Origin of the sequence: Polaromonas sp. A23, from assembly GCF_002001015.1 — a bacterium.
In the GTDB taxonomy this organism is placed as follows: domain Bacteria; phylum Pseudomonadota; class Gammaproteobacteria; order Burkholderiales; family Burkholderiaceae_C; genus Polaromonas.
This window is the reverse complement of sequence record NZ_MUNO01000006.1, coordinates 1-57,671: the sequence shown is the minus strand read 5'-3', so window position 1 is coordinate 57,671 and position 57,671 is coordinate 1. Positions and strand designations below refer to the sequence as shown.

Annotated in this window: 49 protein-coding genes and 3 tRNA genes; 44 read left to right on the top strand and 8 right to left on the bottom strand. The window is 61.9% G+C overall.

Annotation, left to right across the window (positions count from 1 at the left end; translation table 11 throughout):
* Positions 1 to 13 precede the first annotated feature (13 nt).
* Positions 14 to 964, top strand: coding sequence for an HPr(Ser) kinase/phosphatase (gene hprK / locus B0B52_RS02505; RefSeq protein WP_077592032.1), 951 nt, complete (start codon positions 14 to 16; stop codon positions 962 to 964).
* A 242-nt stretch (positions 965 to 1,206) separates the two neighbouring features.
* On the opposite strand, the gene fur is transcribed toward hprK, so the two are convergent.
* A complete protein-coding gene (gene fur / locus B0B52_RS02500; RefSeq protein WP_077592031.1) occupies positions 1,207 to 1,659 on the bottom strand; it encodes a ferric iron uptake transcriptional regulator in 453 nt (150 codons plus the stop codon).
* Positions 1,660 to 1,789: 130 nt separating this feature from the next.
* Between fur and B0B52_RS02495 the strand changes: the two genes are divergently transcribed.
* From B0B52_RS02495 to lptE, 6 genes are all read left to right on the top strand, one after another.
* Complete coding sequence (locus B0B52_RS02495) at positions 1,790 to 2,380, top strand: outer membrane protein assembly factor BamE (protein WP_371327356.1); 591 nt, start codon at positions 1,790 to 1,792, stop codon at positions 2,378 to 2,380.
* Positions 2,377 to 3,198 carry a 4-hydroxy-tetrahydrodipicolinate reductase gene (gene dapB / locus B0B52_RS02490; RefSeq protein WP_077592030.1) on the top strand — a complete coding sequence of 274 codons (822 nt, stop codon included), beginning with the start codon at positions 2,377 to 2,379 and terminating at the stop codon, positions 3,196 to 3,198. The genes B0B52_RS02495 and dapB overlap by 4 nt, the downstream gene beginning before the upstream one ends.
* Before the next feature lie 46 nt (positions 3,199 to 3,244).
* Positions 3,245 to 3,943 (top strand): MotA/TolQ/ExbB proton channel family protein, encoded by a 699-nt coding sequence (locus B0B52_RS02485; RefSeq protein WP_077592029.1) that lies wholly within the window; start codon positions 3,245 to 3,247, stop codon positions 3,941 to 3,943.
* The gene (locus B0B52_RS02480; protein ID WP_077592028.1) at positions 3,940 to 4,386 is read left to right on the top strand and encodes a biopolymer transporter ExbD; all 447 of its coding nucleotides are present in this window, start codon (positions 3,940 to 3,942) and stop codon (positions 4,384 to 4,386) included. Before B0B52_RS02485 ends, B0B52_RS02480 begins: the two co-directional genes overlap by 4 nt.
* Before the next feature lie 95 nt (positions 4,387 to 4,481).
* Entirely contained in the window at positions 4,482 to 7,208 is a 2,727-nt protein-coding gene (gene leuS / locus B0B52_RS02475; RefSeq protein ID WP_077592027.1) for a leucine--tRNA ligase, read from the top strand.
* Positions 7,209 to 7,220: 12 nt separating this feature from the next.
* On the top strand, positions 7,221 to 7,721 hold the full coding sequence (gene lptE, locus B0B52_RS02470; protein ID WP_077592026.1) for an LPS assembly lipoprotein LptE: 501 nt from the start codon (positions 7,221 to 7,223) through the stop codon (positions 7,719 to 7,721).
* A gap of 135 nt (positions 7,722 to 7,856) precedes the next feature.
* On the opposite strand, the gene rocF is transcribed toward lptE, so the two are convergent.
* Positions 7,857 to 8,780 carry an arginase gene (rocF, locus tag B0B52_RS02465; protein ID WP_077592025.1) on the bottom strand — a complete coding sequence of 308 codons (924 nt, stop codon included), beginning with the start codon at positions 8,778 to 8,780 and terminating at the stop codon, positions 7,857 to 7,859.
* Positions 8,777 to 9,871 carry an ornithine cyclodeaminase gene (locus B0B52_RS02460; protein WP_077592024.1) on the bottom strand — a complete coding sequence of 365 codons (1,095 nt, stop codon included), beginning with the start codon at positions 9,869 to 9,871 and terminating at the stop codon, positions 8,777 to 8,779. The genes rocF and B0B52_RS02460 overlap by 4 nt, the downstream gene beginning before the upstream one ends.
* A 183-nt stretch (positions 9,872 to 10,054) precedes the next feature.
* Between B0B52_RS02460 and B0B52_RS02455 the strand changes: the two genes are divergently transcribed.
* The 21 genes from B0B52_RS02455 (at position 10,055) to B0B52_RS02355 (ending at position 37,666) form a co-directional block, all read left to right on the top strand.
* On the top strand, positions 10,055 to 10,477 hold the full coding sequence (locus B0B52_RS02455) for an Lrp/AsnC family transcriptional regulator (protein WP_077592023.1): 423 nt from the start codon (positions 10,055 to 10,057) through the stop codon (positions 10,475 to 10,477).
* Between the two features lie 29 nt (positions 10,478 to 10,506).
* A complete protein-coding gene (gene holA, locus B0B52_RS02450) occupies positions 10,507 to 11,616 on the top strand; it encodes a DNA polymerase III subunit delta (protein ID WP_077592022.1) in 1,110 nt (369 codons plus the stop codon).
* 63 nt (positions 11,617 to 11,679) lie between these two features.
* A complete protein-coding gene (locus tag B0B52_RS02445) occupies positions 11,680 to 13,602 on the top strand; it encodes a type IV pili methyl-accepting chemotaxis transducer N-terminal domain-containing protein (protein ID WP_077592021.1) in 1,923 nt (640 codons plus the stop codon).
* A 12-nt stretch (positions 13,603 to 13,614) separates the two neighbouring features.
* On the top strand, positions 13,615 to 14,316 hold the full coding sequence (locus tag B0B52_RS02440) for a response regulator (RefSeq protein ID WP_077592020.1): 702 nt from the start codon (positions 13,615 to 13,617) through the stop codon (positions 14,314 to 14,316).
* A gap of 160 nt (positions 14,317 to 14,476) precedes the next feature.
* Entirely contained in the window at positions 14,477 to 15,739 is a 1,263-nt protein-coding gene (locus B0B52_RS02435) for a nitrate/nitrite transporter (protein WP_077592019.1), read from the top strand.
* A gap of 28 nt (positions 15,740 to 15,767) precedes the next feature.
* On the top strand, positions 15,768 to 17,432 hold the full coding sequence (locus B0B52_RS02430; protein ID WP_077592018.1) for an MFS transporter: 1,665 nt from the start codon (positions 15,768 to 15,770) through the stop codon (positions 17,430 to 17,432).
* Between the two features lie 42 nt (positions 17,433 to 17,474).
* Positions 17,475 to 21,293 carry a nitrate reductase subunit alpha gene (locus B0B52_RS02425; protein ID WP_077592017.1) on the top strand — a complete coding sequence of 1,273 codons (3,819 nt, stop codon included), beginning with the start codon at positions 17,475 to 17,477 and terminating at the stop codon, positions 21,291 to 21,293.
* A complete protein-coding gene (gene narH, locus B0B52_RS02420) occupies positions 21,290 to 22,822 on the top strand; it encodes a nitrate reductase subunit beta (protein WP_077592016.1) in 1,533 nt (510 codons plus the stop codon). The genes B0B52_RS02425 and narH overlap by 4 nt, the downstream gene beginning before the upstream one ends.
* Positions 22,823 to 22,824: 2 nt before the next feature.
* Entirely contained in the window at positions 22,825 to 23,532 is a 708-nt protein-coding gene (narJ, locus tag B0B52_RS02415) for a nitrate reductase molybdenum cofactor assembly chaperone (RefSeq protein WP_077592015.1), read from the top strand.
* On the top strand, positions 23,529 to 24,251 hold the full coding sequence (gene narI / locus B0B52_RS02410; RefSeq protein WP_077592014.1) for a respiratory nitrate reductase subunit gamma: 723 nt from the start codon (positions 23,529 to 23,531) through the stop codon (positions 24,249 to 24,251). Before narJ ends, narI begins: the two co-directional genes overlap by 4 nt.
* 27 nt (positions 24,252 to 24,278) lie before the next feature.
* Positions 24,279 to 25,139, top strand: coding sequence for a peptidylprolyl isomerase (locus B0B52_RS02405; RefSeq protein WP_077592013.1), 861 nt, complete (start codon positions 24,279 to 24,281; stop codon positions 25,137 to 25,139).
* A complete protein-coding gene (locus B0B52_RS02400) occupies positions 25,136 to 25,828 on the top strand; it encodes a carbonic anhydrase (protein ID WP_077592012.1) in 693 nt (230 codons plus the stop codon). Before B0B52_RS02405 ends, B0B52_RS02400 begins: the two co-directional genes overlap by 4 nt.
* A complete protein-coding gene (locus tag B0B52_RS02395) occupies positions 25,806 to 27,074 on the top strand; it encodes a nitronate monooxygenase family protein (protein ID WP_077592011.1) in 1,269 nt (422 codons plus the stop codon). Before B0B52_RS02400 ends, B0B52_RS02395 begins: the two co-directional genes overlap by 23 nt.
* On the top strand, positions 27,071 to 29,497 hold the full coding sequence (locus B0B52_RS02390) for an adenosylcobalamin-dependent ribonucleoside-diphosphate reductase (RefSeq protein ID WP_077592010.1): 2,427 nt from the start codon (positions 27,071 to 27,073) through the stop codon (positions 29,495 to 29,497). The genes B0B52_RS02395 and B0B52_RS02390 overlap by 4 nt, the downstream gene beginning before the upstream one ends.
* Positions 29,494 to 30,816, top strand: a complete 1,323-nt coding sequence (locus B0B52_RS02385) for an NnrS family protein (RefSeq protein WP_077592009.1) — start codon at positions 29,494 to 29,496, stop codon at positions 30,814 to 30,816. The genes B0B52_RS02390 and B0B52_RS02385 overlap by 4 nt, the downstream gene beginning before the upstream one ends.
* A gap of 10 nt (positions 30,817 to 30,826) precedes the next feature.
* Positions 30,827 to 31,498 carry a nitroreductase gene (locus B0B52_RS02380; protein ID WP_077592008.1) on the top strand — a complete coding sequence of 224 codons (672 nt, stop codon included), beginning with the start codon at positions 30,827 to 30,829 and terminating at the stop codon, positions 31,496 to 31,498.
* Between the two features lie 22 nt (positions 31,499 to 31,520).
* Positions 31,521 to 31,925 (top strand): ribonucleotide reductase subunit alpha, encoded by a 405-nt coding sequence (locus B0B52_RS02375; RefSeq protein WP_077592007.1) that lies wholly within the window; start codon positions 31,521 to 31,523, stop codon positions 31,923 to 31,925.
* 85 nt (positions 31,926 to 32,010) lie between these two features.
* The gene (locus B0B52_RS02370; protein ID WP_077592144.1) at positions 32,011 to 32,508 is read left to right on the top strand and encodes a hemerythrin domain-containing protein; all 498 of its coding nucleotides are present in this window, start codon (positions 32,011 to 32,013) and stop codon (positions 32,506 to 32,508) included.
* 44 nt (positions 32,509 to 32,552) lie between these two features.
* Complete coding sequence (locus tag B0B52_RS02365) at positions 32,553 to 33,863, top strand: glutamate-5-semialdehyde dehydrogenase (protein ID WP_077592006.1); 1,311 nt, start codon at positions 32,553 to 32,555, stop codon at positions 33,861 to 33,863.
* 137 nt (positions 33,864 to 34,000) lie between these two features.
* Positions 34,001 to 35,296, top strand: a complete 1,296-nt coding sequence (gshA, locus tag B0B52_RS02360; protein WP_077592005.1) for a glutamate--cysteine ligase — start codon at positions 34,001 to 34,003, stop codon at positions 35,294 to 35,296.
* Between the two features lie 501 nt (positions 35,297 to 35,797).
* The gene (locus B0B52_RS02355; protein WP_077592004.1) at positions 35,798 to 37,666 is read left to right on the top strand and encodes a potassium transporter Kup; all 1,869 of its coding nucleotides are present in this window, start codon (positions 35,798 to 35,800) and stop codon (positions 37,664 to 37,666) included.
* Between the two features lie 264 nt (positions 37,667 to 37,930).
* On the opposite strand, the gene B0B52_RS02350 is transcribed toward B0B52_RS02355, so the two are convergent.
* From B0B52_RS02350 to apaG, 4 genes are all read right to left on the bottom strand, one after another.
* On the bottom strand, positions 37,931 to 39,088 hold the full coding sequence (locus B0B52_RS02350; RefSeq protein ID WP_371327354.1) for a YbdK family carboxylate-amine ligase: 1,158 nt from the start codon (positions 39,086 to 39,088) through the stop codon (positions 37,931 to 37,933).
* Positions 39,081 to 40,340, bottom strand: coding sequence for a cation:proton antiporter (locus B0B52_RS02345; protein ID WP_077592003.1), 1,260 nt, complete (start codon positions 40,338 to 40,340; stop codon positions 39,081 to 39,083). Before B0B52_RS02345 ends, B0B52_RS02350 begins: the two co-directional genes overlap by 8 nt.
* Before the next feature lie 194 nt (positions 40,341 to 40,534).
* A complete protein-coding gene (locus B0B52_RS02340; RefSeq protein WP_077592002.1) occupies positions 40,535 to 42,535 on the bottom strand; it encodes a site-specific recombinase in 2,001 nt (666 codons plus the stop codon).
* 12 nt (positions 42,536 to 42,547) lie between these two features.
* On the bottom strand, positions 42,548 to 42,958 hold the full coding sequence (gene apaG / locus B0B52_RS02335; RefSeq protein ID WP_077592142.1) for a Co2+/Mg2+ efflux protein ApaG: 411 nt from the start codon (positions 42,956 to 42,958) through the stop codon (positions 42,548 to 42,550).
* 97 nt (positions 42,959 to 43,055) lie between these two features.
* On the opposite strand from apaG, the gene rpe reads away from it, so the two are divergent.
* The 4 genes from rpe (at position 43,056) to gph (ending at position 48,975) form a co-directional block, all read left to right on the top strand.
* Complete coding sequence (gene rpe / locus B0B52_RS02330) at positions 43,056 to 43,754, top strand: ribulose-phosphate 3-epimerase (protein WP_077592141.1); 699 nt, start codon at positions 43,056 to 43,058, stop codon at positions 43,752 to 43,754.
* Between the two features lie 52 nt (positions 43,755 to 43,806).
* Positions 43,807 to 45,507 (top strand): adenylate/guanylate cyclase domain-containing protein, encoded by a 1,701-nt coding sequence (locus tag B0B52_RS02325; RefSeq protein WP_077592001.1) that lies wholly within the window; start codon positions 43,807 to 43,809, stop codon positions 45,505 to 45,507.
* A gap of 120 nt (positions 45,508 to 45,627) precedes the next feature.
* Complete coding sequence (locus B0B52_RS02320) at positions 45,628 to 48,150, top strand: PAS domain S-box protein (protein WP_077592000.1); 2,523 nt, start codon at positions 45,628 to 45,630, stop codon at positions 48,148 to 48,150.
* Positions 48,151 to 48,237: 87 nt separating this feature from the next.
* Complete coding sequence (gph, locus tag B0B52_RS02315; protein ID WP_174575464.1) at positions 48,238 to 48,975, top strand: phosphoglycolate phosphatase; 738 nt, start codon at positions 48,238 to 48,240, stop codon at positions 48,973 to 48,975.
* A gap of 22 nt (positions 48,976 to 48,997) precedes the next feature.
* Here gph and B0B52_RS02310 read toward each other — a convergent pair whose 3' ends face one another.
* Positions 48,998 to 49,585, bottom strand: coding sequence for a chalcone isomerase family protein (locus tag B0B52_RS02310; RefSeq protein ID WP_077591998.1), 588 nt, complete (start codon positions 49,583 to 49,585; stop codon positions 48,998 to 49,000).
* 445 nt (positions 49,586 to 50,030) lie between these two features.
* On the opposite strand from B0B52_RS02310, the gene trpE reads away from it, so the two are divergent.
* From trpE to B0B52_RS02250, 12 genes are all read left to right on the top strand, one after another.
* Positions 50,031 to 51,530 (top strand): anthranilate synthase component I, encoded by a 1,500-nt coding sequence (trpE, locus tag B0B52_RS02305; RefSeq protein WP_077591997.1) that lies wholly within the window; start codon positions 50,031 to 50,033, stop codon positions 51,528 to 51,530.
* Positions 51,527 to 51,838, top strand: a complete 312-nt coding sequence (locus B0B52_RS02300; protein ID WP_077591996.1) for a chorismate mutase — start codon at positions 51,527 to 51,529, stop codon at positions 51,836 to 51,838. The genes trpE and B0B52_RS02300 overlap by 4 nt, the downstream gene beginning before the upstream one ends.
* Positions 51,839 to 51,841: 3 nt before the next feature.
* On the top strand, positions 51,842 to 52,414 hold the full coding sequence (locus B0B52_RS02295; protein WP_077591995.1) for an aminodeoxychorismate/anthranilate synthase component II: 573 nt from the start codon (positions 51,842 to 51,844) through the stop codon (positions 52,412 to 52,414).
* Positions 52,415 to 52,471: 57 nt separating this feature from the next.
* Positions 52,472 to 53,518, top strand: a complete 1,047-nt coding sequence (gene ltaE / locus B0B52_RS02290; RefSeq protein WP_077592140.1) for a low-specificity L-threonine aldolase — start codon at positions 52,472 to 52,474, stop codon at positions 53,516 to 53,518.
* A 2-nt stretch (positions 53,519 to 53,520) separates the two neighbouring features.
* The gene (locus B0B52_RS02285) at positions 53,521 to 54,171 is read left to right on the top strand and encodes a LysE family translocator (protein ID WP_077591994.1); all 651 of its coding nucleotides are present in this window, start codon (positions 53,521 to 53,523) and stop codon (positions 54,169 to 54,171) included.
* A gap of 43 nt (positions 54,172 to 54,214) precedes the next feature.
* Positions 54,215 to 55,258 carry an anthranilate phosphoribosyltransferase gene (gene trpD, locus B0B52_RS02280; RefSeq protein ID WP_077591993.1) on the top strand — a complete coding sequence of 348 codons (1,044 nt, stop codon included), beginning with the start codon at positions 54,215 to 54,217 and terminating at the stop codon, positions 55,256 to 55,258.
* Between the two features lies 1 nt (position 55,259).
* Positions 55,260 to 56,060: an indole-3-glycerol phosphate synthase TrpC gene (gene trpC, locus B0B52_RS02275; protein ID WP_077591992.1), complete on the top strand. Its 801-nt coding sequence runs from the start codon at positions 55,260 to 55,262 to the stop codon at positions 56,058 to 56,060.
* A 16-nt stretch (positions 56,061 to 56,076) separates the two neighbouring features.
* Complete coding sequence (locus tag B0B52_RS02270; protein ID WP_077591991.1) at positions 56,077 to 56,847, top strand: uracil-DNA glycosylase; 771 nt, start codon at positions 56,077 to 56,079, stop codon at positions 56,845 to 56,847.
* A 62-nt stretch (positions 56,848 to 56,909) separates the two neighbouring features.
* Positions 56,910 to 56,995 (top strand) — tRNA-Tyr (locus B0B52_RS02265).
* Between the two features lie 92 nt (positions 56,996 to 57,087).
* Positions 57,088 to 57,161, top strand: a tRNA-Gly gene (locus tag B0B52_RS02260).
* 49 nt (positions 57,162 to 57,210) lie between these two features.
* A tRNA-Thr gene (locus B0B52_RS02255) sits at positions 57,211 to 57,285 on the top strand.
* A 100-nt stretch (positions 57,286 to 57,385) separates the two neighbouring features.
* Positions 57,386 to 57,671 (top strand): GTP-binding protein (locus tag B0B52_RS02250; RefSeq protein WP_254425612.1); only part of this gene is annotated, 286 nt, incomplete at its 3' end.

Sequence of the window (57,671 nt, the reverse complement as noted above, 5' to 3'; positions counted from 1 at the left end):
CGCGCACGCCTGAATGAAGCCGACCGTCGTCAGCGCCGACGTCCTGTTCGAGGATCACCGGGCGCAACTCAAGTGGGAATGGGTGGCCGGGCTCGGAGCCTCCGAGCGTCGTTTCGACGAAGTGGCCGTACGGGCCGCACGTTCCGGCGCCGATCTGGTGGGGTATCTCAATTACATCCATCCCTACCGGGTGCAGCTGCTTGGCGAGCGCGAGGTAGCCTACCTCAGCAATGGCAGTGCAGAGGACTGCGCCCGACGTATTTCTCGCATCGTGACTCTGGAACCTCCGGTGTTGATCATTGCCGATGGCCAAGTCGCGCCCGACACCCTGCTTTCCATGTGCGAGCGCGCCCAGATACCGATGTTTGCGACCAAGGAGTCGGCTGCCTTCGTGATCGACGTGCTGCGTGCCTACCTGTCCAAACATTTTGCCGACCGCACCTCCATGCACGGGGTGTTCATGGACATCCTTGGCGTAGGACTGATGATTACCGGCGAGTCGGGTCTGGGCAAAAGTGAGCTGGGGCTGGAACTGATCTCGCGCGGCCATGGCCTGGTGGCCGACGATGCGGTTGATCTTTACCGCATCAACCAGACCACCATCGAGGGACGCTGCCCGGAACTGCTGCAAAACCTGCTCGAAGTCCGCGGTATCGGCCTTCTGGACATCAAGGCGATTTTTGGCGAGACGGCAGTGCGGCGCAAAATGCGGCTCAAGCTCATCGTGCATCTGGTGCGGCGCGAGACGCTGGAGCGCGAATACGAACGCATTCCGTATGAGCCGCTGATGCAGGACGTGCTCGGCATTCCGGTGCGCAAGGTGATCATCCAGGTGGTGGCCGGACGCAACATCGCGGTGCTGGTCGAGGCCGCGGTGCGCAATGTCATTTTGCAGCTGCGCGGGATCGACACCTACCAGGAGTTTGTCGAGCGCCACCGGCAGGCGATGGAGCGGGGTGGCTGACTGGCCCCCACGCTCGCTCACTGCGTGAGACCGCGGCTCGCGGGACGCTTCGCCTCTGTCGCCTGTCCAAAGCTGCTCAAGCAGCTTTGGAGCCGCAGGCTCCAGCCCCGCGGCCCCTGCTTGAATTGAGGGCCTCACGTTACGCTATATTATTGATAGCTAACAACGCTCATAAACAAAGGGCCAAAATCTCTTTTGGCCGCTTGAATTTCAGTAGAAGATCTACTTGCGGGCCCAGGGGCTCAGCTGTGATGCGGGTGCCGCGGCGAGGTTGGCCGGTTCGGGCACTTGTCCTTGGTGCAGTTGGCGTACATCGACAGCGAGTGGTCGGCGATCGTAAAACCCTTGGCCTTGGCGACTGCATGCTGGCGCTTTTCGATTTCCGCATCGTAAAACTCTTCCACCTTGCCGCAGTCCAGGCAGACCAGGTGGTCATGGTGCTGGCCTTCGTTGATTTCGTAAACGGCTTTCCCGGACTCAAAATTGCTGCGATTGAGCAGCCCGGCTTGCTCGAATTGGGTCAAAACCCTGTAAACGGTGGCCAGGCCGATGTCAGAGCGGTCTTCCAGCAACACCCTGAAGACGTCTTCAGCCGTCATGTGGCGCTGTTTGCCGGCCTGGAAAATCTCGAGGATTTTCAGGCGCGGCAGAGTGGCTTTCAGTCCGGTGTTCTTGAGTTCGTCGATGTTGCTCATTGGAAAGCTTCCTGTGGGAAAAATGGGCCGCAGTTGAGGCCTGTGCAGGCCTGGCCGATCCGGGGGCGGTGCTCGCGTGGGGGGCACCCTGCCGCTACAATGGCCAATCATATCGCTACACCCCCCTACTATGTCAGCCCTGTCTGCAAAATACCGCTACAGCATCCATACCGCATTGACCGTTCTGGCTTGTGCCGGCTTGGCCGCCTGCGGCAGCATCAAAGGCATGACCGGCGGGCTGAGCGAGAGCAAAATCAATCCGGTCAACTGGATCACGCCTTACAAGGTCGATGTTGTCCAAGGCAACTTCGTGTCCAAGGAGCAGGTTGAGCTGCTCAAACCAGGCATGCCGCGGGTGCAGGTGCGCGACGCGCTTGGCACGCCCCTGATGGCCAGCGTCTTTCATGGCGACCGTTGGGATTATGTCTTCACCCTGAAACGTCAAAACGCCGAGCCGCAGTCGCTCCGGCTTACGGTTTACTTCAAGAACGATGTGCTGGATCGTTTTGAGGGCGACACCATGCCCAGCGAAATTGAATTTGTCTCCAAGCTCGATACCCGCCGCAAGTTCGGCAAGGTGCCGGTGCTTGAGCTGACCGATGAGCAGCTGAAAGCAGTCGAGAAGAAACCAGCAGCCAGCGCAGCTGCCGCACCAGTTGCGCCAGTGTCGGCCACGCCGCCGTCTGCAAGCTACCCGCCGCTGGAAAGCCCGGTAAGGTGAGTGCGCGGCCGCAAGCTCTCCACCGGATTGCTGTGGCCGGTGCCAGCGGCCGTATGGGCCAGATGCTGGTCGAGGCGGTCCGGTCCAGTGGTGACTGCGAATTGACCGGCGCGCTGGACGTTGCCAGCAGCCCGGGGCTGGGCATTGATGCGACCGCCTTTTTGGGGAAACCTAGCGGTGTGAAGATCACATCGAATCTTGCGAACGGCCTGAGCGGCGCCCAGGTGCTGATCGACTTCACGCGACCCGAGGGCACCATGGCTCACCTGGCCAAATGCCGCGAACTCGGTGTCAAGCTTGTCATTGGCACGACTGGTTTTACCGACGCACAAAAAGCCGAGATTGCCGCAGCCGCCAAAGATATTGCCATCATGATGGCGCCAAACATGAGCGTCGGCGTCAACGTCACGCTCAAGCTGCTTGAGATGGCGGCCAAGGCGCTGTCTACCGGTTATGACATTGAAATCATTGAGGCCCATCACCGGCACAAGGTTGATGCGCCCTCCGGCACCGCGCTGAAAATGGGCGAAGTGATTGCAGGCGCACTGGGCCGTGATCTGAAAGACTGTGCCGTCTACGCCCGGGAAGGCGTGACCGGCGAACGCGATCCCTCGTCGATTGGTTTTGCAACGATTCGTGGCGGTGACATTGTGGGGGACCACACCGTCCTGTTCGCCGGCACCGGTGAGCGCATCGAAATCACCCACAAATCCTCCAGCCGGGTGACCTACGCCCAGGGCAGCTTGCGCGCCGCACGTTTCCTGGCCGGCAAATCGGCCGGACTGTACGACATGTTCGACGTGCTCAATTTGAAATGAGCGCCGCGACAAGCGTCGGGTCAGCGTCTTTCCTAGCCGGGGCCGCATGCTCTCGCTGATCACCCAGGGCGACACCGTGACCGCGCTTGTAGCGGTGATTCTGCTGGCGATGTCCGTGGCCAGTTGGGTGGTGATTCTCTGGAAAGCCCGGCTCCTGAAGCGGGCGGCGGGCGATGTGGCGCGCAGCACCGCAGTGTTCTGGCAGTCTGTTTCGCTGGAGTCTGCCCAAACCAAAGTGGAGGCCTTCGACCGCGAGAAGTTGGTACTTCCGCTGATTACCTCCACCACCGCCCGGGCCCAGGGAACCCTTGCCGCTGCAGGTGACATTTCCTGGCAGCTGACGCGCGTTTTGCGCGATGCGTTGCATGCGGTGCTGTACAAGCTTCAGTACGGCCAGATCCTGCTTGCCACGGTCGGCTCCACGGCGCCTTTTGTGGGCCTGCTCGGCACGGTCTGGGGCATCTATCATGCGCTGGTGGGAATTTCCGCTGCCGGCCAGATCACCATCGACAAGGTGTCGGGCCCGGTGGGCGAGGCGCTCATCATGACCGCAGCGGGGCTGGCGGTAGCGATACCGGCCGTGCTGGCCTACAACATCTTTGGCCGCAACATCAGCCGCATCGAGGCGGACCTCGAAGGTTTTGCCTACGATCTGCGAGAGTTGTTGGTCGCGGCAGGCCCGAACCCCAAGCCGGCGGAACGGGAGCGAGAGCAACTAGGCGCTAGACCGGAAGCGCCACTATGAGTTTCGGCCGGCTCGAACGCAGCGCAGGCGCGCGGCCCATGAGTGAAATCAATGTCACCCCTTTGGTGGACGTGATGCTGGTGCTGGTGGTGATTTTCATCATTACCGCGCCTTTGCTGGCCAGCTCGATCAAGCTCGATCTTCCCAAAACCGATGCCGCCAGGCCGAACGAAGTACCGCAGTACGTGTCACTGGTGGTCGACAAGACAGGGCAAACCTTTCTGAACGACCAGCCAGCCGCAGGTGCCCAGCTCGAAGAACGCCTTCGGCAAAGCGCCGCCCTGAACCCTGATACCGAGGTGCAGTTGCGCGCTGATGAGGCTGTTTCCTATGGCCGCATTGTGGAGGTCATGGGCATGGCCCAGAAGGCCGGATTGAACCGTATTGGCTTCGTAGCACAGGGTCCAGCAGCCGCTGTGCCGGCTCCCACGGCCCGGCCCTGAAGCCCGTGTGCCGGGGTCGAACCCCGGTCAGCGCCTAAAATCGTTCCTCCGGCAGCTTTTTGAGCGGCCTCACGTTTTCCCTTTCTCCGTGCGCCATGCAAGACAAATACAACCATCTCGACGTTGAGCGCAGTGCGCAAGACCACTGGAACGCTTCCGACGCTTACCGCGTTACAGAAGATGCTTCCAGGAAAAAATACTACGCCTGCTCCATGCTGCCTTACCCCAGCGGCAAGCTGCACATGGGTCATGTGCGCAACTACACCATCAACGACATGCTCACGCGCTACCTGCGCATGAAGGGCTACAACGTGTTGATGCCCATGGGCTGGGACGCCTTCGGCCTGCCGGCCGAAAACGCCGCCATGAAAAATGGCGTGCCTCCTGCGCAGTGGACCTACGACAACATCGCCTACATGAAAAAGCAGATGCAGGCGATGGGACTGGCCATCGACTGGAGCCGCGAGGTCACGACCTGCGACTCAAGCTATTACAAATGGAACCAGTGGCTGTTTTTGAAGATGCTGGAAAAAGGCGTCGCCTATCGCAAGACCCAGGTCGTCAACTGGGACCCGGTGGACCAGACCGTGCTGGCCAACGAGCAGGTGATTGACGGCAAGGGCTGGCGCACTGGCGCCGTTGTTGAAAAGCGTGAGATCCCCGGCTACTACCTGAAGATCACCGACTACGCCGAAGAATTGCTGGACAGTGTGAGCCACAAGCTGCCCGGCTGGCCCGAGCGCGTCAAGCTGATGCAGGAGAACTGGATCGGCAAGAGCGAAGGTGTTCGCTTTGCCTTTACGCACGACATCCAGGATGCCTCCGGCAAGGTGATCGGCGATGGGAAGATGTATGTCTTCACCACGCGCGCCGACACCATCATGGGCGTGACCTTTTGCGCGGTGGCGCCCGAGCACCCGCTGGCTCAGCATGCCGCCGCGTCCAGCACCAAGATCGCCGCCTTCATTGAAGAATGCAAAGCCGGCGGTACGACCGAAGCCGAGCTCGCCACGCAAGAGAAAAAAGGCGTGCCCACGGGCCTCTTTGTCACACACCCGCTCACCGGCAGCAAGGTTGAAGTTTGGGTGGGCAACTACGTTCTCATGAGTTACGGCGACGGCGCCGTAATGGGCGTGCCCGCGCATGACGAGCGCGACTTTGAATTCGCCAAAAAATACAAGCTGCCCATCAAGCAGGTGGTCGACGTCAAGGGCCAGGCCTACAGCCTGGACGCCTGGGCCGACTGGTATGGCGACAAGCAGCAGGGTGTGACCATCCACTCCGGCAAGTACGACGGCCTGGGCTTCAAGGCCGCGGTAGACGCTGTGGCCGCCGACCTGGCCGCCAAGGGCCTGGGCGAGAAAAAAACCACCTGGCGCCTGCGCGACTGGGGCGTGAGCCGCCAGCGCTACTGGGGCACGCCGATCCCGATCATCCACTGCGACGAACACGGCGCGGTGCCGGTGCCCGAAAAAGACCTGCCCGTGGTATTGCCGCAGGACTGCGTGCCCGACGGTTCAGGCAACCCGTTGCACAAACATGTTGGCTTCCATGCTGGTGTGGTTTGCCCGGTCTGCGGCAAGGCCGCCCGGCGCGAGACCGACACCATGGACACCTTCGTGGACAGCGCCTGGTACTACATGCGCTACTGCGACCCGAAGAACGAAGAAAAAATGGTTGCCGAAGGTGCGAACTACTGGATGCCGATGGACCAGTACATAGGCGGCATCGAACACGCCATCCTGCATTTGCTGTACGCGCGCTTCTGGACCAAGGTCATGCGCGACATGGGGCTGGTGAAGGTTGACGAGCCCTTCACCAAGTTGCTCACGCAGGGCATGGTGCTGAACGAGGCCTTCTCGCGCACCACCACCGGCAAACAGTATTTCTGGGCGCATGAACTCGACATCGTGCGCGACGAGCACGCCAAGGTGATTTCTGCTACCGCCAAGGCCGACGGTCTGCCGGTTCCGTATGAAGGCTGGACCACGATGTCCAAGTCCAAGAACAACGGCGTTGACCCGCAGGACCTGATCGAGAAGTACGGTGCGGACACCGCCCGGCTCTACACCATGTTTACCGCGCCGCCCGACACCACGCTGGAATGGAACGATGCGGCGCTGGAGGGTTCCTACCGCTTCCTGCGCCGTGTCTGGAATTTCGGTGTCAAGCTTCATGCTATGAATTCAGGAGCTGTCGGCGCACGAAAATCGGGGGCTGAGACCACTTTTGACAAGGAAACCAAAGCGCTGCGCCTGGAGATTCACACTGTACTGAAGCAGATCGACTACGACTACCAGCGCATGCAATACAACACCGTGGTGTCGGGCAACATGAAGCTGCTCAATGCCATGGAAGACTTCAAAATTGATGCGGCCCCCACGCTTGTCGCTTCGCGTACTGCGCTGCCCCCCGAGGGGGCTGAGCTTGCTCGGGGCGGCCCTTCGCTGCGCTCGCCTTCCGCTGGCGCAATTTCCGTGTTGCGCGAAGGCTTCAGCATTTTGCTGCGCTGCCTGTACCCGGCCACGCCGCATCTGGCGCATGCGCTGTGGTCGCAACTGGGCTACGCTGCGCAGCACGGCGAGTTGCTCGACGCGCCATGGCCCCAGGTGGACGCCAGCGCTCTGCAGCAGGACGAAATCGAGCTGATGCTCCAGGTCAACGGCAAGCTGCGCGGCTCCGTCACCGTTCCCGCCGGCGCTGACAAGGCCACCATCGAGGCCGCGGCGCTGGCGTCGGAAGCCTTCACCAAACAGGCGGCGGGTGCGCCTGCCAAGAAGGTGATCGTGGTGCCGGGCCGTCTGGTCAACATCGTCGTCTAGAAGGAGCAAGCCATGCAACGTCGTGTTTTTCTGATGGCAGCGGCTTCGGCCGCCGGGCTGAGCGCCTGTGGTTTTGCGCTCCGCAAGGCGCCCAGCTATGCTTTCAAGACCATCTACAACGGCGTGGGTGAAAGCTCCACGCTGGGCACCGAACTCAACCGTCATCTTGAAGCAGGCGGCACCGTGAGCGTGATCCGCGACCCCCGCCTGATCGAGCAGGCGCAGGTGATCCTTGACGTGTTGCTCGACCAGCGCGAGAAAACCGTGGTGAGTGTCAATGCCTCCGGCCAGGTGCGCGAGTTCCAGTTGCGTACGCGCTTCAGATTCCAGCTGCGCACGCTCAAGGGCAAGCTGCTGATTCCTCCCGATGAAATTGTGCTGCAGCGCGACATCAGCTTCAACGAGTCCGCCGTGCTGGCCAAAGAAACCGAGGAAGCCCTGCTGTACCGCGACATGCAAAGCGACATCGTCCAGCAGATCCTGCGCCGACTGGCAGCCGTCAAGGAGATCTGATGCTGCGGCCCTGCGTCGCGGGCCGGAATATGTGAAAAAATCGGGCGCTAGTCCAATATATGCGGGCGTAAGCAGCTATTAATTCAATAGCACTCGTGATGCCGGCAACGCTGGTGCGGCCTGATCTCGTGAAGATCAGCGCATCAGCGTGCTCTTGCCGAACAGGCTTTCTATCAGCTCCAGGGCCACTTCAGCCGTGCCGTTGCGCACATCCAGCGCGGGGTTGAGCTCCATCACGTCGAGTGAGCCCATGCGCCCGGTGTCGGCAATCATTTCCATACACAGCTGCGCTTCACGGTAGGTGGGCCCACCCTTGACGGCGGTGGCGACGCCCGGGGCGATGGCAGCATCCAGAAAATCCACGTCGAAGCTCACATGCACGTGGGTGTTTTCGTCAACACCTTCCAATGCGGTTTCCATGGTGCGCTTCATGCCCACCTCATCGATGTAACGCATGTCAAACACCTCCAGGCCCGATTGCCTGAGCAAACGCTTTTCACCCGCGTCCACACTGCGGATGCCGATCTGCCGGATCTGCGCGGGGCTCATGGCTGGCACAACACCACCTATCCCGGTAAGTTCGACGGGACCGTAGCCGCACAACACGGCCACGGGCATGCCGTGCACATTGCCGGAGGGCGTGAGCTCGTTGGTATTGAAGTCGGAATGCGCGTCCAGCCACAACACCCGCAGTTTTTTGCCGGATCGCCGGCAATGGTGTGCCACGGCACTGATGGAGCCTATGCCCAGGCAGTGATCGCCGCCCAGCAGAATCGGCAAGTGACCGCTGGCCAGGCTCTGGAGCATGGCCTCGTGCACCGACCGGTTCCAGGTGGCTACCTCGCTCAGATGGCGGTAACCATTGACGGGGGGCAACCAGGGGTTGGTCGGGCCCGACAGGTTGCCCAGGTCCGTGACTTGCAGGCCATGAGCCCGCAATGTCTGCTGGATGCCGGCCACGCGCAGTGCCTCTGGCCCCATGGAGGCCCCCCGGCTACCTGCGCCAATGTCGGTCGGTGCGCCGATCAAATCGACAGGACGGTCTGCGGGAGTGTTCATCCTGGGGTTACTGCCAGTTGGGAAGGGCCCCACGCATTTTGCCGGGCCGCGCCCGACTGCGTATGGGCCAGCAGGCCAAAGAGGTTTTTGGGGTTGTCGATGTCGGGGATCAGGTCGATTTGCTGGCGGCTTTGCGCGTTTTCGAGCTGGAGCTTGTGCAGGTAGCGCAGCGCTGAGTAGTCTTCCAGTGCAAAACCCACCGAGTCAAAAATCGTCACCTCGGCTGGCGAGGCGCGGCCGGGGGCTGCGCCGCTGAGCACCTCGGCAAATTCCGTCACTGCAAAGCTGGCCGGCATTTGCTGGATCTCGCCTTCAATGCGCGACTGCGGCTCGTATTCCACCACCACACGGACGTCGCTTCTGCGCAGAATGTCGGCGTGCAACTCAGTCTTGCCCGGGCTGTCGCCGCCCACCGCGTTGATGTGCATGCCGGGCACCACCATTCCGGGGGTCAGGACGATGGCGTTGCGTTTGTCTGCGGTGAGGGTGGTGACGATGTCTGCGCCCTGCACCGCCTCTGCCGCAGATCTGCAGCAGGTGACCTGCATTCCCGGCAGGTTGAGCGTGCGCAAGTTGCGCGCCAGTTTCTCTGTGGCCAGGCTGTCCAGGTCGTACAACCTGAGCTGCCTGATGCCCAGCATGTGGTGAAACGCAATCGCCTGGAAGTCGCTTTGCGCGCCGTTGCCGATCAGGGCCATGACGTGGCTGTCCGTCCTGGCCATCGATTTCGCGGCCAGCGCCGACATGGCGGCCGTGCGCAAGGCGGTGGTCACAGTCAATTCCGAAAGCAGCAGCGGATAGCCGGTTTCCACATCGGCCAGCACGCCAAACGCGGTCACGGTCAGCAGGCCACGCGCTGTGTTTCGGGGGTGGCCGTTCACATACTTGAACGAATACATCCGGCCATCGCTGGTGGGCATGAGCTCAATCACGCCGCCAGGTGAATGAATGGCATGGCGCGCCGATTTGTCGAAATCGTTCCAGCGCCCGTAGTCGGCCTCAATTTCTGCGGCCAGCCCTTCCATGAAAGCTGCCGGCCCCATGCGCCCGACGATGCGCCGTATGCCTTCGATCCCGATGTACTCAACCATGATGGGTCTCCTGATGCCTGACCGGCTTGGCGCCAGACAAGTTTGCTGGCACCGCGTTGCCGTCAGCCTCAATCCATTGTGTTGAGATGTCGCGATAAAAAATAGCCAACAAATTGACTATTAATCTAATATAAATGTGCAAAACGGCAGTATAAATTGCCATTTAGTCATTAAAATCGTGTCATGGACGACACTGACCGCCAGCTGATCTCTTTGCTGCGCGATAACGCCCGCGCTTCGGTGGCTTCGCTGGCCAAGGTTTTGCGCGTTTCGCGCGGCACGGTGCAAAACCGGCTGAACAAGCTCGAGGCTGACGGCACCATCGTGGGCTACACCACTCGCTTGCGGCCACAGGCTGAAGCCCACCAGATACGGGCACTCATGACGGTGGCCGTGGAGGGCAACCGCATCGGCCATGTGCTCAGTGCGCTGCGCGGCGACCCGGCCGTGAGCGCCCTGCACACCACCAACGGCCGCTGGGATATCGTGGCCGAGCTGCGTGCCGACAGCCTGGAAGCCTTTGACCGCGTGCTCGGGCGCATCCGGTTGCTGGAAGGCATCGCCAACACTGAAACCAGCCTGCTGCTGTCCACCAGCAAGCTTTGATTCGAACACCGGCGCTAAACTCTTCGACCATGAACCTGGCCCCTGCGCAGCTCCAAGAGCACCTCAAACGCGGAATTAAAAGCCTTTACACCTTGCATGGCGATGAGCCGCTGCTGGTGCAGGAGTTCGCCGATGCGCTGCGGGCTGCGGCGCGCGAGCAGGGCTACACCGAACGCACGGTGCACACAGTGGCCGGCGCACATTTCGACTGGAGCGAAGTGCTGGCCAGCGGCGGCTCGCTGAGCCTGTTTGCCGACAAACAGATTGTCGAGATCCGCATCCCCAGCGGCAAACCCGGCAAGGACGGCTCGGTCGCCCTGCAGCAGATCGCCGAGCGGGCCCAAGGCGACGACAGCACACTGACCCTGGTGCTTTTGCCGCGCCTGGACAGCATGACGACCAAGGGTGCCTGGTTCGGCGCGCTGGAAAGTTTTGGCACCACGGTGAAGTTCGACCCCATCGACCGCCGCAGCCTGCCGCAGTGGATTGCCCAGCGCCTGCAGCAGCAGGGCCAGCGCGTGGCAGCGGGTGAGGAAGGGCAGCGCACGCTGCAATTTTTTGCCGACCGTGTGGAAGGCAACCTGCTGGCCGCGCACCAGGAGATCCAGAAGCTGGGCCTGCTTTATCCGGCAAGCGGGGGCGCGTCGGCAGAACTCAGTTTCGACCAGGTTGAAAACGCCGTACTCAATGTCGCGCGTTACGACGTGTTCAAGCTGTCGGAAGCCGTGCTGGGCGGCCAGGCATTGCGCGTGCAGCGCATGCTCGACGGCCTGCAGTCCGAGGGCGAGTCGGAGGTGCTGGTGCATTGGGCCCTGAGCGAAGACATCCGCAGCATGAAACGGGTCAAGGACGCCTTGGGGGCAGGCCGGCCCATGCCCATGGCGCTGCGTGAAAACCGTGTCTGGGGTGTCAAGGAAAAACTGTTTGAACGTGCGCTTCCCCACATTGGCGAGACCACGCTGGCCAACCTGCTGCATGCTGCGCATAAGGTGGACGGCATCGTCAAAGGCCTGAAACAGCCCGACTGGCCGACGGACGGCTGGCAGGCGCTTCAGCGTCTGGCAGGCATGGTGTGTACGGCCTGTTCTGCCCCGGCTCCGCGCAGCCCACGCGTACCGGCAGGCGCCGCCAGGCCCTAGCCAGCCTGGCCTTGTTGCGTACAGTCATGGCGCAGTGCCCGGATCGGCGTTACGCTAGCGCCCATGCAACAGACGGCCTCGCTTTCCAAAAAACTCATGCGCATAGGCGCGAGCCTGCTGTTGGTCGCCTTGATGTCGATCGGCTTGACGCTGTGGGTGACCTGGCAGCTGGAGGGAGGCGCGGCGGCTGTCAACGAGGCCGGGCGCATGCGCATGCAGACCTGGCGCCTGGCCAGCGCGGTGCAGGCGGGGGTGGAGCGCAACGAATTGCAGGGCCTGGTGGCTCGGTTCGACGAGAGCCTGGCGCTGCTGCGCGAGGGTGATCCGTCCCGGCCGCTGTTTGTGCCGTGGGACGACCAGGTGCGCTTGCGTTTTGCCAACGTCGAGTCCCTGTGGCGTGATCAGCGGCAGCTGTGGCTGGCCGAACCGGCTCCGCAGGCGCAGGCCCTGCTGAAGGCCGGCGGCGAGTTTGTGGAGGCGAGCGACCACCTGGTGCTGGTGATCGAGCAGCATCTGTCCCGCCTGACCGCCATCCTGAACCTGTTCCAGCTCCTGATGATGGCACTGGCTATAGGCGGGGCGGTCATCATGCTCTACACCGGCTACATGTACGTGATCAATCCTTTGGGGCAGCTTCGCGAGAGCTTGCGCAAGCTGGAGTCCGGGGACTTCAGAACGCGAGTCGAGGTTGATGCCGTAGACGAGTTTGGCCAGGTGGCCGCCGGCTTCAACCACATGGCCATGACGCTACAGTCGCTTTACGAAGGGCTGGAAGCCAAGGTCGAGGCGAAGACACGGCGTATCGAGGCGCAGCGCGCGCGGCTGGAGGCGCTGTACAAGGTCAGTGCCTTCCTGGCCCAGGCGGGCAGCATTGACGAGCTGGCGCGCGGTTTTGCCCAGCGCGTGCGCGGCGTGATGAAAGCGGACGCCGCCGCGGTTCGCTGGTCAGACGATGCCAACCAGCGCTACCTGATGCTGGCGACGGATTGTTTCCCGCAAGACCTCGTGGAAGAAGAGCGCAGCCTGTTGGCCGGGGCTTGCGCCTGTGGCAACCTGAAGCCGGACGCGCGCACCCGGGTGATTCCCATCCTCAGTCACGACGAAGCGCCAGTACGCCACTGCGCCAAGGTGGGCTACGAGAGCGTGGTCAGCGTGCCGATACGCCTGCAGCAGCGCGTGCTGGGTGAATTCAACCTGTTCTTTCGCACACCTGTCCTGCTGAGCGCCGATGAAACCGAGTTGCTGGACGCGCTGGCGAGCCATCTGGCCAGTTCGCTGGAAGGCCTGCGCGCCGATGCCCTGGACCGGGAAGCCGCCGTGGCGGAAGAGCGCGCACTGCTGGCGCGCAACCTGCATGACTCGATCGCACAGTCGCTCGCGTTCCTGAAGATCCAGGTGCAGTTGCTGCGCTCTGCCGTGCAGCGCGGCCAGGAGCAGCAGGTCCAGGCCACCCTTGATGAGTTGGACGTCGGCTTGCGTGAAAGCATTGGGGACGTTCGTGAGTTGCTGGTTCATTTCCGCACGCGGACCAATACAGACGACATCGAGCAAGCCTTGCAGGAAACCCTGCAGAAGTTCCAGAGTCAGACGGGTCTTCCTGCCCAGTTGCAGGTGCAGGGCCAGGGGCTGCCGCTGCCTTCAGACGTGCAGGTTCAGGTCTTGCATGTACTCCAGGAGGCCCTGTCCAATATACGAAAACATGCTGGCGCCACACAAGTCGGCCTGGATGTGGTCAAGGGCGAGCGCTGGCGTTTTGTGGTCCACGACAATGGCGCCGGCTTTGACACCAGCAAACATCCCGGCGACTCCCATGTAGGTCTGAACATCATGCGCGAGCGTGCCAGCCGCATCGGTGCCGAGGTCAAGGTGGCTTCCGCGGCGGGGCAGGGCACCACAGTCATGCTGACGCTGCCGCCGCATCCGGAGGTGGGTGGTGGCATGGCGGTGAAGTCACCGGGCATGGCGTTGCCTGCACACACCAGTTGAAGAAAGAACACCGTGAAACCGATTGAGCTGCTGGTGGTCGACGACCACACTCTGTTCCGTCGCGGGCTGGTTGCACTGCTGTCGCAGGACGGGCGTTTCGAGGTCGCCGGGGAAGCCGGCGATATCGGCGAGGCCCTGCGCTGCGTGGAGCGGCGTAAACCGGATCTCGTCCTGCTCGACAACCACCTGCCTGGTGTTCTCGGTGTTGACGGCATTGCCGCGCTCAAGGATGCAGCGCCCGGTGCCCGCATACTGATGCTGACGGTGAGTGAAAACGAAGACGATCTTGCCACCGCGCTGCAGGCAGGCGCCGACGGTTATCTGCTCAAAACCGTGGAGCTCGACAGCTTGTCTGAGTCCATCATCAAGGTGCTGGATGGCGAGTCGGTGGTCAGCCCGGAGATGATGACCAAGCTGGTGGCTGCCTTCCGGTCCAAACCCCCACTGCCCACGACCGGGGAGGCCGCCCCCGTGGAGACGGGTCACAACGGGAGCGCGCCGACGCAGGACGACTCGGCCCTTGCGCTGCTGTCGGCCCGCGAGCGGGAGGTGCTTGCGCTGGTTGCGAACGGCGACAGCAACAAGGTGATTGCCCGCAAGCTCGACATTGCGGAGACCACGGTGAAGATTCACGTCCAGCACATCCTGCGCAAATTGCAGCTCAGCTCGCGGGTGCAGGCCGCCGTTTACGCGACTGGCCGCGACCTGACTTGACAAAAATCAAGTCCGGCGCAGTTTGACCCGGCAGTAGTTCTTCAGGACGAGACGGCCGGGTTTGCCGCCGTTTCTTTTATGCCGTTTTCCTGTTCCTAAGGAGGATATTCAGCGGCGCGTTAAAAGCCGACAGTCATGCCATGTCTCAGGAGAAACATGCATGAGTTCTGAACTTGGTAATTCAAGGAAGGCCTGGTCGGTGCTGATTGTCAGCACGCTGGCCTTCACCGTCTGCTTCATGGTCTGGATGATGTTCGGCGTGATCGGCATTCCGATCAAGAAGATGCTCAACCTCAACGCCACGGAATTCGGCTTGCTCGCGGCCACGCCGGTGCTGACCGGCTCGCTGATCCGCGTCCCGCTGGGCATCTGGACCGACCGCTACGGCGGGCGCATCGTCATGGCGCTTCTGATGGCCGCCACGGTGCCTGCCATCTGGCTCATGAGTTACGCCACAGCCTACTGGCATTTCCTGGTGATCGGCCTTTTTGTCGGCCTGGCCGGTGGATCTTTCTCGGTGGGTACACCCTATGTGGCGCGCTGGTTCCCCAAAAAACGCCAGGGCATGGCCATGGGTGTGTATGGCGCTGGCAATTCCGGCGCGGCTGTCAACAAGTTTGTGGCGCCGGTGCTGCTGGTGGCTTTTGGCTGGGCCATGGTGCCGCAGGTGTATGCGGTCATCATGCTGGCTGCGCTGGTGTTGTTCTGGCTGTTCAGTTACAGCGATCCTTCGCACCTGGTACCCAGCCACGTCAAGTTCAGCGACCAGCTCAAGGCCTTGAAAGATCCCAAGGTCCTCAAATACTGCCAGTACTACAGCATTGTGTTCGGCGGCTATGTGGCCCTGTCGCTCTGGATGGTGCAGTACTACGTGGGTGAATTTGGCCTCGACATCCGCGTGGCCGCGCTGCTGGCCGCCTGCTTCTCATTGCCCGGGGGCGTGCTGCGGGCCTTTGGCGGTGTGTTGTCGGACAAGTACGGTGCGCACAGCGTGACCTGGTGGGTGATGTGGGTCAGCTGGATCTGCCTCTTCCTGCTGTCCTACCCGCAGACCGATTTCACCATTCTCACGGTCAATGGCCCGGCAACCTTTCACATCGGCCTGAACGTCTATACCTTTACCGCGCTGATGTTCATCCTGGGCATTGCCTGGGCCTTCGGCAAGGCCAGCGTGTTCAAGTACATCAGCGACGACTACGGCGCCAACATCGGTGCAATCAGCGGCATTGTCGGCCTGGCCGGTGGCCTGGGCGGTTTTGTGTTGCCCATCATCTTCGGCGGCCTGATGGACCTGACGGGCATCCGCTCCAGCGCTTTCATGTTCATGTACGGCATTGTTTGGGTCTCGCTGATCTGGATGTACTGGACCGAGGTGCGGCGCACCGAGGTCATGGGATCGAACGCAAGCGGCGCATCGGCCTGATGCGGCCATCTTCTTCAAGGAAAAAATCATGAGTACCAAGTCCGCAGCGAGTGCTGCCATTCCGGCCCTTCAGTCGCGTTCCTCCGGCGCCGACATCACCGATTGGCGTCCCGAGGACGAGCAGTTCTGGGAAAGCACCGGCAAGCGTATTGCCTACCGCAACCTCTGGATCTCCGTGCCCAGCCTGCTCTGCGGCTTTGCTGTCTGGGGCATGTGGGGCATCATCACCGTGCAGATGCTCAACCTGGGCTTTCCCTTCACCCAGGCCGAACTCTTCACGCTGACGGCCATTGCGGGTCTTGCCGGCGCCACCATGCGCATTCCGGCCTCTTTCCTGATCCGCTTGGCCGGGGGGCGAAACACCATCTTCCTGACAACTTCAATGCTGCTGGCACCGGCCATCGGTACCGGCATCGTGCTGCAGCATCCCGAGTGGCCACTGTGGTCCTTTCAGTTGATGGCCTTGTGGTGTGGGGTGGGTGGCGGCAACTTCGCCAGCTCCATGTCCAACATCAGCACCTTCTTTCCCAAGCGGCTGCAAGGCACGGCACTTGGCCTGAATGCGGGACTGGGCAATTTCGGCGTGACGACCATGCAGATCGTCATACCGCTGGTGATGACCCTGAGTCTGTTTGGAGGCTTCGCAGGCGAATCGACCACGCTGGTCAAGGACAGCGGCTGGATTTTCGGCAAGATTGTTGCGGGCACACCGACTTGGATACAGAACGCCGGCTTTGCCTGGCTGTTGTCGCTGATACCGTTGTCGGCCCTCTGTTTCTTTGGCATGAACAACCTGAAGACCGTTTCTCCCGCCATTGGCGGCACGATCCCGGCTTTTCTCAAAATCATCTGGCTCTACACGCTGTCGTTTGTGCCGGCAGGCATCGGCCTGTACCTTTACCTGCCCAAACCCACGGGCTTGGGCTTGCTCAACATGTGGATCGCCATGCCCTTGATTGTGGCAAGCACCTTGCTGGTGCTCAAGCTCACTGCTTTTGGCACGATGAAAGAAAACATCACCAAGCAGTTTGCGATCTTCAGCAACAAACACACCTGGTCGCTGACCTTGCTGTACATCGTGACCTTCGGCTCCTTCATCGGATTTTCGATGGCCTTGCCGCTGGCCATCACGGTGATTTTTGGCATCAGCCATGTGCCTGACGCAGCAGGTGTCATGCAGCACGTGCTGAAAAATCCCAACGCGCCCTCGGCACTGACCTTCGCCTGGATAGGTCCCTTTGTAGGCGCGTTGATTCGCCCCGTGGGTGGTTGGGTGTCCGACAAGGTGGGCGGCTCCATCGTGACCCAGGTTATTTCTGCCGTCATGGTCGCGGCCTCGGCAGGCGTGGGCTACGTCATGCTTCTGGCCTACAAGTCGGCCACGCCCGAGGAGTATTTTTTACTCTTCATGGTGTTGTTTATCGTGTTGTTTGCCGCCAGCGGCATCGGCAACGGTTCCACCTTCCGCACGATTGGCGTCATTTTCGATCGCCAACAGGCCGGCCCGGTGTTGGGCTGGACCTCGGCCATTGCCGCCTACGGCGCCTTCATCGCCCCGGTGGTCATCGGCGCGCAAATCAAGGCCGGCACGCCGGAAAACGCCATGTACGGCTTTGCCATCTTTTATGCCCTGTGCCTGGTGCTGAACTGGTGGTTTTACCTGCGCCGCGGCGCAGAGATCAAAAACCCCTGACCCGCCGCAGAGCCCGCTTTTACCGCTTTACCGGAGAATCCAATGAGTCATTTTCTTGATCGACTGAGTCACTTTTCCAACCCCAGGGAGTCCTTCTCCGGGGCTCACGGTGTCACCACCGCCGAAGACCGGACCTGGGAAGACGCCTACCGCAACCGCTGGGCGCACGACAAGATCGTGCGTAGCACCCATGGCGTGAACTGCACCGGATCGTGCTCGTGGAAGATTTATGTCAAGGGCGGCATCGTCACCTGGGAAACCCAGCAGACCGACTACCCGCGCACGCGCTGGGACATGCCTAACCACGAGCCGCGCGGCTGCGCGCGCGGTGCCAGCTACAGCTGGTACCTCTACAGCGCCAACCGCGTGAAATACCCCATGGTGCGTGCGCGCCTGCTCAAACACTGGCGCGAGGCGCGCCTGACTTTGCCGCCGGTGGAGGCCTGGGCGGCCGTGGTGCAGGACGACGTCAAGCGGCGCGACTACCAGAGTGTGCGCGGCCTTGGCGGCTTTGTTCGTTCCAGCTGGGACGAGGTTAACGAGATCATTGCGGCCTCCAACGTTCACACGATCAAGAAGCACGGCGCCGACCGCATCATCGGCTTTTCACCGATTCCGGCGATGTCCATGGTCAGTTACGCGGCGGGCTCGCGTTACCTGTCGCTGATTGGCGGCGTGTGCATGAGTTTTTACGACTGGTACTGCGACCTGCCCCCCTCGAGTCCGCAAATCTGGGGTGAGCAGACCGACGTGCCTGAGTCGGCTGACTGGTACAACTCCGGGTTCATCATTGCATGGGGCTCCAACGTGCCGCAGACGCGCACCCCCGACGCGCACTTCTTCACCGAAGTCCGTTACAAGGGCACCAAAACCGTGGCCATCACGCCCGACTATTCCGAGGTCGCCAAGTTGTCCGACCTGTGGCTGCACCCCAAGCAAGGCACCGATGCTGCGGTCGCCATGGCCATGGGCCATGTAATCCTGAAGGATTTCTATTTCGGCGGCAACGGCAAGCCGCGCTCAGCCTACTTCGACCACTACGCACGCCGCTACACCGACCTGCCCATGCTGGTCATGCTCAAGGAGCATCAGCTGGAAAACGGCGAGACTGTCATGGTGCCGGACCGTTATGTGCGTGCGTCAGACTTCAACGGCAAGCTGGGCCAGGCGAACAACCCCGAATGGAAAACCGTCGCCTTCGACGCGCAGGGCAAGGTCGTGCTGCCGCACGGTGCCATCGGCTTTCGCTGGGGTCCGGACGGCCGTGCCGACGCCGGGCAGTGGAACCTTGAGTCCAAGGAGGCGCGCCAGGGTGACGAGGTCACCCTCAAGCTGTCGGTGATGGAGGGTGATGCACCCAGCGCCGACAGCGCCAAGGTCGGCTTTCCGTACTTCGGCGGTATCCACCATGAACATTTCCAGAACAACGAGCAGGGTGATGTGCTGGTGCGTACGGTACCGGTGCAGCGCATTTCCCTCGGCAAGGCCGGCGAGGAGCGTTCGGCCCTGGTGGCGACCGTGTTCGACCTGCAGGCCGCGCAGTACGGCATTCCCCGCGGCTTGCCCGGTGAACTGGCCGCCGCCGACTTTGACGACAACACCCCCTACACCCCGGCCTGGCAGGAGCAGATCACCGGTGTGCCGCGCGACCAGATCATCGCCGTTGCACGCCAGTTTGCCGACAATGCCGACAAGACCGAAGGCCGGTCCATGGTCATTATCGGCGCTGGCATGAACCACTGGTACCACAGTGACATGAATTACCGCAGTGTCATCAACATGCTGATGATGTGCGGCTGCATCGGCAAGAGCGGTGGCGGCTGGGCGCACTACGTGGGCCAGGAAAAACTGCGGCCGCAAACCGGCTGGACACCGCTGGCCTTTGCGCTCGACTGGATCCGTCCACCCCGGCAGATGAACTCCACCAGCTTCTTTTATGCGCACACCGACCAGTGGCGCTACGAGAAGCTCGGCGTTGACGAGGTGTTGTCCCCGCTCGCTGACAAGAAGCTTTACGGCGGCAGCATGATTGACTACAACGTGCGCGCCGAACGCATGGGCTGGTTGCCGAGCGCGCCGCAATTGCAGACCAACCCGATGCAGGTGGTCAAGGACGCGCAGGCCGCGGGTCTGGATGCCAAGGACTATGTCGTCAAGTCGCTCAAGGACGGTTCGCTCAAGATGAGCTGCGAGGACCCGGACCATCCGGACAACTGGCCACGCAACATGTTTGTCTGGCGCTCCAACATCATCGGTTCGTCGGGCAAGGGCCATGAGTATTTCCTCAAGCACCTGCTCGGTACGGACAACGGCGTTCAGGGAAAAGACCTCGGCGCCGAAGAAGGCAAGCCCCAGGAGGTGGTCTGGCACGACAAGGCACCCGAAGGCAAACTGGACCTGCTGGTCACGCTCGATTTCCGCATGAGCACGACCTGCTTGTACTCCGATATCGTGTTGCCGACCGCGACCTGGTACGAAAAAAACGACCTCAACACCAGTGACATGCACCCCTTCATCCATCCGCTGTCCACCGCGGTGGACCCGGTGTGGCAATCCAAAAGCGACTGGGAAATCTACAAGGGCTTCGCGAGGAAATTCAGCGAACTGTGCGAAGGCCATCTCGGTGTCGAGAAGGAAATGGTGCTGACCCCGGTGATGCACGATAGCCCGGGCGAGCTGGCCCAGCCTTTTGACGTCAAGGACTGGAAGCGCGGCGAGTGCGAGTTGGTGCCCGGCAAGACGGCACCCCAGATGCAGGTGGTTGAACGCGACTATCCCAACGTCTACAAACGTTTCACGGCCGTCGGCCTCCTGCTCAGCAAGGTGGGCAACGGCGGCAAGGGCATCGCCTGGAATACGGAAACCGAAGTGCGTCAGCTTGGCGAACTCAACGGCCTGGTGACGGAGCCCGGTGTAACGCAGGGCATGCCACGCATCAACAGCGACATCGATGCCTGCGAAATGGTCTTGCAGCTTGCGCCTGAAACCAACGGCCACGTGGCTGTCAAGGCCTGGGCGGCACTCGGCAAGCAGACCGGGCGCGAGCACATGCACCTGGCACTTCACCGCGAGGACGAGAAGATTCGCTTCCGCGACATCCAGGCGCAGCCGCGCAAGATCATCAGCTCACCGACCTGGAGTGGTATCGAATCGGAAACCGTGTCGTACAACGCCGGCTACACCAATGTGCATGAACTGATCCCATGGCGCACCCTCACGGGCCGTCAGCAGTTCTACCAGGACCACCCGTGGATGCTGGCTTTCGGCGAGGGCCTGGCCAGCTACCGGCCGCCGGTGAACCTGAAGGCCACCGCCGGGGTGCACGGTATCCGTACCAACGGCAACACCGAGATACTGCTGAACTTCATCACGCCGCACCAGAAGTGGGGCATTCACTCAACGTACACCGACAACCTGTTGATGCTGACGCTGAGCCGGGGCGGGCCCATCATCTGGCTCAGTGAAGATGACGCCAAGCTCATCGGCGTGGAAGACAACGACTGGATCGAGGCCTACAACGTCAACGGAGCCATTGCCGCGCGGGCCGTCGTCAGCCAGCGGGTCAAGCCCGGCATGGTCATGATGTATCACGCGCAGGAAAAAATCGTCAACACCCCGGGTTCGGAGATCACCGGCCAGCGTGGCGGCATCCACAACTCGGTCACACGCATCGTGCTCAAGCCGACCCACATGATCGGCGGGTATGCGCAACTCTCATACGGCTTCAACTACTACGGAACCATAGGCACCAACCGCGACGAATTTGTCGTGGTGCGCAAGATGGACAAAGTGGACTGGCTGGACACACCGCGCGATGACGACAGAGCGTTCGCTGTGCAGCAAATGGGAGAAGCAGCATGAAAGTACGCGCACAAATCGGCATGGTGCTGAACCTGGACAAGTGCATCGGCTGCCACACCTGTTCGGTAACCTGCAAAAACGTCTGGACCAGCCGGCCAGGGATGGAATACGCCTGGTTCAACAACGTCGAAACCAAGCCCGGCATCGGTTACCCCAAGGAGTGGGAAAACCAGGACAAGTGGAACGGTGGCTGGGTGCGCAAGGCCGATGGTTCCATTGAGCCGCGCCAGGGCGGCAAGTGGAAGCTGCTGATGCGCATCTTCTCCAACCCGAACATGCCGCAGATCGATGACTACTACGAGCCCTTCACTTTTGACTACGACCATCTGCAGTCGGCGCCAGAAATGAAAGCCGCGCCAACGGCGCGGCCTCGCAGTCTGATCACCGGCAAGCGCATGGAAAAAATCGAGTGGGGGCCGAACTGGGAAGAGATCCTCGGCGGCGAATTTTCCAAGCGCAGCAAGGACGCCAACCTGGCGAACTTCGACCAGGTCCAGAAAGACATGGTCGGGCAGTTCGAAAACACCTTCATGATGTATTTGCCGCGCCTGTGCGAGCACTGCCTGAACCCGGCCTGTGTGGCGTCCTGTCCTTCAGGCTCGATCTACAAGCGCGAGGAAGACGGCATCGTGCTGATCGACCAGGACAAGTGCCGCGGCTGGCGCATGTGTGTCTCGGGCTGCCCGTACAAGAAAATCTACTACAACTGGAAGAGCGGCAAGGCCGAGAAATGCACCTTCTGCTACCCGCGGATCGAAGCCGGCCAGCCGACCGTCTGCAGCGAAACCTGTGTGGGCCGCATCCGCTACCTAGGTGTGGTGCTGTACGACGCCGACCGCATCCAGGAAGCGGCCAGCGTGGAAGACGACAAGGACCTGTACCAGGCCCAGCTCGACATCTTCCTGGACCCGAACGATCCGAAAGTGATTGAACAGGCGCGCAAGGACGGCATCCCCGAAGCCTGGCTGGAAGGCGCCCGCCGCAGCCCGGTCTACAAGATGGCGGTGGAGTGGAAGGTGGCGCTGCCGCTGCACCCCGAGTACCGCACGCTGCCCATGGTCTGGTACGTGCCGCCGCTGTCACCGATCACCTCGGCAGCCAACGCCGGCCATATTGGCGTGAACGGCGAGCTGCCCGACATCGCGCAGATGCGCATTCCCGTGCAGTACCTGGCCAACCTGCTGACCGCCGGTGACACGGCACCGGTGATCCGTTCACTGCAGCGCATGCTGGCGATGCGGTCCTACCAGCGCAGCAAACATGTGGACCAGGTGCAGAACCTGGCGGTGCTGGAGCAGGCCGGCCTGACCGTGGCCGAGGTCGAGGAGATGTACCACATCATGGCCATCGCCAACTACGAAGACCGCTTCGTGATTCCGAGCTCCCACCGCGAATACGCCGAAAACGCATTCGACATGCGCGGCGGCTGCGGCTTCACCTTCGGCAACGGTTGCTCCGACGGCGCCAGCGATGTCAGCCTGTTCGGCGGCAACAAGAAACGCACTATTCCCATCAAGGTGGAGGTTTGACCATGGCACTTTTCAGCAACACCCCCGTCGTGGCGTCGAAGAGCCTGCGCGTGCTGGCCCGGCTGCTTGCTTATCCTGATGCCGAACTGCGCAGCCATCTGGGCGCGCTGCGCGAGGCGCTGCACGAAGAGCGTGCCCTGGAGCCGTTGCGACTGGCCGAGCTGGACGCCTTGATCGAAGCGCTCGCCCTTGCGCCGGCGCTCGAGACCGAGGCGGCGTATGTCGAGTTGTTCGACCGGGGCCGCGCCACATCGCTGCACTTGTTTGAACACGTACATGGCGACTCGCGCGATCGCGGACCGGCCATGATTGACCTGGCGCAGACCTATGAGAAGGCTGGCATGTATCTGGCCGAAGGCGAGATGCCGGATTTCCTGCCGGTGGTGCTCGAATTCACCTCGACCCAGCCGCCGCGCGAGGCGCGCGAGTTTCTGGCCGAGATGGCGCATATCTTCAATGCGATTTTCGCAGCGCTGCAGCAGCGCGAAAGTGCCTACGCCTCCGTGCTGGGGGCCTTGCTGGAACTGGCCGGCGAAAAGGCCCAACCGGTGCAGATCGCGGCGGAAGAACCTATCGACGCGGTCTGGGAAGAACCGGTCGTCTTTGATGGCTGCTCGTCCAGGGGCCAGGCCCGGCCAGACCAGCCGCAGCCTATCCATATCGTGCCGCACGTACGCAAGGCACGCCCCACCCAAGGAGTGCAAGCATGAGCCTCGGACTTCACGGATTCCTTTTTGGGGTCTATCCCTACATCTGCCTGACCGTGTTCCTGCTGGGCAGCCTGATTCGCTTCGACCGCGACCAGTACACCTGGAAAAGCGACTCTTCGCAGCTGCTGCGCACCGGCCTGCTGCGATGGGGAAGCAATCTGTTCCACGTGGGCATTCTGTTTCTGTTTTTTGGCCACCTGGTCGGCCTGTTGACGCCGCATGCGGTCTATGGCTTTTTCATGGACGCTGCGACCAAGCAGCGCATGGCGATCTACGCGGGGGGCGTTGCCGGTTTCATCTGTTTCATCGGCTTGTCGATGCTGATCTACCGTCGCATGTTTGACCCGCGCATTCGTTACACCAGCCACAAAACCGATCTGGCGATTCTGTTGATCCTGTGGGTGCAGCTGGTGGTGGGCCTGATCACCCTGCCGTATTCATGGGGACATGCGGATGGCAGCGTGATGTTGATCCTGGCCGAATGGGCGCAGCGCATTCTTACCCTGCGCGAGGTGGACTCCGCGGCGCTGGCTGTCCTGCCCTGGCCCTACCGTTTCCACATCGTGTTCGGGATGACCATTTTCCTGCTGTTCCCCTTCAGCCGCCTGGTTCATGTGTGGAGCGGCTTCGGAGTGGTCGCCTACCTGTTCCGCCCCTATCAGATGGTGCGCAGCCGCCGCCTTGGCGTTCCCCGGGCCAAGTCGCCCGGCGCTCCTTGACCCCTCACACTGAACCAGGGACCCTCCATGACCACACAGACGCTTTCTTCACCCGCCGCCGCCCAGGGCTGCGGCAGCGGCTCCTGCCAGTGCGCTTCTGCCGCGGCCCAGCCTGCCGTGCAGGAAGTCTTTGTCAACGGCATCGCCCTGCATGCACCCGGGCAGCGGCCAGACACGGCCTCGCTGCGCGAGCTGGCCTACACCGAGCTGCTGCGCCAGCAGGCGGTGTCGCAAGGCCTGCTGACGCGTCACACCGGCTTGACCACTCCGGAGCTGGGACAGACCGAACGTGAAATCATCGAAGCCATGGTGGATCAGGAAGTGATTACTCCCCAGCCCACAGAAGATGAGGGCCGGCGTTATTACGAAGCACACAAGGCACAGTTTCTGGTGGGGCAGGCGCTGCATGTGCGCCATATCCTGTTTGCGGTCACGCCCGGCGTCAACGTCCAGGCGCTCACAGTGCATGCCGAACGCGCCTTGCTGGAGCTTTCTCACAAAGGGGTGGCCCCGGGGCGTTTTGCGCAGCTGGCCGCCGAGTTGTCCAACTGCCCGAGCAGCGCGCAGGGCGGCGACCTCGGCTGGATAACGCCGGACGACTGTGCACCCGAACTGGCAACGGAACTGTTTCACCTGCAGCATGCGCAAACCGGCACCGGCGTGCATCCGCGCCTGTTCCACACACGCTTCGGTTTTCACATCATCGACGTGCTGGAGCGCCGCAGTGGTACCCAGCCTGCGTACGAAGAGGTACGCGAACGCATCGCGGCCCTGTTGACCATGCAGTCGCGTGCCAGGGCCCTGCACCAGTACATGAGCCTGCTGGTGGGGGAGGCGGAGATAGAAGGTATCGCCCTCGAGGGAGCGGATTCGCCTCTGGTGCAATGACCGAAAACGTCGCCCCCGCAGACGAGTTGCTGCTGCGTTTGCGGCGTTTTCACTCCGACTACTTTCCGCTGCACCAGCAGCGCTTTCAGGACCTGGTGGCGCAGGGGCAACACCCCAAGACACTGTTCATTGGCTGTTCTGACTCGCGCGTGGTGCCCTACCTGCTGACGGGTGCCGGCCCCGGCGAGCTTTTCATCGTGCGCAACGTGGGCGCCTTTATCCCGCCCTATGACGGATCGCACGGGCTGCATGGCACCATGGCAGCGATCGAGTTCGCGGTGCTCAGCCTGCATGTGGAGCGCATCATCGTCTGCGGCCACAGCCACTGCGGCGCCATCCGCGCGGCGTACGAAGGCGTTCCCGAGGAAGCAGTAGCCCTGCAGGCCTGGCTCAAGTTGGCCAGCGAAGCCTTGTTACCGGTCCAGGCCAGCCCCGAGGCTCTTCGCCGCACCGAACAACGCATCGTGGTGCTGCAACTCGAGCGCCTGATGGCCTACCCGATGGTCCGGCGTGAAGTCGAGAAGGGCACCTTGACCCTGCATGGCTGGCATTACGTGATTGAAGACGGTGAAATCCACATCTTTGATGTACGGCAAGGAAGTTTTGTGCCCGCTGCGATAGCCTCCAACAGCGGCACTGGCCCGTACCAACCTTATGTGGAGCACGATGGACAAATCATTAGCAACTGACCTGGCCGCCGGGGTGGGCGCCGACCCGGCAGTCGCCGCGGCAGCACTGCAAACACTTGCCCGTGATTCGGGCCTTCGGCCGTGGCGGCTGGCGGGCAAGGAGTTGATTCCGGTGGTGCAGGGCGGTATGGGTGTATGTGTATCCGCGGGCGGTCTGGCCGGGGCAGTGGCACGTTTGGGTGGCGTGGGCACCTTGTCGTCCGTGGACCTGCGGCGCCTGCATCCCGACCTGATGGCCAGAACCGGCCACCTGGACAAGGAGCCCGATGCCCGCGCATTGATCGATGCCGCCAATCTGGAGGCGCTGGACCGCGAAATACGTCGGGCACGCCAGCGTGCGCAAGGCCGCGGCCTGATCGCCGTGAATGTGATGAAGGCCCTCAGTGCCTACGAGGACTATGTGCGTCAGGCGCTGAGCAGTGGTGCCGATGCGCTGGTGGTCGGCGCCGGTTTGCCGCTCGATTTACCGGAGCTGGCGCGGGACTATCCCAATGCTGTGTTAATCCCCATCCTGTCGGACGCGCGCGGTGTGCAATTGCTGGTGCGCAAGTGGCAAAAAAAAGGCCGTTTGCCCGATGCCATCGTGATCGAGCATCCCGGCCTTGCCGGCGGCCATCTGGGTGCAGCCAAAGTTGCAGACCTGCATGACACGCGTTTTGACTTCGATGTGGTTATTCCCCAAGTGCTGGAGTTCTTCAAGACAGCCGGCATCGAACGCGAAATTCCGTTGATTGCCGCCGGCGGCATCAATTGCAGGGACGACATCCTGCGCCTGCAGGCCCTGGGTGCGTCGGCGGTGCAGCTTGGCACCGCGTTTGCCGTGACCCAGGAGTGTGATGCCGATCCCGCATTCAAGAAAGTACTGGCTGAGGCGAAGCCGGAAGACATGGTGGAGTTCATCAGCGTGGCCGGGCTGCCGGCGCGCGCAGTGCGTACCCCCTGGCTGGACAAATACATCCGGCTCGAACCCAAGCTCCAGGCGGCGGCCCATGTCAAGGGCAAATGCAACATGTCGTTTGACTGCCTCGCCCATTGTGGCCTGCGCGATGGCGTGGCCAGCATGGGCCAGTTCTGCATCGACCAGCAGCTCGGCCATGCTTTTGATGGCAATGCGCGTAAAGGCCTTTTCTTCCGTGGTGCCGCCCGCCTGCCGTTTGGCGACCAGATCCGTTCGGTGCAAGAATTGTTGCAATGGCTGCTTGGCGGAATTCGGCCGGCAGCTTCCATTGCAGGAGCACAAGCATGAAACGCGATCAGTTTGGCCGGCCTCAGGATCTGACGGCCACCCAGCCCATCAGCCACGACGTGCTGAAGGAAAAATACCTCAAACCCGGCGAGACCGGTGTGGAAGACCTGTATCGGCGCGTGGCCCGGGCCCTGGCCTCGGTCGAGACGGAAGCGGAACGCGCCAGGTACGAGGCACTGTTCCTTGAGAACCTGCACACCGGCGCCATAGGCGCTGGCCGCATCATGAGCGCGGCCGGCACGACCATCCAGGCCACCCTGATCAACTGCTTTGTGCAGCCCGTTGGCGACTGCATCCAAGGCATGGATGACGGCGGTTATCCCGGCATTTACGAGGCCTTGCGCGAAGCGGCCGAAACCATGCGGCGCGGTGGCGGCGTGGGTTACGATTTTTCACGCATTCGACCACGCGGCGCCGAGGTCAAGGGCACCGCGTCCATGGCCTCTGGGCCCTGCAGCTACATCAACGTCTTTGACCAGTCCTGCTCCACCGTGGAAAGCGCGGGTTCGCGGCGCGGCGCGCAGATGGGCGTGCTGCGCATCGACCACCCGGACGTGCACGAATTCATCACCGCCAAGCGCACGCCCGGGCGCTGGAACAACTTCAACGTCTCGGTTGGCATGCCGGACGCGTTCATGCAGGCGCTGGCCGAAGACCAGCCCTGGGAACTGGTGCACAAGGCCAAGCCCGGTGCCCCGTTGATGGAGCAGGGCGCGTTTCAGCGTGCCGATGGCTTGTGGGTCTATCAGACCGTCGCGGCGCGCGAGTTGTGGGACACCGTCATGCGCTCGGCCTACGACTTCGCCGAGCCCGGCATTTTGTTCCTGGACCACATCAACCAGGACAACAACCTGCGTTATTGTGAAGAGATTGCGGCGACCAATCCTTGCGGCGAACAGCCGCTTCCGCCTTACGGCTGCTGCGACCTCGGCCCCATCATTCTCACGCGTTTTGTGCGCTACCCCTTCGGCTTCAATGGTGTGCCTGATTTCGATTTCGAGGCTTTCACCAAATCAGTGACCACCCAGGTGCGCGCACTCGACAACGTGCTGGACGTGACCTTCTGGCCCTTGCCGCAGCAGCAGGCCGAGGCCGCCGCCAAGCGCCGCATCGGTGTCGGTTTCACCGGCCTGGGCAATGCACTGGCCATGCTGTGCCTGCGCTACGACGCACCCGAAGGCCGCGAGATGGCGGCGCGCATTGCTGTGAGCATGCGCGATACAGCCTACGCCGCATCCGTGGCGCTGGCAAAGGAAAAAGGCGCGTTTCCGAAGTTCGATGCCGATGGCTACCTCGCGGCAGGCACCTTTGCCAGCCGGTTGCCAGCCGCATTGCAGCAATCCATCCGTGCGAACGGCATCCGCAACAGTCACCTGCTGTCGATTGCACCCACTGGCACTGTCAGTCTGGCGTTTGCCGACAATGCATCCAACGGCATCGAGCCACCGTTCTCCTGGATGTACCGGCGCAAGAAGCGCGAGTCCGACGGCAGCACCACCGAATACGCGGTCGAAGACCATGCGTGGCGGCTGTACCGCGAGCTCGGCGGGAATGTGGACAAGCTGCCCGGCTACTTTGTTTCGGCGCTTGAGATGTCTGCCGACAGCCACATTGGCATGATGGAAGCGGTGCAACCGTTTGTGGACACGGCGATCTCCAAGACCGTCAATGTGCCGGCCGACTACGCGTACGAAGATTTCAAGGGCCTGTACCAGCAGGCCTGGCGCGCCAAGCTCAAGGGCCTGGCCACCTACCGGCCCAACGCCATCCTCGGTTCGGTGCTCGAAACCCATGCGGATCCCGCAGCCACGCCGGCGGCAACGCCTGCCGTGGACCCGATGCGCACAGTGATCGAAAGCCGTCCCAAGGGCGCGTTGTCGGCGATGGCAGAAAAGGTGGATTACTGGACGCAGGAAGGGCGCAAGACGCTTTATATCGTGGTGTCCTTTTTGCCCGTGCCGGCCGCCATGGGGGAAGGCACGGTCGAGCGTGCCATCGAATTTTTCATGCCCGTGGGGCAGAGCGGCGAGTCGCAGCAGTGGATCACCTCCAGCATGCGCATGCTTTCGCTGGCCGCGCGCGGTGGATTTCTGGAGCGTGCGCTCAGCGACATGCGCAAGGTCGCCTGGGACCGTGGCCCGGTGCGGCTGGGAACCTACGAGAAGGCCGACGGCACGCGCGTGCCGTTGTGGCACGACTCTGAAGTGGCTGCCATTGCCTACGCGGTGCAGAACATCATCGCGCGGCGGGCCAGGCAACATGCTGCCGGCGCAACACCCGTGATGGAGCCCCAAATTGACATGGCGCTTGCACCGCCGGTGATGGCGGGCAAGAAATGCAGTGAATGCGGTGCCCACGCCGTGATCCGCAAGGACGGTTGCGACTATTGCACCCAGTGCGGCCATCTGGGCGTGTGTGGATGAGTGAGCGCCCGGCCATCGCCCTGCGGGTGAGTCCGGGCAAGCCGTCGGCCAGCGAGCGTGCCAGGGTAGACCGCCGTTGGCGCGCCAGTCATCTGTTGCTGGCGCCGCACCGGCTGGGTTTTTTCCTTGCGATGGTGGTCCTGGTAGGTGCCGGCGCGTGGTGGGCGCTGGTGCAGCTGGACCGTGCCAGTCCGGCGTTGAGCCTGCCTTACGCGCTGTCGCCTTCGCTGGTGCACGGGACGGTGATGACCTTTGGTTTTTTGCCGCTCTTTTTTTCCGGTTTTCTTTTTACGGCCGGCCCCAAGTGGCTGGGCGTGCCGCCACTTGCCCCCCGGCAGCTGCGGGTGCCGTTGCTGCTTCAGGTGGCAGGCTGGTTGCTGTGGCTGGCCGGTGCGCATCTGCATGGCTTGACAGCCCTGGTCGGGCTGGCGATGGCTGCAGCCGGCTTGGGCTGGATGACGGCCCTGTTCTGGGGTCTGCTCCGGCGCAGCCCGGTCGAGGACCAGGTGCATGCACGCACCATAGGCGTGGCCTGCGTGGTCGGCTGCCTGGCGCTGGCCGGGCTGGCGCTCAGCCTGCTGCTGGGTGCGCCTGTCGTGGCACGGGCCTGCATGCTCACGGGTTTGTGGGGTTTTGTCGTGGTGGTGTATGTTTCGGTGGCGCACCGCATGATTCCGTTTTTCACCTCCAGCGCCCTGCCTTTCATCGATGTCTGGCGGCCCTTCTGGGTGTTGCGGCTGATGCTGGCTGTCGCTGCTGTTGAGGTGGCCGCCGTGTGGATGGAGTTTGATGGCCAGTCGCAGGGTGCCGGGGGCACGGCCTGGACTGCCGTGCGCGGTGTTTTTGAACTGGCTGCCGGAGGTGTTTTCCTCTGGCTGGCCGTGGTGTGGGGGCTTATGCAAAGCTTGAAGAACCGGCTGCTTGCCATGTTGCACATCGGTTTTCTGTGGTTCGGCCTGGCGCTTGTTCTGGGTGGTGTGGCGCAGCTGCTCGGCCTGGTGGAGGACGCCCCCGTCCTGCCGCTTGGCGCGCTGCATGCCCTGACCATGGGCTGCCTGGCCTCGCTGATGCTGGCCATGGTGACACGCGTGTCCTGTGGTCACAGCGGGCGTGCACTGGTGGCAGACCGGCTGGTATGGACCCTGTTCTGGCTGCTTCAGGCGGCGACGCTGCTGCGTATTGGTGCGGCCGCGCAAAGCGCTTTTGCCGCATGGCTGCTGCTGGCGGCCGTCCTGTTGTGGGCCGGGGTCATGGGTGTGTGGGGAGTGCGTCTGGGCAACTGGTACGGGCGCCTGCGTGCCGACGGGCGTCCCGGTTGAAAGTGAATTGATGAACCTGCCTGCCTTTCCCGGTCAGACCCCCGCAGTCGCCACGGCCGACGCCGACCCGGCGCAGCTGGCGGCAGCCCTCATGCAATCGCGCCAGACCATTTTGCCGAAGCGGCTGGTCGCACCCGGGCCCGATGCGAAGCAACTCGACATGATCTTCAGTGCCGCCGCCACGGCGCCCGACCACGGGCAGCTTCTGCCCTGGCGTTTTGTGCTGGTGCCGCAAGCGGCTCGCGCACGGCTGGCCGCGGTTTTCGGCGCGGCGCTGGTTGAGCGCGATGCCCAGGCCACCCCTGAACAGATCGCGCAGGCACGCGAAAAAGCGCATCGTGCGCCCTTGCTCATGCTGGTGGTGGTCGATGGCGAGTGTGGCGATGCCGGGATCGACCTGGCTGAACGCTTGGTCTCGGCCGGCTGTGCGGTACAGAACATGCTGCTCATGGCCACGGCCCTGGGTTATGGTTCGTCACTGACCAGCGGCAAGGCACTGAAGTCCTCGGGGCTGCGCCAGCTGTTCGGCCTGGCAGGCGGCGAACATGCCCTGTGTTTTGTCAGCGTCGGCACAGCCCAGTCGCGCAAGCCCGCCCGCCTGAGGCCGGTACCTGCTGATTTTGTAAGCAGCCTTTCTACCGATGATGCCGCACCGGAACGCGAGCCGGCGGACCCTTTTTAATTCCTGTGACTGGATAGAACCCATGGACATTCTGAGCTTTGACGACCTGCTGCAGGCCGCCCGCGCACAACCCGAACCGCAGCGCCTGCTGTTTGTATTTACCGGTGTCGAGCTGCCCGAGGACAGCTCGCCGGTGCAACGCGAACGTTTTGAGGCCGGCCAGGGCGGCGCGCTGGTCCCGCTGATGTGTGTCGACAAGCGCCCGGAGGATCTGAGCTCGTTTGCCGCGCTGGTGCAGGAGTCCCGCCAGTTTGGCCACAACTGGGGGCTGGTGTTTGCCGCGGCCATGTCGGGCTCGGTGAATCGCGCACCGACCACCGAAGACGCCGAGGAGCCGCTGCAGCGCATGGTCGAGTCCATCAAGCAAGGCAAGATCGGCGCGTTTATTCCGTTTGACCCGCAGGGGCAACCGGTGCAGTTCGGCTGACATGGGGGTGGTGCGCCGGGTCGTGCAGCCTGCGTCCCTGCCCGGTGTGCACGCACCGGGCGCCGGGTTCGAGGCGCCTTTCGACATGCTCGCCGCCTGCCACGAGCGGGTGGAGCGCATGCTCGCGCTGCTGGCACGTCTGCAACAGCACTTGCTTGAACACGGCCGCGACGATTCGGCGCGCCAGGCGGCGCGTGACGTGATGCGTTACTTTGACCTTGCCGCACCGCTGCATCACCAGGACGAAGAGTTGCATGTATTCCCGCCATTGCTCGCCGGGCCGGATGCCGGCCTGCGCGCCCTGGTGCAGCGCCTCCTGCAGGACCACCGGGATATGGAAGCGGCGTGGCCCCCTGCGCGCAGCGTGCTGCAGGCCATTGCCGAAAGTTCGGCCACCGATTGGGCGCCACTGTTGCCCGCCCAGACTGCGGTACTCGAGCGCTTCAGCGCACTGTACGGACGGCACCTGATGGACGAAGACAAGCTAGCCTACCCTGCCGCGCAGGCGGTGCTGGCCGGGGAGGACCTGCAAGCCATGAGCCAGGACATGATGCAGCGCCGCGGCGTCCGCGCCGGCGGCTGATTGAGTGGACGGTCCCTGGTTGTGATTAGAGGCAAAATAGCAGGATGAACGCGCCCGACTCCCCCAACGCCTTGGCTGCCCGCAGCGAACTCCCGGTGCTCATGCAGGCCATGGGTTTAAAGGCAAAAACGGCTTCTGCCCTTATGGCGCGGGCGCAAGCAGCTATTAAAAACAGAGCATTGCTGGGTTTGGCCAATTTGCTCCGCAGCCAGATTGCGCCGCTGCAAGCGGCCAATACCCTTGATCTGGAGCGGGCCAAAACGGCCGGCCTGGCCGGGCCCATGCTGGACCGGCTCAAGCTGAGCCCGAAAATCATCGAGACCGTGGCCCTGGGCTGCGAGCAGCTGGCGGCCATGCCGGACGTGATCGGCGAGATCATCGGCATGAAGCAGCAGCCCAGCGGCATCCGTGTCGGCCAGATGCGCGTGCCCATCGGTGTGTTTGGCATGATTTATGAAAGCCGGCCCAATGTGACGATTGAGGCCGCTTCGCTGGCCATCAAAAGCGGCAATGCCTGCATTTTGCGTGGCGGCTCCGAAGCTATCGAGTCGAACAAGGCGCTGGCGGAGCTGGTGCAGCAGGCGCTGACCGACGCCGGCCTGCCGGCCGATGCGGTGCAACTGGTGCCCACCACCGACCGCGAAGCCGTGGGCCTCTTGATCACCATGCCGCAGTTTGTGGACGTGATCATCCCGCGCGGCGGCAAGGGCCTGATTGAACGCATCAGCCGCGACGCCAAGGTACCGGTGATCAAACACCTGGACGGCAACTGCCATGTCTATGTGGATGATCCCTGCGACATCGCCATGGCGGTGACGGTGGCCGATAACGCCAAGACTCAGAAATACAGCCCCTGCAATGCCAGCGAAGGCCTGTTGGTCGCGCGCGGCGTCGTTGCCAGCTTCCTGCCTGAAATCGGCGCGATTTATGCGGCCAAGGGCGTGGAGATGCGCTGCGATGCTGAAGCGCAGGCCATTCTGGCGAAGCTGCCCGGCGCCAGGGTGCAGCCCGCGACCGAGCAGGACTGGTACGAGGAATACCTGGCGCCCATCATCAGCATCAAGGTGGTCGCCGACGTGGATGAGGCGATTGCCCACATCAACAAGTATTCGAGCCACCATACCGACGCCATCCTCACGCGCGACCACATGCATGCCCAGCGTTTCCTGCGCGAGGTGGACTCGGCCAGCGTGCTGGTGAATGCGAGCACCCGCTTCGCAGATGGATTCGAGTTTGGCCTGGGTGCCGAAATCGGTATCTCGACGGACAAGTTCCATGCGCGCGGGCCGGTCGGCATCGAGGGCCTGACCTCGCTCAAGTACGTGGTGCTGGGCCAGGGCGAAGTCCGCAGCTGAAAAGCCACCAACCGGCCGGGCGCCGGAATACCTCGATGGCTTACCTCTTGTAACCGCGTCGGGGCACCCCAATCTCCCTAAAATTCGGTCAGCTATCACCGAAGCAATAACAACGTTTCCCAATCGAAAGTGGCCGCATGGTTCCGCACCTCATTACTGCCTTGAACGGCCCCATCAACGAGCTGGAGCAGCGCATCCTGGACACCACACCGGCGATCGAGCGCTGGTTTCGCCTGGAGTGGATGGAGCACACGCCGCCCTTTTACAGCTCGGTCGATGTGCGCAATGCCGGTTTCAAGCTGGCGCCGGTGGACACCAACCTTTACCCCGGCGGCTGGAACAACCTGACGCCCGAGATGCTGCCGCTGGCTGTGCAGGCCGCGATGGCCGCGATCGAGAAAATCTGCCCGGAAGCGCGCAACCTGCTGGTCATTCCCGAGAACCACACGCGCAACACCTTTTACCTGGCCAACATCCTGCAGCTCAAGCGTATCTTCCACCAGGCCGGGCTCAATGTGCGGTTTGGCTCGCTCAGCCCGGAGATCACCGCGCCGACCACGCTGACGCTGCCCACCGGCGAGCAGATCACGCTGGAGCCGCTGGTCCGCACCGACCGGCGCCTGGGCCTGAAGAATTTCGACCCCTGCACCATCCTGCTCAACAACGACCTGTCGGCCGGCATTCCCGGCATGCTGGAAGACCTCAACGAGCAGTACCTGTTGCCGCCGCTGCATGCGGGCTGGTCGGTGCGGCGCAAGTCGCGCCATTTCCAGGCCTATGAGGAAGTGTCCAAGCGTTTCGGCAAGCTGCTGGGCGTGGACCCCTGGCTGATCAACCCGATGTTTGCCAAATGCGGCGAGGTCAATTTTGCCGAAGGTTCGGGCATGGATTGCCTGACCAGCAATGTCGATGCGCTGCTTACCAAGATCAAGCGCAAGTACAAGGAATACGGCATCAACGAGAAGCCGTTTGTGATCGTCAAGGCCGACAACGGCACCTACGGCATGGGCATCATGACGGTGCGCGACGTGAAAGACCTGGACGAGCTCAACCGCAAGGCCAAAAACAAGATGAGCACGACCAAAGACGGCCAGGCGCTGTCCGAAGTCATCATCCAGGAAGGGGTGCAGACCCACGAGCGCATCAACGACGCGGTGGCCGAGCCGGTCGTCTACATGATGGACCGCTACGTGGTGGGCGGCTTTTACCGGGTACATGCCGACCGCGGCATCGACGAAAACCTCAACGCCCCCGGCGCCAGTTTTGTGCCGCTGGCTTTTGCCGACAGCGGCCGGCTGCCGCAGCCGGGCGTGCCGCCGGGCGCCAGCGGGCCGAACCGCTTTTATATGTATGGGGTGATCGGCCGCCTGGCCATGCTGGCAGCCAGCTACGAGCTGGAAGCCACCGATCCGGACGCGGAAGTGTATGACTAGGGATTGGTTCACCCCTATCGTTCTGACTCCGCTGCGCTTCGTGTAGCGCCTTTTCCCCTTGCAGAGATTGACTGCTTACCCCTATCGGTCCTCACTACGCTGCGCTACGTGTAGTTCCTTTTCCCCTTGCAGGGGACGCCGCAAGGCATCCGGCAAAGCCGGCCTGCCTGCGGCCGCTGGCAAACCGGCGAGGCGATGCCTTCCCCTCTGCGCTCAAACGGTTGGGCAGTGAACTTTTAAGCCTCAGGCCCTTATCCAGCGGGCATGGGCAGCTATCAAAATGGTAGTGGCCGGTGGGGCCGGCAAAAATCCCCGGAATGGCCGCGCGCCGGCTGCCGATGTTACAAGTTGTTGCAGTGCAACAAAAAGGGGAATTCTTGCATTTAGGGATGCACGCTGACTTGCCGAACGCGGGTCGAGGCGCAAAATAGCGGTCCCCAAGGTAACCTTCCCGCCGCCGGGGCCCGGTCTTTGACCCCGGCTGCAAAGCGGGAATTTTTTGTGTCCAGTAAAAAATCATCTCTTGCGGCGCTCACCCTGGGCGCCATTGGTGTCGTCTACGGCGACATCGGAACCAGCGTCCTGTATGCCATCAAGGAAGTCTTCGGCTCCGGGCACGTCGCGTTTACCCCTGAAAACGTTTACGGCATCCTGTCCATCTTCTTCTGGACACTGACCGTGATCGTTTCGATCAAGTACGTGCTGCTGGTGCTGCGTGCTGATAACAACGGCGAGGGGGGGCTTGTCGCCATGCTGGCACTGGCTTCGCAGGCCGTCAAGGACAGACCCGAGCTCCGGCGCATCCTGCTGATCATCGGCATCTTCGGAACATCGCTGTTTTACGGCGACGGCGTCATCACCCCGGCGATTTCGGTGCTTTCGGCGGTCGAAGGCCTGGAAGTGATTTCGCCGGCCTTCAAGCAATATGTGATTCCGGCCACGCTGATCATCCTGTTTGCGCTGTTCGCGTTGCAAAAGCACGGTACCGCCGGCATCGGCAAGTTTTTCGGGCCGATCACCCTGGTCTGGTTTGCCGCGTTGGCGCTGCTGGGGCTGTCGCAAATCATTGCCAATCCCATCATCCTCAAGGCGCTGAGCCCGCACTACGCCCTGATGTTCATGTGGTTCAACCCCGGTACCACTTTCATCATCCTGGGCGCGGTGGTGCTGTGCGTGACCGGCGCCGAGGCGCTGTATGCCGATCTGGGTCATTTCGGCAAGAAACCCATACGCCTGGCCTGGTTCTCGGTGGTCATGCCTTCACTGACCATCAACTACTTCGGCCAGGGCGCGCTGCTGTTGAAGACTCCCGAAGCCGTCAAGAACCCGTTTTACCTGATGGCCCCGGAATGGGCGCTGTTGCCGCTGGTGCTGCTGGCCACCATGGCGACGGTGATCGCCTCGCAGGCACTTATCACCGGCGCCTTCAGTGTGACCAAACAGGTGATCCAGCTGGGTTACCTGCCGCGCCTGAACATCCAGCACACCAGCGTGCGCGATACCGGTCAGATCTACATCCCGCTGGTGAACTGGGGTCTGTTTGTCACCATCGTGCTGGCCGTCGTGATGTTCCGATCGTCGAGCAACCTGGCGGCTGCCTACGGCATCGCCGTCTGTACCGACATGCTGATCACGACCATCCTGACTTTCTATGTGATTCGTTATGGATGGAAATACCCCTTTTGGCTCTGCCTTTCCGCCACCGGTGTCTTTTTTGTCGTGGATTTCGCCTTCTTCGCCTCCAACCTGATGAAGTTGTTTGCTGGCGGCTGGTTCCCGCTGGTGATCGGCGGGATTATCTTCACGTTGATGATGACCTGGAAACAGGGTCGGCATTTGCTGAACGAGAAGCTACGCGCCGATGCGATCGATCTGCCCAGCTTCCTGGGTGCGGTTTTCATCAGCCCGCCCGCCCGTGTTGAAGGCACGGCGGTGTTCCTGACCGCCGAGCCCGGCGCCGTGCCCAATGCCTTGCTGCACAACCTCAAGCACAACAAGGTGTTGCATGAACAGAACCTGTTTGTCACGGTGCGCAACCATGAGGTGCCTTGGATAGGCATGGACAAGCGGCTGGCGATCGAGTCGCTGGGGCACAACTGCTGGCAGGTGGTGATTCACTACGGCTTCAAAAACGACCCGGACCTGCCTAAAGCGCTTGAGCAGATGCGCACGCGCGGCTGTGAACTCGAGGTCATGACCACCAGCTACTTTCTGTCGCGCGACGTGGTGGTGCCGACCATCGGCAGCGGCATGGCGTCGTGGCGCGAGAAGCTGTTTGCGCAGATGCACCATAACGCGAGTGGTGCGGCGGACTTCCTTAACCTGCCTAACAACTCGGTGGTGGAGCTGGGCAGCAAGATCGAGATCTGATTTTGGTGTTTTGTGGCCTTGGTCCAATGGATTCGGGCGCAAGTAGCTACTAAATTTATAGCATATTTATTCTTTGAATTTCGAGTTGAACTCGTTGACGCCAGTGCTTCGGTTGCTTTGCTGTGGTTGGTCTGAAAGTCGGGGGTTGCCCGGTGGCAACTCACTTTTCTCTTGTGTCGGGGCGAGGGAGGAACTGGGAATGGAAGTGGGGAGTTCGTCCTGCTGCCAACAACAAACCCGAGGCGGAGCGTGAGGCTGACAAGGTCAGACCGGCAGTCCCCGAAATTTAAGCGCGGCTTGCCGAATCACTTCGGCCAACAGATTCTCTTTGCCCTGCAATTCCCGCAGCCAGCGAGCGTCATTGTTCGACAGCTCGACACTGCTGCGCAACAAGTGGATGCCGCTGCTGGCGCCGAGCGGGCCGGCGTGCGGGCCGATCTTGTCCATGGTCATCAGGATGTGATCGCGCAGCGCCATGTGTTCGCCTGTGGCCGGGTCCACGTAAACGGCCTCCAGGCCGAAGCGGCAGGCCTGGAAACGGTTGTAGGTGTAGACCAGGTAGTCGTCTTCGGTGGGCGTGAAGGGCTGGTCGTTCATGAACCATGACGCCAGCGACTGCACGTAACCCGAGAGTGCCGCAGCCCGCCCTATCGTCAGCGGCGTGTCGAACACACGGATCTCGATGGTGCCGAACTCCGGCTTGGGCCGGATGTCCCAATAAAAGTCCTTCATGCTCCGGACCACGCCGGTGCGCGTCATTTTCTCGAAATAGACCGTGAAATCCTCCCAGGTCAACGCCAGCGGCGCGCGGCCCGACAGCGGAAAGGCAAACACCGAGTTGAGCCGCGCCGAATCAAACGCAGTGTCCTGCGCCTGCACATAAGGCGAGGATGCCGACAACGCAATGAAATGCGGAATGTAGCGTGACATGCGGTGCAGCGTCAGCAGCGCGGTGTCGGCATCGGGGCAGCCCACGTGTACGTGCTGGCCGAAAATCGTGAACTGCTTGGACAGATAGCCGTACAGCTCGGACAGCTCGCGAAAACGCGGCTTGTCGTAAATGCGGCGCTCGTGCCATTGCTGGAAAGGGTGCGTGCCGCCGCCCACCACCGCGATGTTGAGCTTGTCGGCACTTTTGACCAGTGCGTCGCGGATCTGGGTGAGCTGGCCCAGCACTTCCGAGGAAGACTGGCAGACGCCGGTGGAGACCTCGATCATGCTCGAGGTCATCTCGGGCACCACACTGCCGGGCAGCGGTATTTTGTGCATAAGACGCAGCATGTCTTCGGCATAGGGAGCCAGGTCATAGTCATGGGTGTTGACGAGCTGCAGTTCCAGCTCGACGCCCAGCGACAGCGCCGCCGATTTCTGGAAGGGCTCGAGCCCGCCGGGCGCCAGAGCGTTGTCGGTGTGCTTACTCACGAAGATCTCCTGTGGACGAATTGCTGAAGGGCCTGGGGGCCCAGGGCCTGGAGCTTTCGCCGGCGCGGTGGATGGCAAAGGTGGAGAGGATGGCGCCCAGCACTTCCATCAGCAAAATGGCCGGCAGCGCGATGCTGGCGATGCGCGGGCCGAGCGTGGCTGAAGCGGCAACAAACTGGGACACCAGCAGCAGCGCGACCGAGGACATCGGCGACATGGCGCAACCGACCCACAAGGCCTGCTTCCAGCTTGCGCCGCTGCCCACATTGCCGAGTGCGACACCGCTGATCTTGGCCAGGGCGCGCGCTGCAACCAGCGCCAGCACCAGGCCGACGACCTGGCCGCTCCAGTCGGCCTGCGCCGCAACCACAGAGACCAGCACAAACATCAGCATGGTCAGCATGGCCGAAGCCGTACCCATTTGCCGCGGCCACGACCAGGGCCGCGGGTTGAGCTGCTTGAGCATCATGCCGCCCAGCAGCGCAGCCAGCGGCGCCGAGCCGCCGAAGTGAGCCGCCAGCGCCGCGCCGGCGGCGATCAGGGCCAGCAGCAGGATGGCCGTGTTTTCGCTGGTGGGGCTCATCACGCGCAGGGCTGAGCGCAGGGCCAGTGCCAGGCCGGCGCCCACGACCACCGACAAGCCCAGCACCACCGCCACCGGGTAAAGGGTGTCGGTCAGGCTTTGGTCGGCGGTGTTCATCATGCCGGCGCGTGCGCTGCAGAAGGTCAGGGCATACAAGGTGCTCAGAGTGGACAGCACCATGGCCCGCTCAGTGACGGGGCCGGAGGCGCGGGTGTCCATGATGACGCGCGACAGCACGGCCGGCGAGGCGGCCATCGCCAGCAAGGCCAGCGGCTCGGCGACGATCTCCCGCACGCCGAGAAATGTCAGTGCCCAGTACACGAAAAAGAAGGTCAGTGCCGATTCGGCCAGGCTTTGGACCAGCACCATCGGGTTGTGGCGGAACCAGCGCAGCGGAATGCGGCCTCCGGCCTCAAACAGGACCACGGCCACGCCGAGCTCCAGCAGGAACAGGCCCGTGCCCTGCAGTGGCCATGCAGCGCCGGTGAATCCGGCAAAACCGGCGAAGGCGCCGACCGCTGAATAGCCAACGACCTTGGGGATGCCGGCGTAACGCAGCACCAGGTGCCCGGTCAGGGCGGCCACGGCCAGCAGCATCGACCACTGCACGGTGGGCAGACCTGCCGAGGGCTTGATCCATTCGGCCCAGATGGCCATGACTTCATTCATGGATGAGGTCTCCGCTGTTAGTTGAAACTTATGCAGCTCCGCGGCAAGGCGTGTGCGAAGTGCGCGTGTGAGGCAGGTGGCCGATGCGGCTGGGACAGCCCGGGCGTGAAGCTGTTTAATCTACATCAGTTCACGGTTTGGGCCTGTAGGACAAGTGCTGAGACCGGATGTCCTGGAGGCTTGACAGCGTCGCGTTATTCGGGAACAAAAAAGCTTCGGGGCTCGCTGCGCCAGCGTGCCCAGATCGCTGCGCGAATGCGTGCGCGGTCCACCCCGCTGACGTTGTGTGCCTGCAGTGCCAGCCTGAAGGCGAAATAAAAGCTCACCCCCAGATTGAGCGCGCCTATTAGCGGAATGGCGGCAATGCACCACCAGAAGGCCGGTTGCCGCAACACCTCCCAGCCGAGCGCGGCGGCGGCGGCGGCCAGCTGGCCGGAAGACAGCGTGACATGGCGCACCTCGAGTTCGACCCCGAAAAAACCGGTCATGGGCGGAATCAGCCCGAGCATGAAGCCCAGGGCGATGTTGGAGGCAAAGCCGGAGACGTTGTCGCGCATGAAGTGGGCCCAGCGCCGCGCGCGGGCGATGCCCAGTGCCGCGGTGATGCGCGGGTTGTAACGCATGGCCGAGGCCAGGTGGTACAGCACAAACCAGTTCTCGACCCAGCCGCCGATGATGCTGGCGGCGAACAGCACCACACCGGTAAAGGCCGCCCACAGCAGTGTGGGCCCGAGCAGGTTCAGGTCGTGCAGCACATGTTCTGCCGCATTCGCGTCAATCATCGGGTGGCCCAGGGAGAGCTGGATGCCGGCGCTAATTAGCAGCACCACCGGCACCACCATCAGGACGTTGCCGAGCACGGCCGCCACCTGAGAACGCACCAGGTGGGTCACTTCAATGACGAACTCGCTGACCGCTTCGCCGGTACGCAAATCCTTGAGTTTGGCCGCCATCGCTGGGGCGGTCATCGCCGGCTGTTTGGTGGCCAACGTGAAGTGCATGAGCTGGATCAGCACAAAACTCGCGGCATACACCACGCTGGCCAGAAAGCCGCTCCAGAAGGCCGACAGTGCCAGCCCCACCACCATGAACTTGAGCAGCGTGGTGGCTGCGGTCAGGGCACCGCCTCCGGCCGCCTTGCCCAGCATGTTCACATAGGCGGCGCGGTCGCGCGTGATGTAATTCTCGCCGGTCTCGGCGTCGCGTTCGGCCACCTTGGCTGCCAACAGGCTGGAGTTGCTGGCGATCAATGCGCGTATGCTGCGTCGCTCTTTGGCCAGCAGCACCAGCCGGGCCAGCAACTGCATCGCACTGCTGCCGGGTTTTTCCGCGAGCAGGCAGTCGAGCAGTTCGCGAATGCGCAGGATGCGTTCACGCAGCTGGCGCAGGCGAAACACCAGGCCGACCGAAATGCCGTGCTCATCCAGGTGGGTGTACGCGGAGGAGGCCGCACTGCGGCAGGCTTCCAGCCGAGCCTTGAAGCGGTCCAGGGCCAGGTGCAGCGCGCCGCTGTCCGGCCCATGCGCCAGCATCGCGTCGCGTATCGCGTCGAGATCCGATGCCAGGCCATGAAAAGGGCGGGACTGCAGGGTCTGAGGGCTCATGCGCAGGCGCAGCTCGGGGGAAAACCCCGTGGCCTGAACCTGGCTGGTGCAATAGGTCAGTGCCTCCAGCAGTATCCCTTGCCAGCCCTTGAGCATGGTGGTTGCTGCCGCCTCCGGCACAGGTGCTGCGTCGGATTCCGGTGAAAGCGTCGCGGGATGCAGCAACACCGACAGGCGCGCCAAGGTCGCCTCGTCAAGCAACTTGAGCCAGCGCGCGTCGAACGGCGTAGGGAACAGCAGCATGAACAATTCGGTAGCGTGGGTGGTTTCAGGGGTGCCGGGCAGCAGCTTGTAACGCAAGCGCTCACCCAGTTCGCTCAGAAACGCCGCGCGCGGTGCAAAGCCGAAATCCGCAAACAGGGGTGTCGCGTCAACCGTGCCCACCAACGTTGCCCACCATTCCTTGAGCTTCTCTGCAAAACCGGGGCGGGCCTGCGCAGCGTCCAGGAACAAGACCAGACGCGACACGGCGGCCTGTGGGTTGTCGGCGTCACCGCGTATCCAGTCAAGCAGGGCTATCAGCCAGAGGTGGCGGTGGGCCAACTCCGCTTTGGGCTCCAGCAGGTCCAGCAGTTCGGTCAGCCTGCGCATTGCCTCACCAGTTCAATGCAGCACTCTGCCGCTTCCGGCGCCGCTGTCCGATGCGGCGGCGTCTCCAGCGTCGAGCACGAACATGGGAATGGCTGCTTCGAAACGCTCTCCGTCCTCGGCCACAAAAAAGTAGCTACCGTGCATCGTGCCGGTTGGAGTGCGCAGTCGGGAACCGCTGCTGTATTGGAAGGATTCACCTGGCTTGAGCAACGGCTGGTGGCCCACCACGCCCAGGCCCTTGACTTCCTCGGTGTGTCCGCGCGCATCGCTGATGATCCAGTGACGCGAAATAAGCTGTGCTGCCACCTCGCCCGTGTTGGTGATGGTGACGGTGTAGGCAAAGCCAAACACCTCGTTTTCAGGTGAGGACTGTTCAGGCAGGTATTGCGGAAGGACTTCGCAGGAGAACTGGTATTTCGGCATGGTGTTGGCAGGAGCAGCATTCATGTTAACCGCCCTTCGCGGCACAGGAAATTGCGGGGCCATGGGCAAGACGCGCGCTTGCTGCGACAATCCGGCCATGAGTCAAACCAAGCCACCGATGTACCGAATTGCACCTTCCCTTTTGTCAGCTGACTTCGCCCGCCTGGGCGAAGAACTCAAGGCAGTGATTGCTGCCGGCGCCGACTGGATCCACTTTGACGTGATGGACAACCATTACGTGCCCAACCTGACCTTTGGTCCCATGATCTGCAGCGCCCTCAAGCCGCATTCCCAAAAGGCCGACGGTACGGCGGTTCCCATCGACGTGCATCTGATGGTGCAACCGGTCGATGCGCTGGCGGCAGCTTTTGCCGATGCCGGCGCGGATCTCATCAGCTTCCATCCTGACGCCTCGGGCCATGTTCACCGCAGCGTGCAAGCCATCAAGGCCAAGGGATGCAAGGCGGGGCTGGTGTTCAATCCGGCCGCGCCTCTGGATGTGCTGGACTGGGTCATCGACGACATCGATTTGATCCTGATCATGAGCGTCAATCCGGGTTTTGGCGGACAAGGATTCATTGATTCAGCCCTGCGCAAGATCGAGCTGGCCAGGAAACGCATCGACGCCTGCGGCAAGGACATTCGCCTGGAGGTGGATGGCGGGATCAAGCTGGAGAATATTGCAAAAGTCGCTGCAGCCGGTGCCGACACATTTGTGGCGGGAAGCGCCATCTTCGGCAAGCCTGACTATCGGGCGGTGATTGCCGGTATGCGGGCCGAGTTGGCTGCCAAGTGAGCTGTTAGTAAGCCAGGGGCCTGGCCTCTGGCACAAATGAGGGAGCCGGGCGATGAATCAAGCAGGCAAACCAGAAGCGGACGGGGTATTGCAAGCAGCAAATACTGCCGCGCAGCCGTGCATCCTGGTGGTGGAGGACAGTGACGACATTCGTTATCTCCTCATGACTCTGCTTCAGGAAAGCTACGAGGTAAAAGTGGCGGCAAACGGCCAGGCTGGCCTGGAGGTCGCAAGGGCCACTCCGCGGCCGGACATTATTCTTCTGGATGTGATGATGCCGGACATGGACGGCTACGAGGTTCTCGCGCAGTTGGGACGCGACCCGCGGACGGCAGACATCCCCGTGATTTTCCTGACGGCTCTTGGCAGCGTTGAGGAGGAGCACCGTGGCCTGGAACTGGGCGCCACCGACTATGTGGCCAAGCCGATCAGCCCGCCCATTCTTCTGGCGCGACTCAAGCTGCACGTGGAGCGCAGCGCCAATGCCAAGCGGCTCAAGGAACTTTCCGAACAGCTTTCGCGGTATTTGGCGCCGCAGGTTTACCAGTCGCTTTTTGACGGTTCGCGGCAGGCTGAAATCCGGACGCAGCGCAAAAAACTTACGGTGTTTTTTTCGGACATCAAAAATTTCACCGAATCAACTGCGCAGTGGCAGCCCGAAGAAGTCACGCTGTTGTTGAACAGCTATTTTGCTGAAATGTCGCAGATCGCCGCGGAATACGGCGCCACACTCGACAAGTTCATTGGCGACGCGATTGTGATTTTTTTTGGCGACCCTCATACACTCGGCGTTCGACAGGACGCTGTGCAGTGCGTCAGGATGGCCATTGCGATGCAAAAGCGCATGGAAGTGCTGCGAGCGCGGTGGCGGGACATGGGCATTCACAAGAGTTTCGAAGTCCGCATTGGCATCAATTCAGGGTTTTGCGACGTAGGCAATTTTGGCAGCTCCCTGCGGATGGAGTACACCATCATTGGGCGCGAGGTCAACCTGGCCGCCCGGCTCGAGCAGGCGGCCGATCCCGGCGAAATCCTGATCTCCAGCGAAACTTATGCCCTTGTCCAGGGTGAGATACATGCAGACGCGCGCGACCCGGTGCTCGCCAAGGGATTTTCCCAGCCCATTCCCGTGTTTGCCGTGCACCCGGACCGCGTGGCGACCGGCGAGCCCGGTGTCCTGCGCGCAGATCAGCCCGGCCTGCGCCTGGAGATGGATACCAGCCGCCTGACGGCCGCACAGAAAGCGGCTGCTGCTGTTGAACTACGCAAGGCGCTGGCCAGTCTGGAAGGAGATGTGGTGAGCGAACCTTCCCTCAAGGTGGCGGAACCAGCCATCGCGCTTGCCCCGGCATTGGACGCTGTTCCCGAAGATGTACTTGTACTGCCCGAAAGGATTGCCGGTCTGGACTTGACATTGGGGTTGCACCGTGCAATGGGTGTCCAAAAGTTGTACCTTTCCATGCTGGGCCGCTTTCTTGAAGGCCGCCGGGACACGCCAGACAGGGTACGGCAGGCCATGAAAGAGGGCGACCTCAAGGCCGCGGAATTGCTGGTTCATTCGTTGCGCGGAATCTCAGCCCAGATTGGAGCCACGCGGGTGCCTGAGGATGCCCTGGCGCTGGAGCAGGCGCTTCATGAAGAACGGCCACAAGCCGAAGTCGAAATCCTGCTGGGGCCACTGGAGTCTTCCCTGGGCGAATTGATTGCCGGGCTGCAGGCGGGCCTGCCGCCGGCCAAGGGGGCCGCGTCATGAGGGGAGGCCGATCGCGGCGCCCGGCACACAGCCTATTGGGTGTATCGTGTGTGCAGACGCCTCAGGGAGCTTGTCCCGGCCGGCGTTGTCCTTATCACGCCACAGGATGAGCTGCTAGACATGAAGCTGCCCTTTCGCGCCACCATCACCGTTGCCCTGGCATTGGGGCTTCTCCTGATGATCTTGAGCGTGGCGACTTCCTATCTGACCATCAATGCGATGCTGGAGGATAAAAGGGAGGAAGAAAAAATACAGGGCAAGGTTCTGCTGCTGGAACACCTGGTATCGCAGTTCAAAACCACAGAATCGCTGCAGTGGCGATACCTGCTCACCTTTTCGGACAAAGACCTGGTCTCGTATCAGCAGGCCCGCGCGGGTATGCAGCAGGCGCTGCGCACCGCAAGCGGGGTGCAGACGACCGGCAGCGGTTCCGAAAGCTTGCTCAGGCTGCAAGATCTGATCAACCGCCGAATAGGACTGATGGACCTGGACGTGGCAGCCCGACAGCAGGCCGGGCTTGACGCGGCCGTTGCGATGATGGGCAACGACGTCAATCGCCAGCTTCACGAAGAAATCGAAACACTGGTTAACCGCATAAAAAGCAGCGAGAAACAAAACCTGGAGCAGTCCGAGAGGCAGAATTTGCGGACCGCGCTAACCGTGCGGTTGCTGATCCTGCTGAGTGGCCTGTTGTCGTTGGGGCTGGTGGGCTGGACCATTCTGGCGGCGATGCGTGTCCAGGCCAAGAACCGCCGCATTCAGGCGGAGCTTGCCGACAGTGAGGCCATGAGCCGTGCCATTACCGAAAGCATGGCGGACGGCGTGGTCACGGCCACTCAGGAAGGCGCTATCGTCAATGCCAACCGCGCGGCGCGGCACCTGTTTGGTTACAAACTCAAGGAGCTGGTCGAGCATCCCGTCGCCATGCTTTTGCCCGCGCGGTACCAGATGGGGTTCACGGCTTTCTTCTCGGCACTGGCGGAGCGGCCGGTGGGGTTCAAGGAGTCGGGGACTCTGGTACGCGGCCAGCGCCGCGACGGTACCGAGTTTCCGGTCAATGTATCGTTTGGCGACGTTACTGTGAGGGGGCAGCGGCTTTTCACTGCCATCATCCGTGATGTCACAGAAAGCCAGCGCATCGCCGAGGCCCTGCGTGACAGCGAAGAGCAGCTTCGCCAACTCACCGACAGCGTTCCCGCCCTGATTGCCTACGTGGACAAGGAGCAGCGCTTTGAGTTTCACAACAAGGCCTATGAAGAGGTCTTTGGATTGCCCCGGGAAAAGATCGATGGCAAAACCATGCTGGAAATCATGGGCCCGGAGTTTTATGCCCAGATTCGTCCTCACGTCGAGGAAGCGCTGGCCGGTTATGCCGTGCGTTATGAGCGGGAACAGACGACCGCTGGCGGAGAGCGCCGCGAGTATGTGATGAGTTACTTCCCGCGTTATGGTGAAGGCGATGAACAGGACAAAGTCGTCGGCTTTTTCTCGCTGGGGACCGACGTCACCGAACTCAAGCGGATTGACCGTATGAAAAGTGAATTTGTCTCCACGGTCAGTCATGAACTGCGTACGCCGCTGACATCCATACGCGGTTCGCTGGGCCTGGTGTCGGGCGGTATCGCCGGTGTACTGCCCGACAAGGCCAAAGGGCTGGTCGACATCGCAAAAACCAACTGCGAGCGCCTGATCAGGCTGATCAACGACATTCTTGACAGCGAGAAAATCGAGTCGGGCAAGATGCCGTTTAATCTGCAGCCCTTGGAGTTGTTGCCTTTGCTGGAAAGGGCTGTTGCCGATAACGAGGGATTTGCTGCCCAGCACAAGGTCAAGCTGGTGCTTCAGTCACCCAGGCAGCCTTTGCGGGCCTGCGTGGACAGTGACCGCCTGTTGCAGGTGGTGACCAACCTTCTGTCCAATGCCATCAAGTTTTCACCGGCCGAGGGGACGGTGTTGATTCTTCTTGGCCGGCATGCGGGGCGCTTGCGCGTGGAAGTCAGTGACAACGGACCGGGCATCCCCGAAGAATTCCGTGTGCGTATTTTCCAGAAGTTTTCGCAGGCCGACTCATCCGACACGCGCCAGAAGGGCGGGACGGGCCTGGGCCTGAGCATTGCAAGAGCCCTGGTGGAGCGCATGGACGGCACCCTGGACTTCAAGTCCAAGGTGAATGTAGGCACCACCTTTTTCTTTGAGTTGCCGGAATGGCGCGAAGCTCCACCGGTGACCGCCCCCATGAGCCTTTATGGTGTCGACCGGCCGCGCGTGCTGGTCTGCGAGGAAGATCCGGACGTCGCGCAGCTGATCGGCATGATGCTGGACAGGGCTGGTTTCGATGCGGACATGGCGCACACGACGGCGCAGGCTCGCGACTACCTGACGATGGAGTTCTATGCGGCGATGACCGTGGATCTCAAGCAGCCTTATGAAAACGGAATGGACCTGATACGAAGCCTTCGCCAGGATCCCCGAACCTCGGGGCTTGCCGTGGTGGTGGTGTCGGTCACGGCGGCCGAAGCAAGGTTGTATGCCGGCGAGTCGGTGGCTGTTTTTGATTGGCTGGAAAAACCGATTGACGAGCAGCGCCTGCTCGACAGTGTGCAGCGGGCCGTCAAGAGCAGGCGCGCCAGCGCAAATGCTTGAGCCCTCTGGGCATGCCCACGTTCGAGCTTGCGGACGTGACACGCGGGCTGGGCTTAGGATCAAGCCTTTTGCCCAGGCATTACTTCCATGAACCATGGCCTTTTTGACGCTGCCATCGTTGACCTTGACGGCACGATGGTGGATACCCTCGGTGATTTTGCGGTTGCGCTGAATCTTATGCTGGCCGACGTGGCACTTCCCGCGATTGCGCGCGCTGCCGTGGAGCCACTGGTGGGCAAAGGTTCCGAGCATCTGATCCGATCTGTGCTCAACCAAGTGTTGAAAGTGGCTCCAGCCCTTGAGGAGCGGGCGCAAGCAGCTATCAATTTGGAAGTGGATCGTTTGTTTTCCGACGCGTGGGCCAGCTATCAGCGCCACTACCTGGAGATCAATGGGCGACATGCCAGCGTCTACCCGGGGGTCATTGAGGGTTTGCAACGGCTGCAAGGGTGGGGCTTGAAGCTGGCCTGCCTGACCAACAAGCCGACGGCGTTTGCCGTGCCCCTGCTCAAGGCCAAGGGCCTGGGCGTATTTTTTTGCCAGGTGTTTGGCGGCGATTCATTTGAACGGAAAAAGCCAGACCCGTTGCCGCTGCTCAAGACCTGCGAGGCATTGGGAAGCCTGCCTTCACGGACCCTGATGATCGGCGACTCCAGCAATGACGCACAGGCTGCGCGGGCCGCTGGTTGCCCGGTGCTGTTGGTGACTTATGGCTACAACCACGGCGAGCCCGTCCATGGCGTGGATGCGGACGGGTTTATCGACACCTTGGCGGACGTCGACCTGGAAAGCCTGAAAACAAATACGGGGCGTGCGCCCCATTAAAGATCGTCGTCAGCCTTGGGGCTCAGGCGGGTTTTCCCAACAGGGCGTCCTTGAGTTTCCAGTCAGCGGGGACAGGGCCGAGCCAGATGCGCAGCAGGGCGTTGAAAAATTCAGGTTCCTTGAAAGGTTCGCCTTGCGGCACGCCCTTGACCGTGATCACGGTGCCCGTACCCGGGATCCAGTCGATCATGAAGACATCGCCTGCAACCAGTTTTTTCTGGTCCGCGAAAATCTGGCCCATCTTGATCAGGCCGGGAATCAGCTTGGACATCTCGGTTTTGGGTGCGTTGTCCTGCACCCCGCGCGTGAAAAGTTTTCCGAGTTCGTTGGAGTCGATCTCACGCAGCATGGTGATCTGCATGCGCTTGGGCCCCGTGACGGCCAGCACTTCCTCGGGCGTGCCAGCCTTTTGGCCGAGGTAGAGGCCGGCGGTGTAGACCTTGAACACTGCCTTGTAACGCACGCCGGCGCCGTTAAGCACGAGCTTGCTGCCGCGCAGGTCAAGGTGGTCTTCCATCTTCACGCCTGCCATCTCCACAGTCGCCGCTGCGGCACCAAAAGCCAGCAAAAGCGCCATCGTGCCCGCCAGGCATTGCTTTACCAAAGTCATTAGAGCTCCCTAAAAAAGAACGGTCGTTCGCTTAGTATTCTGATACCCGGCCAGGCCTCTGGCAACAGGGTTTTCGAGATGAGCGTTACTACTAGTTACATTATCTGCAGGCTGTGAGGAGTCTTTTTTTTGCCGTGCACTGGTGAATGTACTGGTCTGTGATCTTCATTTGCAAATTTGGTTCGGGTTGCTTTTTGGCTTTGCTACACTCGGGTTTCCATGTTCATTCATCGCATCATTCAGACGGGTAGCAGCTACCGGGGAGCCTGGCCCTGGCGGGCCTGACAGCTCTCGCATGCTGAGGCCTCGGTCTCTTCGTCATGCAAGCCTGTTTTGATGCGCTCTTGCACCACGCGTGCAACGAGCATCCCGGCCCCGGTTTCGGGGCTTACTGAATGATGGTGGCCACGCCGACGCGCGTGAAGTCACCGCTGAAGGAAGCTGCATGATCTCTGAACTTGAATTCAAAAGCCTTGCACAGCAGGGCTACAACCGTATTCCGCTGATGGCGGAGGCGTTTGCCGACCTCGAAACCCCGCTTTCCCTCTATCTCAAACTGGCGCACTCCAGGGACGGGGGCAAATTCAGCTTCCTGCTGGAGTCGGTGGTGGGTGGCGAGCGGTTTGGCCGCTACAGCTTCATCGGCCTGCCGGCCCGCACGATGGTACGGGCCAGTGGCTTCGGCGCCGACGCCCTGACCGAGGTGGTCCGGGACGGCCAGGTCATCGAGACATCGAAAGCCAACCCGCTCGATTTCATCAGCGATTACCAAAAGCGTTTCAAGGTGGCCCTGCGGCCTGGCCTGCCGCGCTTTTGCGGCGGTCTGGCCGGCTATTTCGGCTACGACACGGTGCGCTACATCGAGAAAAAACTCGAAGCCTCATGCCCGACCGACGCACTGGGTTGCCCGGACATCCTGCTGCTTCAGTGCGAGGAACTGGCGGTCATCGACAACCTTTCGGGCAAGCTTTACCTGATTGTGTACGCCGACCCGGCCCAGCCCGAGGCCTTCGCCAATGCCAAGAAGCGCCTGCGCGAACTGAAAGAGCAGCTCAAATATTCGGTCAGCGCCCCGGTGGTCAAGCCAACCCAGGCTTATCCGGCAGAGCGTGATTTTGCAAAAGCCGACTACCTGGCTGCCGTGGAGCGCGCCAAGCGGCTGATCGAAGCGGGCGATTTCATGCAGGTGCAGGTGGGCCAGCGCATCAAGAAGCGTTACACCGAGTCACCGCTGTCGCTGTACCGTGCGTTGCGCTCACTCAACCCCAGCCCCTACATGTATTACTACCACTTCGGAGATTTCCATGTGGTGGGTGCGTCGCCGGAAATCCTGGTGCGGCAGGAGAAAACGGACGAAGGACAAAAAATAACGATCCGCCCATTGGCCGGCACGCGTCCGCGCGCTTCGTCGCCGGAGGCCGACAAGGCAGTCGAGCGGGAACTGATCAACGACCCCAAAGAGCGTGCCGAGCACGTGATGCTGATAGACCTGGCACGCAACGACATAGGCCGCATCGCAAAAACCGGCACGGTGAAGGTGACCGAGGCATTTTCGGTGGAGCGCTACAGCCACGTGATGCACATCGTCAGCAATGTCGAAGGCGTGTTGCTCGACGGCATGACCAGCATGGACGTGCTGAAAGCCACCTTCCCGGCGGGTACGCTGACAGGTGCGCCCAAGGTGCATGCCATGGAGCTGATTGACCAGCTCGAGCCGACCAAACGCGGCTTGTACGGCGGCGCTTGCGGCTACCTCAGTTATGCCGGCGACATGGATGTGGCAATTGCCATCCGCACCGGCGTGATCAAGGATCAGATGCTTTATGTGCAGGCGGCCGCCGGTGTGGTGGCCGATTCGGTGGCCGAGCTGGAGTGGAAAGAGACGGAGGCCAAGGCGCGCGCCTTGCTGCGCGCTTCCGAGCTGGTCGAGGAGGGCCTGGAATGAACACGCCAAACATCAAACATTGCGACACCATGGCCGACGTGCGCCGGCACATCGATGCCCTGGACGACCGCATTGTGGCCCTGCTGGCCGAGCGCGGCGGCTATGTGGCCCAGGCCGCGCGCATCAAGCAGCGTGCCGACCAGATTCTGGATACGGCGCGCATTGAATTCATCATTGACCGCGTGCGGATCCAGGCGCGCGAGGCGGGCGCTTCGGAAGCTGTCATGGAAGCCACTTACCGCGCCATGATCGACGCGTTCATTGAATTTGAGCGCGGTGAGTTCAAACGCCTGAAAGAGGAGGCCTGAGCCATGAAACTTCTGATGATCGACAACTACGACTCTTTCACCTACAACATCGTCCAGTACTTTGGCGAGCTCGGTGCGCAGGTCGAGGTGTTTCGCAATGACGAAATCACGGTGGAAGGCATTGCCGGACGCGCGCCTGATCTTTTGGTGGTGTCGCCGGGGCCGTGTTCGCCGGCGGAGGCCGGCATCTCGGTGGCAGCCATCAAACACTTCGCCGGCAAGTTGCCCATCCTGGGGGTTTGCCTGGGCCATCAGGCGGTGGGTGCGGCCTTTGGCGGAAAAATCATTCGCGCGCAACAGCTGATGCACGGCAAAACCAGTGTGATCAGCACCACGCAGGAAGGCGTGTTTGCGGACCTGCCCAAGCAGTTCACGGTCAACCGCTACCACTCGCTGGCCATCGAGCGCGCCACGTGCCCCGAGGCGCTGGCAGTGACCGCATGGACCGATGACGGCGAGATTATGGGGGTGCGCCATAAGGAACTCCCGATCCAGGGCGTGCAGTTCCATCCCGAGTCCATCCTCACCGAGCACGGCCACGCCATGCTGAGGAATTTCCTGGAGCAGGCGGCATGAAATCCGCTATCAATTTCATAGCTGCTTGCGACCGTGTTTATTGGGCTGGAGGCCAAAATGACTGTTGACCTGCGCAGCGACACCGTCACGCAGCCGACAGCTGCCATGCGCGCAGCCATGCAGGCCGCGCCGCTGGGCGACGACGTTTTTGCGGACGACCCCAGCGTCAACGCGCTACAGGAAAAAATCGCCGGCCTGCTGGGCTTTGAAGCCGCCCTGTTTGTGCCCACCGGTACCCAAAGCAACCTGTGCGCGATCCTCAGCCACTGCCAGCGCGGCGACGAATACATCGTGGGGCAGATGGCGCACTGCTACCGCTGGGAAGGCGGCGGTGCAGCAGTGTTTGGCAGCGTGCAGCCCCAGCCTCTGAACCACCAGCCCGACGGCACCCTGGCCGTGGCGGACATCGAGGCAGCCATCAAGCCTGACGATGCGCATTTCGCGCGCACGCGACTGCTGGCGCTGGAAAACACGCTGGGTGGCAAGTTGCTGCCTTTCGATTACCTGCAAGAGGCCACGGCGCTCGCAAAGAGCCGGGGCCTGAATCGCCATCTTGACGGTGCGCGCCTTTTTAATGCCGCAGTGGCACAGGCCGCGCAAACGGGCAGCAACCCACTGGCCGAAGCGCGACGCATTGCGCAATGCTTCGACACCGTTTCGGTGTGCTTCAGTAAAGGGCTCGGCGCCCCGGTAGGTTCCGCTTTGTGCGGCTCGCGCGAACTCATCGCCCGGGCGCATCGCATCCGCAAGATGGCGGGTGGTGGCATGCGCCAGGCCGGCATGCTGGCTGCCGCAGCATCGCATGCGCTGGATCACCACGTGGGGCGGCTGGCGCAAGACCATGCGCTGGCCCAACATCTGGCCGATGGGCTGGCAGGTATTGAAGGCCTGCAGGTGGAGCCGCCGCAGACCAACATCGTGTTTGTGGATTTGACGGGTGCGGCCAGGGAACAGTCCGCAGCGCTGCTCAAGCATCTGGCGGGGCAGGGTGTCCAGGCCACCGGCCTTTACCGGCTGCGGTTTGTCACCCACCTGGACGTGGACATCGCCGGTGTGGACCATGCTGTGGCGGCCATTCGCCAATTTTTCAACGCAAGGAAGTAGCCATGCCTGATTTTCAACACTTGTTGCTTTTCATCGCGGCCGGCTGGCTGCTCAACCTGACGCCGGGCCCTGATGTGCTGTACATCGTGACCCACTCACTGCGCTCGGGCGCGCGTGCCGGCATCATTGCCGGGCTGGGTATCACGACCGGTTGTTTTGTCCACATCTTCGCGGCCGCTGTCGGCGTCAGCGCACTGCTGGCTACTTCGGCCATGGCCTTCACCGTACTTAAATGGATGGGCGCGGCCTACCTGTTGTGGGTGGGCATCAAGATCCTGTTTTCCAGACGCCCGCAGGCGACCACTGACCTGAGGGCTGTGGCCGCCAGCGAGCCGCAGCGCCCGTTGAAAGCGATTTTCATCGGCGGTTTCTGGACCAATGTGCTCAATCCCAAGGTGGCGATCTTTTTCCTGGCGTTTGTGCCGCAGTTCATCGCGCCTGACGCCGCCAGCCCGGCGCTGGCTTTTGCGCTGCTGGGTGTGTTGTTCAACCTCAACGCCATCCCTGTCAATACCGGCTGGGCGCTGGTCGCCGCGTGGATGGCCAGGCGCGATGCAGTGCAGCGCGGCATGCATTGGCTGGACCGTGCGGCCGGTGTGATGTTCATCGGCTTTGGCATCAAGCTGGCCCTGACCGACCATCCGGCGAGTTGACACAGACATTTTTCAGCCAGAAACAACAGAAGCGAGACGCGTAATGCCCCACACCCACAAAATCACCCCGCAGGAAGCCCTGCAGCGCACCATCGAACACCGCGAAATTTTCCATGACGAGATGCTGCACGTCATGCGGATGATCATGAGTGGGGAGATGTCCCCGGTCATGATGGCCGCGCTGATCACCGGCCTGCGTGTCAAAAAGGAAACCATTGGCGAGATCACGGCGGCCGCCCAGGTGATGCGCGAGTTTTCGACCAAGGTGAATGTGGCCGACAAGACACACCTGGTGGACATCGTCGGCACCGGGGGTGACGGCTCGCACACCTTCAACATCTCGACCTGCTCGATGTTTGTGGCCGCCGCGGCCGGCGCCAAGGTCAGCAAACATGGCGGGCGCAGTGTCAGCAGCAAGTCCGGCAGCGCGGACGTGCTCGAAGCCCTGGGCATCAACATCAACCTGCAGCCTGATGCCATTGCAAAATGCATCGAGGAGGTTGGCGTCGGCTTCATGTTTGCACCGAATCACCACCCCGCCATGAAAAACGTGGCGCCGGTGCGCAGGGAACTCGGTGTGCGCACCATCTTCAACATCCTTGGGCCGCTCACGAACCCGGCCAGTGCGCCCAACATTCTGATGGGCGTGTTCCACCCTGACCTCGTCGGTATCCAGGTGCGTGCGCTGCAACGACTGGGCGCCGAACATGCGCTGGTGGTCTACGGCAAGGACGGCATGGACGAGGTCAGCCTGGGCGCGGCCACCGTGATCGGCGAGCTCAAGAACGGCGAGATCACCGAATACGAAATCCACCCTGAGGACTTCGGCGTGGCCATGGCCAGTAACCGAGCACTGCGCGTGGAAACGCCCGAGCAGTCCATGAAGATGCTCAGGGGCGTGCTCGACAAAGAGCCGGGCGCAGCGCGCGATATCGTCGTCCTCAACGCGGGCGCCGCGCTGTATGCGGCCAATGTGGCCGACTCCATGAAGGCTGGCATTGAACTGGCCCGCAAGGCCATTGATTCCGGCGCTGCCAAAGGCAAGCTGGAGCAGCTTGTTTTCACCTCCAAAACCCTGGCAGCCTGATATGTCTGACATCCTCAACAAGATCGTGGCCGTCAAGCGGCAGGAAGTAGCGGCGGCCATCAAGCGCAAACCGCTGGAAGCAATGCGTTTTGATGCCGAGTCGCGCGTGCTGACGCGTGATTTTGCCGGTGCCTTGCGCGCCAAAATTGCCGCCGGCAAACCCGCCGTGATCGCCGAGATCAAGAAGGCCAGCCCATCCAAAGGGGTGCTGCGGGCCGATTTCATTCCAGCTGATATCGCTCAAAGCTATGCAGAATGTGGTGCGGCTTGTTTGTCGGTGCTCACTGACAAGGATTTTTTCCAGGGCAGTACCGACTACCTCAAGCAGGCCAGGGCGTCCTGCGGCCTGCCCGTGTTGCGCAAGGATTTCATTATTGACCCTTACCAGGTCTACGAATCGCGCGTCATGGGCGCCGACTGCATCCTGCTGATTGCCGCCTGCCTGGACGACGCGCAGATGAAGACGCTGGAAGCTTTGGCCTTCTCGCTGGACATGGCGGTGCTGGTGGAAGTGCATGACCGGGCCGAGCTGGACCGCGCGCTCAAGCTCAAAACCCCGCTGGTTGGCATCAACAATCGTAATTTGCAGACCTTCGAGGTGTCGCTGGACACCACGCTGACTTTGCTGAAGCACGTGCCTGCCGACCGGCTCCTCGTGACCGAGTCTGGCGTGTCGACGGCGGCCGATGTGGCGCGTCTGCGAGAGGCCCAAGTCCACGCCTTTCTGGTTGGCGAAGCCTTCATGCGGGCCGACGATCCGGGGGTAGCGCTTGCGGCTCTTTTTCCAGATGCTACTGATTAGATAGCTGCTTGCGCGCATGCCTAAAGGACCACAGGCCGATCTGGCCTTTGAAAACCCGTCGCAGCTGCTGCCTGAGCGCGCGGGGCACAGTGCGCGCCTGACTCGCTGGAATCCGGCAGATTGGCCGTTGGCGGCTGATTGGGTGCCCGAAATCGAGCGTTTCCTGGCCAGCAGCACGGGCCGGCAGCTGGGTGCGTTTGTCAAACAGCGGCTTGCCGCAGGCGCTGTGATTTATCCGCCCCAACCATTCCGGGCGCTGGAACTGACTCCACTGGCTGATGTGGAGGTCGTTATCCTGGGGCAAGACCCCTACCACGGCCCCGGCCAGGCGCATGGGTTGGCTTTTTCGGTGCCCGACGGGATCAAGCCGCCGCCCAGCCTGCGCAATATCTTCAAGGAACTGGCGCGCGACCCGGGTGTTGAGGCTGAGGCGCATTCAGGCGGTTCGCTGGAACGCTGGGCCCGGCAGGGCGTGTTGCTGCTCAACACCAGCCTGACGGTCGAGGACGGCCAGGCCGCCAGCCATGCCAGCCGGGGTTGGGAAACCCTCACCGACCAGCTGATCAGCGCGGTTTCCGCCAAACCCGAGCCGGTGGTGTTCATGTTATGGGGTGCGCACGCCCAGGCAAAACAGGCATTGATTGCCGCCCGCCATCAGGTGTTGACGGCCAATCACCCTTCGCCGCTGTCGGCTTTGCGTCCACCCAAACCCTTCATCGAATGCGGCCATTTCAGCGCCGCCAATGACTTTCTGCAAAGCCACGGTCGGCGCCCTGTAACGTGGTAAGCACTTGTTGTTGCACATTGCCAGTTGTCAAATATCCATGGCATAATCTGAGGTTCGCCAAAGGAGAGGTGGCCGAGTGGTTAATGGCAGCAGACTGTAAATCTGCCCTCTAACGAGTACGCTGGTTCGAATCCAGCCCTCTCCACCAGCGATGAATTGATTTGCAGGCGCGGCATGGGTAATCAAGGTGCCGCGTTTCGGGGTTTTTTAGAGCGTAAGAGCGTAAAAAAGGCGGCCGATGCGGGAGTAGTTCAATGGTAGAACCCTAGCCTTCCAAGCTAATGACGCGGGTTCGATTCCCGTCTCCCGCTCCATAACAATAAGCGCTGGTTTGTATTTGGCAGTGAAAGAGTTTTGAATTTGGCCCTTTTGGCTCAGTGGTAGAGCACTCCCTTGGTAAGGGAGAGGTCGCGGGTCCGATTCCCGCAAAGGGCACCATTTCAGCGGTGCGGTCCGGTGTTCAGCTGGGCTGGCTGGAGTGGTTGGGTGGTGTGACAAATTTCGTAAGTAAATCCCTAAGGTATTTGGAGTCGAAAAAATGGCAAAAGGCAAATTTGAGCGGACCAAACCGCACGTCAACGTAGGCACGATTGGGCACGTTGACCATGGCAAGACCACGCTGACGGCAGCGATCACGACCGTGCTGGCGGCCAAGTTCGGCGGCGAAGCCAAGGGTTACGACCAAATTGACGCGGCTCCCGAAGAAAAGGCCCGCGGCATCACCATCAACACCGCCCACGTGGAATACGAAACGGCCAACCGCCACTACGCCCACGTCGACTGCCCCGGCCACGCCGACTATGTCAAAAACATGATCACCGGCG

Excerpts from the sequence above, each read along its gene's own strand:
- rocF (WP_077592025.1), bottom strand. The coding sequence starts at position 8,780 with ATGAACACTCCCGCAGACCGTCCTGTCGATTTGATCGGCGCACCGACC.
- B0B52_RS02445 (WP_077592021.1), top strand. The coding sequence starts at position 11,680 with ATGCAACAGACGGCCTCGCTTTCCAAAAAACTCATGCGCATAGGCGCG.
- B0B52_RS02380 (WP_077592008.1), top strand. The coding sequence starts at position 30,827 with ATGAACCTGCCTGCCTTTCCCGGTCAGACCCCCGCAGTCGCCACGGCC.
- fur (WP_077592031.1), bottom strand. The coding sequence starts at position 1,659 with ATGAGCAACATCGACGAACTCAAGAACACCGGACTGAAAGCCACTCTG.
- holA (WP_077592022.1), top strand. The coding sequence starts at position 10,507 with ATGAACCTGGCCCCTGCGCAGCTCCAAGAGCACCTCAAACGCGGAATT.
- rpe (WP_077592141.1), top strand. The coding sequence starts at position 43,056 with ATGAGTCAAACCAAGCCACCGATGTACCGAATTGCACCTTCCCTTTTG.
- B0B52_RS02495 (WP_371327356.1), top strand. The coding sequence starts at position 1,790 with ATGTCAGCCCTGTCTGCAAAATACCGCTACAGCATCCATACCGCATTG.
- apaG (WP_077592142.1), bottom strand. The coding sequence starts at position 42,958 with ATGCCGAAATACCAGTTCTCCTGCGAAGTCCTTCCGCAATACCTGCCT.
- trpE (WP_077591997.1), top strand. The coding sequence starts at position 50,031 with ATGATCTCTGAACTTGAATTCAAAAGCCTTGCACAGCAGGGCTACAAC.
- B0B52_RS02390 (WP_077592010.1), top strand. The coding sequence starts at position 27,071 with ATGAAACGCGATCAGTTTGGCCGGCCTCAGGATCTGACGGCCACCCAG.
- B0B52_RS02310 (WP_077591998.1), bottom strand. The coding sequence starts at position 49,585 with ATGACTTTGGTAAAGCAATGCCTGGCGGGCACGATGGCGCTTTTGCTG.
- ltaE (WP_077592140.1), top strand. The coding sequence starts at position 52,472 with ATGACTGTTGACCTGCGCAGCGACACCGTCACGCAGCCGACAGCTGCC.
- B0B52_RS02405 (WP_077592013.1), top strand. The coding sequence starts at position 24,279 with ATGACCACACAGACGCTTTCTTCACCCGCCGCCGCCCAGGGCTGCGGC.
- B0B52_RS02365 (WP_077592006.1), top strand. The coding sequence starts at position 32,553 with ATGAACGCGCCCGACTCCCCCAACGCCTTGGCTGCCCGCAGCGAACTC.
- B0B52_RS02485 (WP_077592029.1), top strand. The coding sequence starts at position 3,245 with ATGCTCTCGCTGATCACCCAGGGCGACACCGTGACCGCGCTTGTAGCG.
- hprK (WP_077592032.1), top strand. The coding sequence starts at position 14 with ATGAAGCCGACCGTCGTCAGCGCCGACGTCCTGTTCGAGGATCACCGG.
- B0B52_RS02300 (WP_077591996.1), top strand. The coding sequence starts at position 51,527 with ATGAACACGCCAAACATCAAACATTGCGACACCATGGCCGACGTGCGC.
- B0B52_RS02480 (WP_077592028.1), top strand. The coding sequence starts at position 3,940 with ATGAGTTTCGGCCGGCTCGAACGCAGCGCAGGCGCGCGGCCCATGAGT.
- B0B52_RS02370 (WP_077592144.1), top strand. The coding sequence starts at position 32,011 with ATGCTCGCCGCCTGCCACGAGCGGGTGGAGCGCATGCTCGCGCTGCTG.
- B0B52_RS02385 (WP_077592009.1), top strand. The coding sequence starts at position 29,494 with ATGAGTGAGCGCCCGGCCATCGCCCTGCGGGTGAGTCCGGGCAAGCCG.
- narJ (WP_077592015.1), top strand. The coding sequence starts at position 22,825 with ATGGCACTTTTCAGCAACACCCCCGTCGTGGCGTCGAAGAGCCTGCGC.
- B0B52_RS02430 (WP_077592018.1), top strand. The coding sequence starts at position 15,768 with ATGAGTACCAAGTCCGCAGCGAGTGCTGCCATTCCGGCCCTTCAGTCG.
- B0B52_RS02295 (WP_077591995.1), top strand. The coding sequence starts at position 51,842 with ATGAAACTTCTGATGATCGACAACTACGACTCTTTCACCTACAACATC.
- B0B52_RS02340 (WP_077592002.1), bottom strand. The coding sequence starts at position 42,535 with ATGCGCAGGCTGACCGAACTGCTGGACCTGCTGGAGCCCAAAGCGGAG.
- B0B52_RS02375 (WP_077592007.1), top strand. The coding sequence starts at position 31,521 with ATGGACATTCTGAGCTTTGACGACCTGCTGCAGGCCGCCCGCGCACAA.
- B0B52_RS02395 (WP_077592011.1), top strand. The coding sequence starts at position 25,806 with ATGGACAAATCATTAGCAACTGACCTGGCCGCCGGGGTGGGCGCCGAC.
- trpD (WP_077591993.1), top strand. The coding sequence starts at position 54,215 with ATGCCCCACACCCACAAAATCACCCCGCAGGAAGCCCTGCAGCGCACC.
- B0B52_RS02325 (WP_077592001.1), top strand. The coding sequence starts at position 43,807 with ATGAATCAAGCAGGCAAACCAGAAGCGGACGGGGTATTGCAAGCAGCA.
- B0B52_RS02320 (WP_077592000.1), top strand. The coding sequence starts at position 45,628 with ATGAAGCTGCCCTTTCGCGCCACCATCACCGTTGCCCTGGCATTGGGG.
- B0B52_RS02460 (WP_077592024.1), bottom strand. The coding sequence starts at position 9,871 with ATGGTTGAGTACATCGGGATCGAAGGCATACGGCGCATCGTCGGGCGC.
- B0B52_RS02455 (WP_077592023.1), top strand. The coding sequence starts at position 10,055 with ATGGACGACACTGACCGCCAGCTGATCTCTTTGCTGCGCGATAACGCC.
- leuS (WP_077592027.1), top strand. The coding sequence starts at position 4,482 with ATGCAAGACAAATACAACCATCTCGACGTTGAGCGCAGTGCGCAAGAC.
- B0B52_RS02285 (WP_077591994.1), top strand. The coding sequence starts at position 53,521 with ATGCCTGATTTTCAACACTTGTTGCTTTTCATCGCGGCCGGCTGGCTG.
- B0B52_RS02435 (WP_077592019.1), top strand. The coding sequence starts at position 14,477 with ATGAGTTCTGAACTTGGTAATTCAAGGAAGGCCTGGTCGGTGCTGATT.
- gshA (WP_077592005.1), top strand. The coding sequence starts at position 34,001 with ATGGTTCCGCACCTCATTACTGCCTTGAACGGCCCCATCAACGAGCTG.
- B0B52_RS02345 (WP_077592003.1), bottom strand. The coding sequence starts at position 40,340 with ATGAATGAAGTCATGGCCATCTGGGCCGAATGGATCAAGCCCTCGGCA.
- gph (WP_174575464.1), top strand. The coding sequence starts at position 48,238 with ATGAACCATGGCCTTTTTGACGCTGCCATCGTTGACCTTGACGGCACG.
- B0B52_RS02270 (WP_077591991.1), top strand. The coding sequence starts at position 56,077 with ATGCCTAAAGGACCACAGGCCGATCTGGCCTTTGAAAACCCGTCGCAG.
- B0B52_RS02425 (WP_077592017.1), top strand. The coding sequence starts at position 17,475 with ATGAGTCATTTTCTTGATCGACTGAGTCACTTTTCCAACCCCAGGGAG.
- narH (WP_077592016.1), top strand. The coding sequence starts at position 21,290 with ATGAAAGTACGCGCACAAATCGGCATGGTGCTGAACCTGGACAAGTGC.
- lptE (WP_077592026.1), top strand. The coding sequence starts at position 7,221 with ATGCAACGTCGTGTTTTTCTGATGGCAGCGGCTTCGGCCGCCGGGCTG.
- narI (WP_077592014.1), top strand. The coding sequence starts at position 23,529 with ATGAGCCTCGGACTTCACGGATTCCTTTTTGGGGTCTATCCCTACATC.
- B0B52_RS02400 (WP_077592012.1), top strand. The coding sequence starts at position 25,136 with ATGACCGAAAACGTCGCCCCCGCAGACGAGTTGCTGCTGCGTTTGCGG.
- trpC (WP_077591992.1), top strand. The coding sequence starts at position 55,260 with ATGTCTGACATCCTCAACAAGATCGTGGCCGTCAAGCGGCAGGAAGTA.